Source organism: Mycobacterium sp. 5-140-3-2 (assembly GCF_035666375.1).
GTDB lineage: Bacteria > Actinomycetota > Actinomycetes > Mycobacteriales > Mycobacteriaceae > Mycobacterium > Mycobacterium intracellulare.
The window spans coordinates 5,194,250-5,250,885 of sequence record NZ_CP142025.1 but is presented as its reverse complement, the minus strand read 5'-3'; the positions used below and the strand labels follow the sequence as shown (position 1 = coordinate 5,250,885).

The 56,636-nt window shown below is 68.9% G+C and carries 53 protein-coding genes (2 of these 53 running past the window's edge); 23 read left to right on the top strand and 30 right to left on the bottom strand.

What is annotated here, in order from left to right; translation table 11 throughout:
- Positions 1-440, top strand: the 3' portion of a protein-coding gene (locus P6281_RS24640) for a DedA family protein (RefSeq protein WP_008261841.1). 172 nt of this gene lie to the left of the window's left edge; the window shows 440 of its 612 coding nt (coding positions 173-612); its start codon lies beyond the left edge, outside the window; its stop codon occupies positions 438-440.
- A 46-nt stretch (positions 441-486) separates the two neighbouring features.
- Positions 487-1,653, top strand: a complete 1,167-nt coding sequence (locus P6281_RS24635) for a glycosyltransferase family 4 protein (RefSeq protein WP_008261840.1) — start codon at positions 487-489, stop codon at positions 1,651-1,653.
- On the opposite strand, the gene P6281_RS24630 is transcribed toward P6281_RS24635, so the two are convergent.
- Together P6281_RS24630 and P6281_RS24625 are read right to left on the bottom strand one after the other, a co-directional pair.
- Complete coding sequence (locus P6281_RS24630; protein WP_008261839.1) at positions 1,637-3,355, bottom strand: hypothetical protein; 1,719 nt, start codon at positions 3,353-3,355, stop codon at positions 1,637-1,639. The two genes, P6281_RS24635 and P6281_RS24630, sit on opposite strands and share 17 nt — an antisense overlap.
- Positions 3,356-3,376: 21 nt before the next feature.
- Positions 3,377-4,690 (bottom strand): porin PorA family protein, encoded by a 1,314-nt coding sequence (locus P6281_RS24625; protein WP_158020471.1) that lies wholly within the window; start codon positions 4,688-4,690, stop codon positions 3,377-3,379.
- A 119-nt stretch (positions 4,691-4,809) separates the two neighbouring features.
- On the opposite strand from P6281_RS24625, the gene P6281_RS24620 reads away from it, so the two are divergent.
- Together P6281_RS24620 and P6281_RS24615 are read left to right on the top strand one after the other, a co-directional pair.
- Positions 4,810-6,045: an acyltransferase family protein gene (locus tag P6281_RS24620; protein WP_085977587.1), complete on the top strand. Its 1,236-nt coding sequence runs from the start codon at positions 4,810-4,812 to the stop codon at positions 6,043-6,045.
- 149 nt (positions 6,046-6,194) lie between these two features.
- Positions 6,195-6,323 carry a hypothetical protein gene (locus tag P6281_RS24615; protein ID WP_009957638.1) on the top strand — a complete coding sequence of 43 codons (129 nt, stop codon included), beginning with the start codon at positions 6,195-6,197 and terminating at the stop codon, positions 6,321-6,323.
- A gap of 32 nt (positions 6,324-6,355) precedes the next feature.
- Here P6281_RS24615 and P6281_RS24610 read toward each other — a convergent pair whose 3' ends face one another.
- The 3 genes from P6281_RS24610 to P6281_RS24600 form a co-directional block, all read right to left on the bottom strand.
- Positions 6,356-7,378 carry a methyltransferase gene (locus tag P6281_RS24610; protein WP_014381408.1) on the bottom strand — a complete coding sequence of 341 codons (1,023 nt, stop codon included), beginning with the start codon at positions 7,376-7,378 and terminating at the stop codon, positions 6,356-6,358.
- A gap of 192 nt (positions 7,379-7,570) precedes the next feature.
- Positions 7,571-9,052, bottom strand: a complete 1,482-nt coding sequence (locus P6281_RS24605) for an AMP-binding protein (RefSeq protein ID WP_009957639.1) — start codon at positions 9,050-9,052, stop codon at positions 7,571-7,573.
- Positions 9,045-10,025, bottom strand: coding sequence for a phosphotriesterase (locus P6281_RS24600; protein ID WP_009957640.1), 981 nt, complete (start codon positions 10,023-10,025; stop codon positions 9,045-9,047). The genes P6281_RS24605 and P6281_RS24600 overlap by 8 nt, the downstream gene beginning before the upstream one ends.
- Before the next feature lie 196 nt (positions 10,026-10,221).
- Between P6281_RS24600 and P6281_RS24595 the strand changes: the two genes are divergently transcribed.
- From P6281_RS24595 to P6281_RS24580, 4 genes are all read left to right on the top strand, one after another.
- On the top strand, positions 10,222-11,157 hold the full coding sequence (locus P6281_RS24595; protein WP_009957641.1) for a DUF5996 family protein: 936 nt from the start codon (positions 10,222-10,224) through the stop codon (positions 11,155-11,157).
- A 248-nt stretch (positions 11,158-11,405) separates the two neighbouring features.
- Positions 11,406-13,115 carry an acyl-CoA dehydrogenase gene (locus P6281_RS24590; RefSeq protein WP_009957642.1) on the top strand — a complete coding sequence of 570 codons (1,710 nt, stop codon included), beginning with the start codon at positions 11,406-11,408 and terminating at the stop codon, positions 13,113-13,115.
- 244 nt (positions 13,116-13,359) lie between these two features.
- Entirely contained in the window at positions 13,360-14,046 is a 687-nt protein-coding gene (locus P6281_RS24585) for a TetR/AcrR family transcriptional regulator (protein ID WP_014385994.1), read from the top strand.
- Complete coding sequence (locus P6281_RS24580; RefSeq protein ID WP_014385993.1) at positions 14,043-14,984, top strand: R2-like ligand-binding oxidase; 942 nt, start codon at positions 14,043-14,045, stop codon at positions 14,982-14,984. Before P6281_RS24585 ends, P6281_RS24580 begins: the two co-directional genes overlap by 4 nt.
- Before the next feature lie 4 nt (positions 14,985-14,988).
- Here P6281_RS24580 and P6281_RS24575 read toward each other — a convergent pair whose 3' ends face one another.
- Positions 14,989-16,407, bottom strand: coding sequence for an NADP-dependent succinic semialdehyde dehydrogenase (locus P6281_RS24575; RefSeq protein ID WP_026071133.1), 1,419 nt, complete (start codon positions 16,405-16,407; stop codon positions 14,989-14,991).
- 80 nt (positions 16,408-16,487) lie between these two features.
- On the opposite strand from P6281_RS24575, the gene P6281_RS24570 reads away from it, so the two are divergent.
- Positions 16,488-18,137, top strand: a complete 1,650-nt coding sequence (locus P6281_RS24570; protein ID WP_036459870.1) for an acetolactate synthase large subunit — start codon at positions 16,488-16,490, stop codon at positions 18,135-18,137.
- An 18-nt stretch (positions 18,138-18,155) separates the two neighbouring features.
- Positions 18,156-18,629 carry a DUF309 domain-containing protein gene (locus P6281_RS24565; RefSeq protein WP_020823780.1) on the top strand — a complete coding sequence of 158 codons (474 nt, stop codon included), beginning with the start codon at positions 18,156-18,158 and terminating at the stop codon, positions 18,627-18,629.
- A gap of 35 nt (positions 18,630-18,664) precedes the next feature.
- Here the strand turns inward: P6281_RS24565 and usfY are convergent, their stop codons facing one another.
- Positions 18,665-18,940 (bottom strand): protein UsfY, encoded by a 276-nt coding sequence (gene usfY / locus P6281_RS24560; protein WP_225336761.1) that lies wholly within the window; start codon positions 18,938-18,940, stop codon positions 18,665-18,667.
- A gap of 16 nt (positions 18,941-18,956) precedes the next feature.
- Positions 18,957-19,274: a hypothetical protein gene (locus tag P6281_RS24555; RefSeq protein WP_225325475.1), complete on the bottom strand. Its 318-nt coding sequence runs from the start codon at positions 19,272-19,274 to the stop codon at positions 18,957-18,959.
- A 287-nt stretch (positions 19,275-19,561) separates the two neighbouring features.
- Between P6281_RS24555 and P6281_RS24550 the strand changes: the two genes are divergently transcribed.
- Entirely contained in the window at positions 19,562-20,266 is a 705-nt protein-coding gene (locus P6281_RS24550; RefSeq protein WP_020823778.1) for a helix-turn-helix transcriptional regulator, read from the top strand.
- A gap of 45 nt (positions 20,267-20,311) precedes the next feature.
- Here P6281_RS24550 and P6281_RS24545 read toward each other — a convergent pair whose 3' ends face one another.
- On the bottom strand, positions 20,312-20,869 hold the full coding sequence (locus tag P6281_RS24545; protein WP_020823777.1) for a DUF488 domain-containing protein: 558 nt from the start codon (positions 20,867-20,869) through the stop codon (positions 20,312-20,314).
- A 19-nt stretch (positions 20,870-20,888) separates the two neighbouring features.
- Positions 20,889-21,101, bottom strand: coding sequence for a DUF2945 domain-containing protein (locus P6281_RS24540; protein ID WP_020823776.1), 213 nt, complete (start codon positions 21,099-21,101; stop codon positions 20,889-20,891).
- A gap of 87 nt (positions 21,102-21,188) precedes the next feature.
- Between P6281_RS24540 and P6281_RS24535 the strand changes: the two genes are divergently transcribed.
- Positions 21,189-22,100, top strand: a complete 912-nt coding sequence (locus tag P6281_RS24535) for a LysR family transcriptional regulator (protein WP_008261812.1) — start codon at positions 21,189-21,191, stop codon at positions 22,098-22,100.
- A gap of 109 nt (positions 22,101-22,209) precedes the next feature.
- On the top strand, positions 22,210-23,364 hold the full coding sequence (locus tag P6281_RS24530; RefSeq protein ID WP_020823775.1) for an NAD-dependent formate dehydrogenase: 1,155 nt from the start codon (positions 22,210-22,212) through the stop codon (positions 23,362-23,364).
- A gap of 24 nt (positions 23,365-23,388) precedes the next feature.
- Here the strand turns inward: P6281_RS24530 and P6281_RS24525 are convergent, their stop codons facing one another.
- The 8 genes from P6281_RS24525 to P6281_RS24490 form a co-directional block, all read right to left on the bottom strand.
- Positions 23,389-23,739: a DUF732 domain-containing protein gene (locus tag P6281_RS24525; RefSeq protein ID WP_020823774.1), complete on the bottom strand. Its 351-nt coding sequence runs from the start codon at positions 23,737-23,739 to the stop codon at positions 23,389-23,391.
- Positions 23,740-23,759: 20 nt separating this feature from the next.
- Positions 23,760-25,130, bottom strand: a complete 1,371-nt coding sequence (locus tag P6281_RS24520) for a PPE family protein (RefSeq protein WP_036454142.1) — start codon at positions 25,128-25,130, stop codon at positions 23,760-23,762.
- Positions 25,131-25,144: 14 nt separating this feature from the next.
- On the bottom strand, positions 25,145-26,395 hold the full coding sequence (locus tag P6281_RS24515; protein ID WP_036454140.1) for a PPE family protein: 1,251 nt from the start codon (positions 26,393-26,395) through the stop codon (positions 25,145-25,147).
- A gap of 622 nt (positions 26,396-27,017) precedes the next feature.
- Entirely contained in the window at positions 27,018-28,022 is a 1,005-nt protein-coding gene (locus tag P6281_RS24510) for an ABC transporter substrate-binding protein (protein WP_036454138.1), read from the bottom strand.
- Between the two features lie 240 nt (positions 28,023-28,262).
- Positions 28,263-29,711: a lipase maturation factor family protein gene (locus tag P6281_RS24505; RefSeq protein WP_036454137.1), complete on the bottom strand. Its 1,449-nt coding sequence runs from the start codon at positions 29,709-29,711 to the stop codon at positions 28,263-28,265.
- A gap of 98 nt (positions 29,712-29,809) precedes the next feature.
- Entirely contained in the window at positions 29,810-34,018 is a 4,209-nt protein-coding gene (locus P6281_RS24500; RefSeq protein ID WP_036454135.1) for an alpha-(1->3)-arabinofuranosyltransferase, read from the bottom strand.
- Positions 34,019-34,076: 58 nt separating this feature from the next.
- Entirely contained in the window at positions 34,077-34,250 is a 174-nt protein-coding gene (locus P6281_RS24495) for a DUF2613 domain-containing protein (RefSeq protein WP_007769006.1), read from the bottom strand.
- A 91-nt stretch (positions 34,251-34,341) separates the two neighbouring features.
- On the bottom strand, positions 34,342-34,536 hold the full coding sequence (locus P6281_RS24490; RefSeq protein WP_008261786.1) for a DUF2613 family protein: 195 nt from the start codon (positions 34,534-34,536) through the stop codon (positions 34,342-34,344).
- Positions 34,537-34,623: 87 nt separating this feature from the next.
- On the opposite strand from P6281_RS24490, the gene P6281_RS24485 reads away from it, so the two are divergent.
- The 3 genes from P6281_RS24485 to P6281_RS24475 all read left to right on the top strand — a co-directional run bounded on the left by P6281_RS24485 (position 34,624) and on the right by P6281_RS24475 (position 37,995).
- Positions 34,624-35,775 (top strand): glycoside hydrolase family 3 N-terminal domain-containing protein, encoded by a 1,152-nt coding sequence (locus P6281_RS24485; RefSeq protein WP_036454133.1) that lies wholly within the window; start codon positions 34,624-34,626, stop codon positions 35,773-35,775.
- A 296-nt stretch (positions 35,776-36,071) separates the two neighbouring features.
- Positions 36,072-36,716 (top strand): TetR/AcrR family transcriptional regulator, encoded by a 645-nt coding sequence (locus tag P6281_RS24480; RefSeq protein ID WP_014383448.1) that lies wholly within the window; start codon positions 36,072-36,074, stop codon positions 36,714-36,716.
- 25 nt (positions 36,717-36,741) lie between these two features.
- On the top strand, positions 36,742-37,995 hold the full coding sequence (locus P6281_RS24475; protein ID WP_324738545.1) for a chloride channel protein: 1,254 nt from the start codon (positions 36,742-36,744) through the stop codon (positions 37,993-37,995).
- Between the two features lie 20 nt (positions 37,996-38,015).
- Here the strand turns inward: P6281_RS24475 and P6281_RS24470 are convergent, their stop codons facing one another.
- Positions 38,016-38,867 carry a MaoC/PaaZ C-terminal domain-containing protein gene (locus P6281_RS24470; protein ID WP_042913786.1) on the bottom strand — a complete coding sequence of 284 codons (852 nt, stop codon included), beginning with the start codon at positions 38,865-38,867 and terminating at the stop codon, positions 38,016-38,018.
- A 9-nt stretch (positions 38,868-38,876) separates the two neighbouring features.
- Complete coding sequence (locus P6281_RS24465; protein WP_042913784.1) at positions 38,877-40,241, bottom strand: 3-oxoacyl-ACP reductase; 1,365 nt, start codon at positions 40,239-40,241, stop codon at positions 38,877-38,879.
- A gap of 151 nt (positions 40,242-40,392) precedes the next feature.
- Between P6281_RS24465 and P6281_RS24460 the strand changes: the two genes are divergently transcribed.
- Positions 40,393-41,739: an acetyl-CoA C-acetyltransferase gene (locus P6281_RS24460; RefSeq protein WP_104150574.1), complete on the top strand. Its 1,347-nt coding sequence runs from the start codon at positions 40,393-40,395 to the stop codon at positions 41,737-41,739.
- A gap of 279 nt (positions 41,740-42,018) precedes the next feature.
- Here the strand turns inward: P6281_RS24460 and P6281_RS24455 are convergent, their stop codons facing one another.
- Positions 42,019-42,387 carry a VOC family protein gene (locus P6281_RS24455; RefSeq protein ID WP_020823767.1) on the bottom strand — a complete coding sequence of 123 codons (369 nt, stop codon included), beginning with the start codon at positions 42,385-42,387 and terminating at the stop codon, positions 42,019-42,021.
- Positions 42,388-42,448: 61 nt separating this feature from the next.
- Between P6281_RS24455 and P6281_RS24450 the strand changes: the two genes are divergently transcribed.
- Positions 42,449-42,919, top strand: coding sequence for a MarR family winged helix-turn-helix transcriptional regulator (locus P6281_RS24450; protein WP_020823766.1), 471 nt, complete (start codon positions 42,449-42,451; stop codon positions 42,917-42,919).
- An 86-nt stretch (positions 42,920-43,005) separates the two neighbouring features.
- Here the strand turns inward: P6281_RS24450 and P6281_RS24445 are convergent, their stop codons facing one another.
- Positions 43,006-44,841 (bottom strand): acyl-CoA dehydrogenase, encoded by a 1,836-nt coding sequence (locus P6281_RS24445; protein ID WP_014381387.1) that lies wholly within the window; start codon positions 44,839-44,841, stop codon positions 43,006-43,008.
- A 160-nt stretch (positions 44,842-45,001) separates the two neighbouring features.
- Between P6281_RS24445 and P6281_RS24440 the strand changes: the two genes are divergently transcribed.
- Together P6281_RS24440 and P6281_RS24435 are read left to right on the top strand one after the other, a co-directional pair.
- Complete coding sequence (locus P6281_RS24440; protein ID WP_170320617.1) at positions 45,002-46,063, top strand: isopenicillin N synthase family dioxygenase; 1,062 nt, start codon at positions 45,002-45,004, stop codon at positions 46,061-46,063.
- Positions 46,064-46,144: 81 nt separating this feature from the next.
- Positions 46,145-46,633, top strand: a complete 489-nt coding sequence (locus P6281_RS24435; RefSeq protein WP_008261762.1) for a flavin reductase family protein — start codon at positions 46,145-46,147, stop codon at positions 46,631-46,633.
- Positions 46,634-46,653: 20 nt separating this feature from the next.
- On the opposite strand, the gene P6281_RS24430 is transcribed toward P6281_RS24435, so the two are convergent.
- The 5 genes from P6281_RS24430 to P6281_RS24410 all read right to left on the bottom strand — a co-directional run bounded on the left by P6281_RS24430 (position 46,654) and on the right by P6281_RS24410 (position 50,908).
- Positions 46,654-46,818 carry a hypothetical protein gene (locus P6281_RS24430; protein ID WP_008261761.1) on the bottom strand — a complete coding sequence of 55 codons (165 nt, stop codon included), beginning with the start codon at positions 46,816-46,818 and terminating at the stop codon, positions 46,654-46,656.
- A 124-nt stretch (positions 46,819-46,942) separates the two neighbouring features.
- Positions 46,943-47,689, bottom strand: a complete 747-nt coding sequence (locus P6281_RS24425) for a succinate dehydrogenase/fumarate reductase iron-sulfur subunit (RefSeq protein ID WP_003874034.1) — start codon at positions 47,687-47,689, stop codon at positions 46,943-46,945.
- Positions 47,690-49,633, bottom strand: a complete 1,944-nt coding sequence (locus P6281_RS24420; RefSeq protein ID WP_008261758.1) for a fumarate reductase/succinate dehydrogenase flavoprotein subunit — start codon at positions 49,631-49,633, stop codon at positions 47,690-47,692.
- A 46-nt stretch (positions 49,634-49,679) separates the two neighbouring features.
- Positions 49,680-50,507, bottom strand: a complete 828-nt coding sequence (locus tag P6281_RS24415; protein WP_036454127.1) for a hypothetical protein — start codon at positions 50,505-50,507, stop codon at positions 49,680-49,682.
- Between the two features lie 95 nt (positions 50,508-50,602).
- Positions 50,603-50,908, bottom strand: coding sequence for a hypothetical protein (locus tag P6281_RS24410; RefSeq protein WP_008261755.1), 306 nt, complete (start codon positions 50,906-50,908; stop codon positions 50,603-50,605).
- Between the two features lie 105 nt (positions 50,909-51,013).
- Between P6281_RS24410 and P6281_RS24405 the strand changes: the two genes are divergently transcribed.
- Positions 51,014-51,787, top strand: coding sequence for an isocitrate lyase/PEP mutase family protein (locus tag P6281_RS24405; RefSeq protein ID WP_324738544.1), 774 nt, complete (start codon positions 51,014-51,016; stop codon positions 51,785-51,787).
- Positions 51,788-51,853: 66 nt separating this feature from the next.
- On the opposite strand, the gene P6281_RS24400 is transcribed toward P6281_RS24405, so the two are convergent.
- Entirely contained in the window at positions 51,854-52,294 is a 441-nt protein-coding gene (locus P6281_RS24400) for an Hsp20/alpha crystallin family protein (protein WP_065508357.1), read from the bottom strand.
- 227 nt (positions 52,295-52,521) lie between these two features.
- Here P6281_RS24400 and nirB point away from each other — a divergent pair, with 227 nt between their 5' ends.
- Positions 52,522-55,116, top strand: coding sequence for a nitrite reductase large subunit NirB (gene nirB / locus P6281_RS24395; RefSeq protein WP_081914354.1), 2,595 nt, complete (start codon positions 52,522-52,524; stop codon positions 55,114-55,116).
- The gene (nirD, locus tag P6281_RS24390) at positions 55,113-55,481 is read left to right on the top strand and encodes a nitrite reductase small subunit NirD (RefSeq protein ID WP_008261748.1); all 369 of its coding nucleotides are present in this window, start codon (positions 55,113-55,115) and stop codon (positions 55,479-55,481) included. The genes nirB and nirD overlap by 4 nt, the downstream gene beginning before the upstream one ends.
- A gap of 12 nt (positions 55,482-55,493) precedes the next feature.
- Here the strand turns inward: nirD and P6281_RS24385 are convergent, their stop codons facing one another.
- On the bottom strand, positions 55,494-55,946 hold the full coding sequence (locus P6281_RS24385) for a TetR/AcrR family transcriptional regulator (protein WP_008261746.1): 453 nt from the start codon (positions 55,944-55,946) through the stop codon (positions 55,494-55,496).
- A 31-nt stretch (positions 55,947-55,977) separates the two neighbouring features.
- Positions 55,978-56,636, bottom strand: partial view of a sirohydrochlorin chelatase gene (locus P6281_RS24380; protein WP_065508356.1) — the 3' portion only. The gene runs 103 nt beyond the window's last position; 659 of the gene's 762 nt are visible here — the last part of the coding sequence; the start codon falls outside the window, past its right edge; its stop codon occupies positions 55,978-55,980.

The window sequence follows — 56,636 nt, the reverse complement described above, 5'->3', positions numbered from 1 at the left end:
TGGCGGCCATCGGCGCGTTCGTCGGCGACAACCTCGCGTACGCGATCGGCCACTCGGCCGACGACTTCGCCCGCCGCTGGATCACCCGCGGCGAGAAGGGACAGCGCAGCCTGGACTGGGCCCACCGGGAACTGGAGCGGCACGGGGGCCCGCTGGTGATCGTGGCCCGGTTCCTGCCCGGGGGCCGCACGGCCACCACCATCGCCTGCGGCGTGCTGGACTTCCCCTATCGCCAGTTCGTGGTGTTCGACGCGATCGGCGCCGTGGTGTGGGCGACGCTCAACACCCTGATCGGCTACATCGGCGGCAACGCGTTCGCCGATAACACGGTCGCGGCGTTCGCGGTGGCGTTCGGGACGGCGCTGGCGCTGGCCGGGATCATCGAACTGATCCGGTGGGTGCGCCGTCGCGCCCGGCAGGAAGGGCGGGTGCGGCGCTAGCGGTCCCGCATGGCGCGCCGACCGATTCCCATTAGGCTGACCGGTGATGTCTGCTCTGCGCTCGGTCCTGCTGCTGTGCTGGCGCGATACCGGGCACCCGCAGGGCGGCGGCAGCGAAGCCTATCTGCAGCGCATCGGTGCGCAGCTGGCCGCCTCGGGGATCGACGTCACGCTGCGCACCGCCCGCTATCCCGGCGCGGCGCGCCGCGAAGTCGTCGACGGCGTGCGGATCGACCGCGCCGGTGGCCGGTACTCGGTGTACGTCTGGGCGTTGCTGGCGATGGCGGCGGCCCGGCTCGGGGTGGGCCCGCTGCGCAAGGTGCGGCCCGACGTGGTCGTCGACACCCAGAACGGGTTGCCCTTTCTGGCGCGGCTGGTCTACGGCCGCCGCGTGGTGGTGCTGGTGCATCACTGCCACCGCCAGCAGTGGCCGGTGGCCGGCCCGGTGCTCGGCCGGCTCGGCTGGTTCGTCGAGTCGACGCTGTCGCCCCGGGTGAACCGGCGCAACCAGTACGTGACGGTGTCGCTGCCGTCCGCGCGGGACCTGGTCACCCTGGGCGTCAATGGCGCGCAGATCGCGGTGGTGCGCAACGGCCTGGATCTGGCGCCGGCGCAATCGTTGTCGGGCCCGCGCGCGGCCGCGCCGCGCGTGGTCGTGTTGTCGCGGCTGGTGCCCCACAAGCAGATCGAGGACGCGCTCGAAGCGGTCGCGGCGCTGCTGCCGCGGACGCCGGGCCTGCATCTCGACATCGTCGGGGACGGCTGGTGGCGCGAGCGGCTCGTCGAGCACGCGCGACGGCTCGGCATCTGCGCCGCGGTGACGTTCCACGGTCACGTCGACGACGTGACGAAACACCATGTGCTGCAAGCGGCTTGGGTGCACGTGCTGCCCTCGCGCAAGGAGGGCTGGGGGCTGGCGGTCATCGAGGCGGCCCAGCACTCGGTGCCGACCATCGGCTACCGGTCCTCGGGCGGCCTGTCGGACTCTATCGTCGACGAGGTGACCGGGATCTTGGTGGACACCCACGCCGAGCTGGTGGACCGTCTCGAGGAACTGCTCGCCGATCCGGTGCTGCGCGACCAACTCGGCGCCAAGGCGCACACCCGCAGCGGCGAGTTCTCCTGGGCGCAAAGCGCCGACGCGATGCGCGGCGTGCTGGACGCGGTGCACTGCGGCCGCACGGTGCACGGACTAGTCACCGGGCGGGGCTGACCGAGGCGCGGCGCCGCCACGCGCCGATTCCCGCGCCGGCGCCGCCCGCGACCAACAACGCCAGCCACGCCGCATGGGCGATCACCGTCGCCGCCCGGCGATCGGCCGACACCCCGGCGCTTTGCCCGCCGACCCGGTAGAGCGCGATCGCGTCGTCCCGGTAGACCGGCGCCAGCGCGCCCAGGGTGCGGGCGGCCGCCCCCATGTCGCCGGCGCTGTCCGATTCCACCACCAGCCATCCCACGCCCGCCGCCGCCAGCGCCGACGGATCGGGCCCGGCCAGAAGCAGCCGCTGCACTTCGCGGGCGTGCGCGCCCTCGCCTGCGATGGTGGACCCCGAGATCACCAGGTCGCCGCTGCTCAGCACCTCGGCGCGCACCCAGCGCGGCAGCGGGTCCAGCACCGGCGCGGCGCCCGACCAGAAGAAGAGCCGCATCGTCCCGGCCGGCAATACCGCCACCGCGGCCGGCCGTGCGTTGATCGCCGCGGCGACGGCGGTCCAGCCGTGCGGGTAGTGCACCGGCGACACCTTGCCCCACACCCCCCAGGCCAGGTCGGGCAGCGCCAGGAGCAGCGCCAGGCAGCAGACGAGCGCCGCCGCAACGTCCGCAGGCGGCGGCGTCCGCCGTCGCAACGTCACCACCGCGCCGGCGCCCGCCACCGTGTAGCCGGGCACGGCGAGCGCCACCCACTTCTGCCCGTCGCGCAGCACGCCGAATCCCGGCACGGCGTCGACCACCGCGCCCAGCAGGTGCAGGCCCGGCCCGGTGGCCAGCGCCGCGGGAACCAGCACCGACACCGCGGCCAGCACCAGCAGCGGAACCGCCACCGACCGGCGGGCGACCGCCGGCAGGCCCGCCGCCACGATCCCGAGCAGCACCACGGCCGAGGACACCGCGAAAAGCGTGGCGCGCGAAGCGGGTACGGCGTCGCCGTTCCAGATTCCGCCGAGGCTGGCCAGGCTGGCGAGCGTGCCCAGGCCGGGCTCGGCGCGCGGCGCGAACGCCTCGACCCCCAGCCGGTTCGCCGCGGTGTGGGCGGTCAGCGAAGCGCCCAGCGCCGACGCGACCAACCACGGCAGCGCGGCCACCAGCGCGACGCCCAGCGCCGCCGCGGCGCACCACCGGCGCGGCCAGGGCCCGGCCGTGCCGTCACCCGGGGCGGCCACGCAGACCAGCGCCACCGTCGCGGCCAACAGCAGCCCGGTCGGGGTCAGACCGGCCAGCGCGATCCAGAAGGCCAGCCCGAACAGCGAGCCGGATCCCGCGCGCAACGTCAGCATGGCCGTCGCCACCCAGGGCAGGCAGCCGTAGCCGACCAGCAGGCTCCAATGGCCCTGCAGAAGTCGTTCGGCGACATAGGGATTCCAGATCGCCAGCGTGATCGCGACGAACTGCCCGGGCGCGCCCGCAGGCGGCAGGGCCACCTCGACGAGCCGGGCCGCGCCCCAGCCCGCCAGCCACAACCCCACCACGAGCAGCGCTTTGACCACGATGCCGCCGTCGACCACATGCGAGGCGAGCGCCACCGCGAAATCCTGGGGGGTGGCGCGCGGCGCCGAGGTCAACCCCAGGGCGGTGTCGGACAGGTATGACCGCGGCGTCGAGACGGCGTCACGCAGCAGCAGGTACCCCGGGGCCAGCAGCGGCCCGACCACCAGCAGCGCCAGGACCAGTGCGTACCCGGGTCGGGTCCAGCGCACGGCTACCGCATCCGGGCCGGGCTATTCGCGGTCGTGCGGGCCGGGCGGGTTGGACTCGGTGGGGCCCGCCTCGGTGGGCTCGTCCGGGCCGGACGGTCCGGGGGCCCCAGGCGAGCCGGCCGAGCCGGGCGGATCCCCACCGGACTCCTGGCGCAGATCGGGACGCTGGGTGGGCAGCTTCTCCGTCTCGGCCTCGGCCCCGGGCACCGGCTCCTCGAGGCCGCTGCGGCCGAAGAAGTCCTGATCGCCGCGATCCAGGCCGGGGTCGGTCAGCGCGCTCTCGCTGCGCAGGCTGAACGAGGCGAGCAGCCCCCCGCCGACCAGCGCGATCAGCCCGACCGCGGTGAACGTGATGGGCAGCACCCGCGACCACAGCGCCAGCCGGTCGCGCTCGTCGCGGGCGGCGTTGACCTGGGATTCGACGGTGTCCTCGTTCGAGGTGACCTTGTAGTCGGCCAGCGTGAGCTCCGGCTTGAGCGGGTCCCGGGCGAAGTAGTGGTCGGCGTGCACGGTCTGCTTGACGATGGTGCCCGACACCGGGTCCACCCAGAACGTGCGCTGCGCCGCGTAGTAGCGGGTCATGGTGATCTGTTCGTTCGGATCGCCGCCCTGGACGCCCCACATCGACGCCGACGTGGTCTGCTTGGCGTCCTCGTTGCCGGCCAGCAGCGACGGGTACGCCACCGGGGCCACCAGCTTGCCGTCGGCGTTGTAGCCGACGTTCTGGGTGAACTTGTAGGTGGTCAGCCCGTTGACGTCTTCCTCGGTGTCGTAGTTGACGTCGAACGGCTTCTGGGCGATCGGATCGAAGTAGGGATAGGTCTTCTTCTCGGTGTGGAACGGAAACCGGTACGACAGCCCGTCGTGCCGCAGGGGCATCGCCGTGGGCGGGTTCTCGTCGTTCACGGCGCGCGGCTTCTGGACCGAGCCGCCGGTGTGGGTGTCGTCGGAGACGGCCAGCGCGGTCTTGCGGTTGAGCGTGACGGTGTCGACGATTGCCAGCAGCAGCCCGCTGTCCTTCTGCTTGTCCGTGCGCCGCAACGAACTTCCGACCTGCAGGGTGACCACGTCGGCGTTGGCGGGCGACTCGACGCTGATCTGCTGCTGGGAGACCAGCGGCACGTTCTGGTTGACGACGACGTGGTCGGTGGACAACGACGCGGAGTCCAGCGCCGTCCCGGTGCCGTCGCCGACCAGCGTGGCGTCGAGGTCCAGGGGGACCTTGGTGATCCTGCTGGTGGTGTACGTCGACAACAGCAGCGCGGCGATCAGCAGGGCGGCTCCGAGTCCGATGATCCCGCATGCGGCGAACCGCAACATGACTGCTCGGTTCACGTCGCTGTGCCCTCCTCATGTCCTTGCATTTCTCAGCCGCGACCCGACCCGAGCGAGCAGCCCGGGGCAAACTCGTTTGACCCTAACAGCAGAAAGTAAGGCGGCGGCTTACGAACCTGATGCTCGCGCGGGCGGGTCCTTCGGGTGTACCCATTCGCCGGGCAACCCAGCACGGGCACACTGTGGTGGTGAGCGACGACCAGCGGGTGGGCGGGGTGCGCAGCTTCCTGCCGGCGGTGGAAGGGATGCGCGCCTGCGCGGCGATGGGCGTGGTGGTCACCCACGTCGCCTTCCAGACCGGGCACTCCAGCGGCGCCTCCGGCCGGCTGTTCGGCCGGTTCGACCTCGCCGTCGCGGTGTTCTTCGCGCTGTCGGGTTTCTTGCTGTGGCGCGGACACGCCGGGGCGGCAAGGGATCTGGGACCCCGCCCCCGCACCGGCCACTACCTGCGGTCCAGGGTCGTGCGCATCATGCCCGCTTACCTGGTGGCGGTCGTGGTGATCCTGACGCTGCTGCCCGACGCCGACCACGCCAGCCCGACGGTGTGGCTGGCCAACCTGACGCTCACCCAGATCTATGTGCCGCTCACGCTGACCGGCGGGCTGACCCAGATGTGGAGCCTGTCCGTCGAGGTCAGCTTCTATCTGGCGCTGCCGGTGCTCGCGCTGCTGGCCCGCCGGCTCCCGGTGCGCGCGCGGGTGCCAGCGATCGCCGCGCTGGGGGCGCTGAGCTGGGCGTGGGGCTGGGTGCCGGGCCACGCGGCCGAGGGCGTCAACCCGCTCAACTGGCCGCCGGCGTTCTTCTCCTGGTTCGCCGCCGGCATGCTGCTGGCCGAGTGGGTCCACAGCGGCGTCGGGTTCCCGCACCGCATCGCGCGTCACCGCCTGGTGATGGCCGTCGTCGCGGCGGCGGCCTACCTGGTCGCGGCCTCGCCGCTGGCCGGGCCGGAGGGTCTGGTGCCCGGCAAGCCCGCGCAGTTCGCGGTGAAGACCGCGATGGGCGCGCTGGTGGCCTTCGCGTTGGTCGCGCCGCTGGTGCTGGACCGGCCGGACACGCCGCACCGGCTCTTGGGGACCACCGCCATGGTCACCCTGGGCCGCTGGTCCTACGGCCTGTTCATCTGGCACCTGGCCGCGCTGGCCATGGTGTTTCCGGTCGTCGGGACGTTTCCGTTCACCGGCAACATGCCGACGGTGTTGGTGCTGACCCTGGTCTTCGGGTTCGCGATCGCCGCCGTCAGCTACGCGCTGGTGGAGTCGCCCTGCCGAGAAGCCTTGCGGCGCTGGGAGAAACGCGAGCGACCCGCAGATTCCGCGCAGGCCGTCGATGCGGAGGCGGACGCGATCGCGCCCTAGCCGCTGCGGGTCCGTCTATCGTTTCCAGCGCGTCAGCGCCAACCGAAGGGCAGGTTCACCGGCGCTGACAGGCTGATACGTTCGTCGGGGTGCGCACGAGATTCGACTTCGACTTGACAACGGCATCGCCTCATGGGGTCGTCGAACTCATGACCGATTTCTCGCCCAACCGACCGCACCGCTGGCCGGCATTGTCGGCCAAGGCGTTCGAGGTGTATCACGTCGGCGCGACCGAGGCCGATGTCCGCGAGGGCCAAGACTTTCCGGTGTCCACCTAGACGTCTGCTGGTGCTATTGGCATGACATACCGCTAGCTGGGCACGGCTTCGATGACGCAGAGCGGCCCTGCCGTCTGCACCACGCGCTGCAGCCGGAAGCCGCCCTGCCGGAGTAGGTCGGTCCACTGCGTGAGGCTGCGTTCCAGTGCGCCCGCCATTACCAGCATCTCCATATCGGCGTAGTGGCCGAGGAATTCGCGGTCGTGATCGGGGACGACCATCTCCAGCAGCAGCAGCGTCGCGCCCGGAGGGGCCGCGGCTTTGACGGTGCCCAGGATCGCGACGGCCTTGTCATCGGGCCAGTCGTGGATGACGTTCTTCATCACATAGGCGTCAGCGGCCGGCACGCTTTCGAAGAACGACCCGCCCGTCACGGTGACTCGGTCGGCGACACCGTGCCCGGTCAACACCGGTGGCGCCCCCTCGACCGCCTCGGGGAGGTCGAACAGCACGCCGCGGGCATCGGGGGCGGCGGCGAGAATCGACGAGAGTAGCCGGCCGTGGCCGCCACCGATGTCGGCGATGACACCGAATTGGGTGAAGTCGTAGGCCGCGACCACCGCCGCCTCCAGCACCGACGACGTGGAGGTCATGGCGCTGTTGAAGATCTCCGCGAACTCGGGGTCGTCGCGGAGATAGTCGAAGAAGTCCTTACCGAACACTTTCGGGGGGTTCGGCTCTCCGGTGCGCACCGCGTCGGCCAGCCGCGTCCAGTTCGCCCGGTGCTGCGGCGAACCGAAAAGCAGGGCGGCCCCACGCGTCGAGACCGGCGAATCGGTGCGCAAGGTGTCGGCCAGCGCGTTCAGTGCGAAACGGCCGTCGCGGCGCCTGCGAAACACGCCGCGGCTGATCAGCAACCGCATCAGCCGCGCCACGCTGTCCGGGTCGGCCCCGATGCGCCCCGCCAGTTCCTCCTTGGTCAGCGGGCCCGCGGCCAGCTCGTCGGCGATACCCAGCTGCGCGGATGCCGAGATGGCCTGCGACAGAAAGGCGCCGAAGATGATGTCGATGACCGCGATCGGCGGGGGAGCCAGGCGCAGGTATAGCCGCCCCACATGATGACGGACTCGTTCGACCGCGCGAGCCACCCGGGCGGGCGGCAGTTTCGGGGTCGATGACGGTGACTTAGGCGGCATCGTTCTCCATTACCCGGTGATGACAGGACTCGACAAGTATCACTTCTTGCTCTCGAGCGCCCCCCGCCGCCTCATATCGAGTGGCTTGCCGCCGATTTCGAAGGTGTCGGGTCAGCCGGCTTCCGCGGTCTGGAGCCGCTGCAGGATCCGGTCCCGCACCGCCGAGCGGCGGGCCTTGCCGGCGTCGTCACGCAACGGGGTGTTGACGAGTTCGATGAAGTCGGGGCTGGGTGGAACCTTGTACGCCGCCAGGTGTTCGCGCAGGAACGCCTGCACGCCAACGGAATCCAGGGTGGAGCCGTCGGCCGTGTGCACCAGGGCGTAGGGCACCTGGCCCAGGTCCCCGTGCGGAACTCCGACGACCAGACACGACAACACGTCCGGGTGCGCCGACAGCGCGTTCTCGATTTCGGCGGGGTAGACGTTGCGGCCGCCGACGGTGAACATGTCGACCCGCCGGTCCGACAGGTACAGGAAGCCGTCGTCGTCGAAATACCCGAGGTCGCCCAGCGAGTCCCAGCCGTCGCGGCTTTTCGCCGTGGCGCCGACGTAGCGGTAGGTGGGCGCGCTGTCTGGCCCGGGCCGCATGTAGATCTCGCCGACCACGCCGGGCGGGCACGGGTTGCCGTCGTCGTCGAGCACCTTCATCTCGCCGGCGACGACCACGCCCACCGAACCCCGGTGCGCCAGCCACTGGTCGCCGGAGATGAAGGTCAGCGCCTGTAATTCGGTGCCGCCGTAGAGTTCCCACACTTTCTCCGGGCCCAGCAGGTCGATCCAGGCCTGCTTGATGGCCGGCGGGCACGGCGCCCCCAGGTGCCAGAACCGTCGCAGCGACGACAGGTCGTACGAGGCGGGGTCGGCGTGATAGACCGGCAGCGTCCGCTGCATGATCGTCGGCACCGTCGTCAGGAACGTGACGCGATGATCGGTGATCAGCCGGAGGAACTGAACCGGATCGAACCGGCTCATCAGCACCAGGTGATGGCGCATCAGCAGGGCGATGGTGGCGGTGGTGAAGCCCGTGTTGTGGCTCAGCGGCACCGGCACCAGCGTGGTGTCGCCCTCCTGGGCGCCCAGCGGGTAGCCGATCAGCGGCGGTATCCGGCTGTCGCCGCCGGATTCGATCAGCTTGGGCCGCCCGGTGCTGCCGCCGGATCCCATCGCCTTCCACACCGGCGACACCGCCTCGGGCAGCGCGCCGTCCGGCAGCGCCGGATCGGGCACGAAACCCGCTGGCACGCAGGGGAATTCGACATGATCGCGCCCCACCAACAAGGCCGGTGGCCGCAATTCGAGCAGGCCCGCCAACTCCGCGTCGGGCAGCCGAGCCGACAGCGGCTGGGGCACCGCGCCCAGCTTCCAGCAGGCCACGGCGGCCTGGATCCACTCGATCGAGTTCGGCAGCACCATGGTCACGTAGTCGCCGACGCCCACGCCCCGCTCTGCGTAGGCCCGGGCCAACCTATTCGTCGAGCGGTCGAGCTCGGCCCGGGTCAGGGTCACCCCGTCACAGGTGACGGCGGGCTCGTCGGGGGCGAGTTGGGCTAGCTGCGAAATCTGGGTGCCGATCGGCGGGACCGGCTCACTCATAGCCACCCTGACGCTCGAAGATGCGGCGCGGATTGTCGACCAGCATGGTGTGCAGCTGCTCGTCGGTGACGCCGCGCTCCTTGAGCGCGGGGATGACGTCGTTGTGGATGTGCAGGTAATGCCAGTTCGGGGCCATCTGCGGCACCAGCTCTTCGGGGAGCGCGTCGAAGTAGCAGTTGGCGTCGTGGGAGAGCACCATCCTGTCGGCGTGCCCACGCTCGCACATCTCCGCCACGATCCGCACCCGCTCCTCGAACGGCGAGATCACGTCGAGGCCGAACCGATCCATGCCGAGGTAGGAGCCGGCGGAGATCAACTCCTCGAGGTAGCCGATGTCGGTGCTGTCGCCGGAATGGCCGATCACCACCCGGGTCAGGTCGACGCCCTCCTCCTCGAAGATGCGTTGCTGCTCGAGGCCGCGTCGCAGTCCGGCGTGGGTGTGCGTGGAGATCGGCACCCCGGTGCGTTTGTGCGCCTGGGCGACGGCGCGCAGCACCCGCTCGACGCCGGGGGTGATGCCGGGCTCGTCGGTGGCGCACTTGAGGATTCCGGCCTTGATGCCGGTGTCGGCGATGCCCTGCTCGATGTCGCGGACGAACATCTCGGTCATGATCTCCGGGCCGCCCAGCAATCCGCCGGGGCCCTCGTAGTGGAACCGGAACGGCACGTCGTTGTAGGTGTAAAGCCCGGTCGCCACAACGATATTCAGCTCGGTGGCCGCCGCGACGCGGGCGATCCGCGGGATGTACCGGCCCAAACCGATCACCGTGAGGTCGACGATGGTGTCCACGCCGCGGGCCTTGAGCTCGTTGAGCCTGTCGATGGCGTCGGCCACCCGCCGTTCTTCGTCGCCCCAGGCTTCGGGATAGTTCTCGGCGATCTCGGTGGTCATGATGAACACGTGCTCATGCATGAGCGTGACGCCGAGGTCGCTGGTATCAATCGGTCCACGTGCGGTATTCAGTCGCGACACGCATCCGATGCTAGAGCTCCGGCCGCCTGAATTCGACGGGTTCGAGGACCTTACCTCCGCGCATCGCTCGTGCACCGGCCGTACCAGTGGATATGACGCATCGGATGACCGCAGAAACGTGCGGCACGTTCCCGTTCTGGTAGCGGGCAGCTGCGGCGGGTACCCGCGAACTGAGCCGCATACAAGGGGAGCCGACATGGACGCCGCAACCGGGACCGATCGATGGCCGTCGCTACGGGTCGACGACTGGACTCCGACTCGCGAAACGCTGCACATGTGGACCCAGATCGTCGGCAAGGTCCGCATGGTGCGCACGCCGATGGTCAACCACTGGTGGCAGGTGACGCTGTACGTGAGCCCGCGCGGATTGACCACGGGCGCGATACCCCACGAAACCGGGGTGTTTGACATAGAATTCGACGTCATCGACGCCGTGCTGCGGATTCGTCACAGCGACGGGCGACAAGTCTCGGTGCCGTTGACGGCCAAACCGGTGGCGCAGTTCTACGACGAAACCATGTCGGCCCTGGACGATTTGGGGGTCGCGACACGCATCAGCGCCAGCCCCAACGAGGTGGATCCGGCCATCCGGTTCGCCGAGGACCATCAGCACGCCTCCTATGATTCCGACGCCGCGCGCTTGTTCTGGCGGCAACTCCTGCAGGCGCACCGGGTGATGAGCCAGTTTCGCGCATCGTTCATCGGCAAGGTCAGCCCGGTGCATTTCTTCTGGGGGGCAATGGATCTGGCGTGTACACGGTTTTCCGGGAGGCCGGCGCCCAAACATCCCGGCGGCGCACCGAACTGCGGCGACTGGGTGATGGTCGAGGGTTATTCGCACGAATTGAGCAGCTGCGGCTTCTGGCCCGGCGGCGGTGAGGAAGGCGCTTTCTACTCCTACGCCTACCCGCAACCGGACGGCTACGCCGACTACCCGATAGCGCCCGCTGCGGCGCATTTCAGTGCAGACCACGGTGAATTCGTCCTGCCCTACGAGGCGGTGCGCATTGCCGAGGATCCCGACGGGGATTTACTGCAGTTCCTGCAAACGACTTACGCGGCCGCCGCGGACCTCGGCCGCTGGGATCGCGGCGCCTTGGAGGCCGATCCCGACCGGTGGCAAAAGCCGTGAGCACCACGCCGATCGCGGACTATGCCCTGCTCTCGGATCGTCATACCGCTGCGCTGGTCAGCCGCGGCGGGTCGGTCGACCGGCTGTGCATGCCGCGATTCGACTCACCGTCAGTGTTTCGGGCGCCTGCTCGACGATGACGCCGGGTGCCGCCGGCTCGACGGCCTCCTGCGCACAAGTGCCCCGACGGGCGCGCCGTTGCAGTACCGTCACCCTCGTCTGCGTCGAGAACCGCTGGGAGTCCCGCCATGTTGCTCAACCCCAATCACCTGCAACGCCAGTACCCGGACCGCCGCTCGGCGGAGATCATGGCCGCCACGGTCGACTTCTTCGAGTCCCGGGGCAAGGCGCGGTTGAAGTCTGACGACCACGAAAGGGTCTGGTACTCCGAGTTTTTGGACCACATCGGTCGGGAGCGCATCTTCGCGTCGCTGCTGACGCCGTCGGCCTACGGTGCCCCCGACTGCCGCTGGGACACCTACCGGATCAGCGCGTTCGCCGAGATCGTCGGCTTCTACGGGCTCAACTACTGGTACCCCTTCCAGGTCACCGCCCTGGGTTTGGGCCCGATCTGGATGAGCGCCAACTCCGACGCCAAGCGCAAGGCCGCCGGGTTGCTCGAGGCCGGCGAGGTGTTCGCGTTCGGCCTGTCGGAGCAGACGCACGGCGCCGACGTCTACCAGACCGACATGAACCTGACGCCCTCCGGCGGGGGCTGGGTCGCCAATGGGGAGAAGTACTACATCGGCAACGCCAACGTGGCCCGGATGGTCTCCACCTTCGGCAAGTTCGCCGGCGCCTCGAAGAACGACGCCGAGTACGTGTTCTTCGCCGCCGACTCCCAGCACGAGCGCTATCAGCTGATCAAGAACGTGGTGAACTCGCAGAACTACGTCGCCAATTACGCGCTGCGCGACTACCCGGTGACCGAGGCCGACATCCTGCACCGCGGCCCCGAGGCGTTCCACGCCGCGCTCAACACCGTCAACGTCTGCAAGTACAACCTCGGATGGGGCGCGGTCGGCATGTGTACCCACGCGATGTACGAGGCGGTCACCCACGCGTCCAATCGCATCCTGTATGGGACCGTCGTCACCGACTTCACGCATGTGCGGCGGCTGCTCACCGACGCGTATGCGCGGCTGGTCGCGATGCGGCTGGTCGCCACCCGCGCCTGCGACTACATGCGCAGCGCGTCAACCGACGACCGCCGCTACCTGCTGTACAGCCCGCTCACCAAGGCCAAGATCACCAGCGAGGGCGAGCGCGTCATCACCGCGCTGTGGGACGTCATCGCCGCCAAGGGCGTCGAGAAGGACACCATCTTCGAGGCCATGGCCCGCGAAATCGGCCTGCTGCCCCGGCTGGAGGGCACCGTCCACATCAACATCGGGCTGCTGGGCAAGTTCATGCCCAACTTCCTGTTCGCCCCCAACGACGCGCTGCCGTCGATCGGCCGCCGGGATGACGCCGCCGACGACACCTTCCTGTTCGCGCAGGGCCCGACGGGCGGCCTGGGCAAGGTGCGCTTCCACGACTGGCGCGCGCCGTTCGAGAGCTTCGGCCACCTGCCCAACGTCGCGCTGCTGCGCTCGCAGGTCGACGTGCTGGCCGAGATGCTGGCCAGCGCCACCCCGGATGCCGCGCAGCAGAAGGACATCGACTTCGCGTTCGCCGTCGGTCAGCTGTTCGCCACGGTGCCCTACGCCCAGCTCATCTTGGAGGAGGCCGGGCTCTCGGGTGTCGACGAGGGATTGCTCGACGAGATCTTCGCCGTGCTGGTCCGCGACTTCAACGCCTACGCCGTGGAGCTGAGCGACAAGCCCGCGACGACGGACGCCCAGGCGCGCTACGCGATGCGGATGATCCGTCGCCCCGTCCACGACCCGTCGCGGTACGCGCAGATCTGGAAGGAGCACGTCCTTCCGCTCAGTGGCGCCTACCAGATGCGCCCCTAGGTTCGTTGCCTTCGGCACCCGGGCGTGACTGTGCCGTCACGCCCGGCGCCGGACGTGACTCTGCCGTCACCGTCGGCAAGCAAACCCCCGCCTGAAGTTCGCTCACCGAGCCCCCGGCCGGGCGGGCGTTGGGATTCGAGCGCCCAGGCCGCCGGGCACTCGGCGAGGCGGCTGGACCCGACCCCTTGACTGTGACGCAGGTCACCGTAATATGACCAGTGGTCATCGAAGCGAGGAGCCAGCATTGCCGACGGTCACCTGGGCGCGCGTCGACCCCGCTCGTCGCGCCGCGATCATCGAAGCCGCGGAGGCGGAATTCGGGGCGCACGGCTTCTCCCGTGGCAGCCTCAACGTCATCGCGCGCCGAGCGGGCGTCGCCAAGGGCAGCCTGTTCCAGTACTTCGCCGACAAGCGCGACCTGTACGCATTCATCGCCGACATCGCCAGCCAGCGGGTGCGGGCCTACATGGAGGGCCGCATCCGCGAACTCGACCCGAGCCGGCCCTTCTTCGAGTTTCTGACCGACTGGCTCGACACCTGGGTGGCCTACTTTGCCGACCACCCGCACGAGCGCGCGCTGCACGCCGCGGCGACCCTCGAAGTCGACACCGAGGCCCGCGTCAGCGTGCAGAACGTCATCCACCGCCACTACCTGGAAGTGATGCGCCCGCTGGTCCGCGACGCGCACGTGCGCGGCGACCTGCGCGCCGAGTCGGACACCGACGCGCTGTTGTCGTTGCTGCTGTTGATCTTTCCGCACCTGGCGCTGGCGCCCTACATGCGCGGGCTGGACCCGATCCTCGGGCTCGACGAGCCCACCCCCGAGCAGCCGGCGCTGGCCGTGCGCCGGCTCGTCGGCGTGCTGGCCGCGGCATTCTCGGCGGACTCCTCCGTCAACTCAGCCCCCCAACGATCTGAGGAGGTCTCATGAATCGAACCCGAATCGCCTCGATGGCCGAGGGCGGTCTCAACTGGGATAGCTTGCCGCTCAAGCTGTTTGCGGGCGGCAACGCGAAATTCTGGAATCCGGCCGACATCGACTTCTCCCGCGACCGGGAGGACTGGGAACGCCTCACCGAGGACGAACGCAGCTATGCGACGCGGTTGTGCGCCGAGTTCATCGCCGGCGAGGAATCGGTGACCCAGGACATCCAGCCGTTCATGGCCGCGATGCGGGCCGAAGGCCGGCTGGGTGACGAGATGTACCTGACGCAGTTCGCCTTCGAGGAAGCCAAGCACGTCCAGGTGTTCCGCATGTGGCTCGACGCCGTCGGCATCACCGAGGACCTGCACTACTTCCTCGACGACGTCCCGACCTACCGCACCATCTTCTACGAGGAACTGCCGGCGTGTCTGAACGCGCTGACGCTCGATCGGTCGCCGGCCGCCCAGGTGCGGGCGTCGGTGACCTACAACCACATGGTCGAAGGCATGCTGGCGCTGACCGGCTACTTCGGCTGGCACAAGATCTGCGTGGAACGCGGCATCCTGCCCGGCATGCAGGAGCTGGTCCGGCGGATCGGCGACGACGAGCGCCGCCACATGGCGTGGGGCACCTTCACCTGCCGTCGCCACGTGGCCGCCGACGACGCCAACTGGGGCGTCTTCGAAACGCGCATGAACGAACTCATGCCCCTCGGGCTGCGGCTGATCGAGGAGGGCTTCGCCCTCTACGACCCGATGCCGTTCGGCCTGTCCGTCGACGAGTTCATGCAGTACGCCTCCGACAAGGGGATGCGGCGGTTCGGCACCATCTCCAGCGCCCGCGGCCGGCCGCTCGGCGAGATCGACCTGGACTACTCGCCGCTGCAGCTCGAGGACACGTTCGCCGACGAGGACGAAAAGGCGCTGGCGGGCGCGTCGGCCTAGCAGCTCACTCGACCTTGTCGTCGCCCGACGAGGAGCCGCTTTCGGATTCGCCGACCCAGACGGTCTTGGCGTTGACGAACGCGCGGATGCCCAGGCCCGCGAGTTCGCGTCCGTAGCCGGACCGTTTGACGCCGCCGAACCCCAGCTCGGGGTAGGACACCGTCATCCCGTTGATGAAGACCTGGCCGGCCTCGATGTCGTCGATGAAGCGCTGCTGCTCGGCCTCGTCGTTGGTCCAGGCGTTGGACCCCAGGCCGAACGTGGTGGCGTTGGCGATCTCGATGGCCTCGTCGATGTCGGCCGCCCGGTACATCGACGCGACGGGCCCGAACACCTCCTCGGTGTAGAGGGCCATGTCCTTGGTGATGTCGGTGACCACCGTGGGCGGGTAGAACCACCCCGGCCCGTCGATGGGCTTGCCGCCGAGGCGGATGGTGGCGCCCGCGGCGGCGGCGTCGTCGACCTGCTTGGCGATCTCGTCGCGGCCGGACTCGGTGGCCAGCGGGCCCACGTCGGTGTCGGGGTCGGTCGGGTCGCCGACGGTGAGCGCCTGCATGCGCTCGGTGAACTTGTCGACGAACGCGTCGTAGATGTCGGTGTGGACGATGAACCGCTTTGCGGCGATGCAGGATTGGCCGTTGTTCTGCACCCGTGCGGTGACCGCGGTCTTGGCGGCCTCGTCCAGGTCCGCCGAGGGCATCACGATGAACGGGTCGCTGCCGCCGAGCTCGAGCACGGTCGGCTTGATCTCGTCGCCGGCGATGGCCGCCACCGATTGGCCGGCCGGCTCGCTACCGGTCAGGGTGGCCGCCGCGACGCGCGGGTCGCGCAGGATGCGCTCGACGGCGCCCGAGGAGACCAGCAGGGTCTGGAAGCAGCCCTCGGGGAAGCCCCCGCGGGTGATGACGTCGGAAAGGTACAGCGCGCTCTGGGGGACGTTCGAGGCGTGCTTGAGGATCCCGACGTTGCCGGCCATCAGCGCCGGGGCGGCGAACCGCACGGCCTGCCACAGCGGGAAGTTCCAGGGCATCACCGCCAGCACGACGCCGAGCGGTTGGTAGCGGATGTAGGCCTTCTTCGCGCCCACCGCCTTGGCGTCGGCCGGCTCGTCGGCGAGCAGCTGCTCGGCGTGCTCGGCGTAGTACCGAAAACCCTTGGCGCACTTCAACACCTCGGCCTTGGCCGATTTCAGGGTCTTGCCCATCTCCAGCGTCATCATGGCGGCGACGTCGTCGGCCTCCGCTTCCAGCAGGTCGGCGGTGGCGTTTGCCCACCCCGCGCGCTGGGCAAACGTGGTGTTGTGGCGGTAGTCGAGGAAGCGTTCGTAGGCACGGGCGATCGCGGCATCGACTTCTTGATCGGTGGCCGGGGTGAAGGTCTTCACCGTCTCGCCGGTAGCCGGGTTAATGGTGGCGATGGGCACCTGGCCCTCCTTCATCGGATGAGTAGCTGAAAAGTCCAACACCCACCCTGCCACTATCGTTCCTTCAAGGGAGGTGCCGGATGAGCAGAGCCGCCGAGTTGATCGTCAAGTGCCTGGAAAACGAGGGCGTTTCCGTCGTGTTCGGGGTGCCCGGCGAGGAGAACATCCGATTCGTGCAGGCCCTGGCGGCGTCGCCCATCCGCTACGTGCTCACCCGGCACGAACAGGCCGCGTCCTTCATGGCCGAGATGTACGGCCGGGTCACCGGCCGGGCGGCGGTGGTGTCGGCCACCCTGGGGCCCGGCGCGATCAACATGCAGCTCGGCGTCGCCGACGCCACCACCAACAGCACCCCGCTTGTCGCCATCTCCGCGCAGGTGGGCCACGACCGGGAGTTCAAGGAGTCACACCAATACGTCGACCTGGTGTCGATGTTCGCCCCGATCACCCGGTGGGCGGCCGGCATCCCGACCCCGCGCGCCATCCCCGAGATGGTGCGCAAAGCGTTCAAGCTCGCCGAGTCCGAACGCCCGGCCGCGGTCTATCTCGCGGTGCCCGAGCACATAGATGCAGATGCCGCCGACTATCCCGACCTGGGGCCGTTGCCGCGCAACGTCGTGCGCCCCGACGCTCCGGCGCCCCGCCAGGTGGAACGCGCCGTCGCAATCCTGCGCAACGCCAAGCGCCCGGTGGTGCTGGCCGGGCACGGCGCCGCGCGCGCCGACGCCACCAAAGCCCTGGTGCGCTTCTCCGACGAGTTCGGCATCCAGGTGGCCAACACCTTCCACGGCAAGGGCGTCATGCCCGACGACCACCGCAACAGCATCGGCACGCTGGGCTTCATGCGGCACGACTACGTCAACTTCGGGTTCGACAACGCCGACGTCGTCATCGCCGTCGGCTACGAGTTGCAGGAATTCGACCCGGTCCGCATCAACCCCCAGGCCGATAAGAAGATCATCCACATTCACCGGTTCCCCGCCGAGGTCGACGCGCACTACTCGGTCGACGTGGGGATCATCGGGGACATCAGCGATTCGCTGAACGCCCTCACCGACGCGCTGTCCGGTCACAGCTTCAGCCACGCCGCCGACGTCCCCGGGTCGGGCCTGCTCGCCGAGGAATTCGCCCGGGGGCAACAGGATTCGCGCTACCCGCTGGCGCCGGCGCGGGTGGTCGCCGACACCCGCGCGGCGCTGGGCCGCAGCGACGTCGTCCTGGTCGACACCGGCGCCACCAAGATGTGGATGGCCCGGCTCTACCCGACGTACGAAAAGAACACCTGCCTGATCTCAAACGGCCTGTCCACCATGAGCTTTGCGCTTCCGGGGGCGCTCGGCGTCAAGCTGGCGCAGCCGGAGTCCAAGGTGCTGGCCGTCGTCGGCGACGGCGCGTTCCTGATGAACTCGCAGGAGATCGAGACCGCCGTGCGCGAGCGGATACCGCTGGTGGTGCTGATCTGGGACGACGGCGGGTACGGACTCATCGAATGGAAGATGGACCTCGAACTCGGGGCGCACTACTACGTGAAATTCAACAACCCGGACGTGGTGACGTACGCGGAAAGCTTCGGCGCCAAGGGATATCGGATCTCTCATGCCGACGAACTGCTCCCGACGCTGCGCGCCGCGCTCGACGACGAGGGCGTCTCGTTGATCAGCTGCCCGGTCGACTACTCGGAGAACCTGCGGCTGACCGACCGGCTCGGCGAGCTGGACGAAACGCTGTGATTCGGGAATCCATTGCCGATGACCGAGCGTGATCGCGACGAATCGGGCCGGCCGCGCAGCGCCCGACCCCGCGACGCCCTGGGCCGGCCCCTGCCGCCGGGCAGCGAAGGCGTTCCACGCATTCCGGACGACCTGGCGCTGGCGCCGGTCGAGACGCTGGCGTACGCCCAGGATCTGCTGGACCGAGGCCTCGCCTTCAACGCCCATGAGGTGCTCGAGGCCGCCTGGAAGAACGGACCGGCTGACGAGCAGGCCCTGTGGCAAGGCCTGACGCAGCTCGCGGTGGGGATCACCCACGCGCAGCGTGGCAACGTCAAGGGTGCGACCACGCTGCTCAGCCGTGCCCGCGCCCATCTGGCGCAGCAGGATCGGCCGGCGCCGCACGCCGTTGATGCGGCCGGGCTGGTGGACTTCGCCGATGCGCTGATCGACGCCCTCGCCGCCGGGGCGGATATCACCGCATCGCGGCTACGGCCCCGCCTGCTGGCCTGAAATACGCGGTGCGCCAACGGGATCGGCGCGTCCCGTTACCAGTCTTGTTGATTCTCCAACAGCGTGACCCGACGAAGTTCCACAACGAACCACAAGGTTGCGGCGACGGTGGCGAGTAGCGCGATGATCGCCACCGTGCTGAGCCATTCGTAATGCTGGTAGGCGGCGACAGCCAAGCTGGCGATGATGCCGCACAATGCGACCCCCAGCAGAATGAACCCGGGCCAAAAGAAGTTGTCCTTCATCGTGAGACCGGCGCGCGGATGCGCCGTGCGATGACGATCGGTCGGGTCGTGATGCGTGTCTCCCATGGTTCCCTCTCGTCGGTCAATTCCGTAGTGACTCGGCAACTTTGGGGAAGCCGATATCACGGGGAAGGTAGACGTCGAACAGCAGGATCGCGCCGATCGTCGTCACGAGCCAGACCATGACCGTCGCGGCGAGCCACGATGCGCCGCCGTAGATGCTGAGTCCGTGCGTGGACACCGAAGCAAGGCTCATCGCGCCGATGGTCAGGGTCAGGCCGGTGCAGCCCAGCAGCAGCGACGCGTATCCATGGGGCAATTTCAAGATCTTCACCGACAGGGTGGTCTGCGTTACCGAGAAGAACACCACGGCGACGATGAGACCCGATGCCGTCAGCACAACGTGGGGAACGGTCCTCGCCGCCAGCGCCAACCCGATGGTCCAGGTGGCCGACCGCGCAGCGGTCCGCAGCACAAAGTGCTTCACGACACCGGGCGCTTTACCACGGCGATATCGCATCGTGGTCGACGATGCGCGCGGGTAGCCTGATCGTCGAACCGATGGATGTGGGCGGCGCTGGTTGGCAAGGTGACCATGGCGGCTCCTGAAAACTAACAGATAAGTAATTAAACTTTAGAAATTATGCGCTGTAACGTCAAGACTCTTGTGATTTAGAAGTGGGCGCGATGGACCAACTGCAACGCGATGCCGCCGGAATCGGCGCCCTCGCCGACCCCGTGCGCTACGAGCTGTATCAGTTTGTGTGTTCGCAGCCCGGACCGGTGAGCCGCGATCAGGCGGCCGAAGTGGTGGGAATCGCCCGGCACCAGGCGAAGTTTCATCTCGACCGGCTGACGGCCGAAGGCCTGCTGGAATGTGACTACGCCCGGTTGACCGGCCGGACCGGCCCGGGAGCGGGGCGCACCTCGAAACTGTACCGACGTGTCCGTCGCGACATCGCCGTCAGTTTGCCGCAACGTCAGTACGAGTTGGCCGGGCGGCTGATGGGCCGGGCCATCGTCCAATCCCAGCAGAGCGGCGCGCCCGTCGTAGAGGTGTTGCACCGCAACGCCCACGACTACGGCCGAAGCATCGCGGAGAGCGCGCTGAGCGCGGCCCGCCGGCGGCCGGCCGACGCGCGTGCGGCGCTGAAACTGGTGGCCCGCTTGTTGCGGGAGTATGGCTATGAACCGGGCCACGACGACGACGGCGTGTATCTGGTCAACTGCCCGTTCCATGCGCTGGCTCAGGAACAGACCGAATTGGCCTGCGGCATGAACCACGCGCTGATCAACGGGATGGTGGACGCGATGACCCCGCATTGCCTGGATGCCCGGCTGCAGCCGACGCCGGGCCGGTGCTGTGTGGTGGTCGCAGCAAGCGCTGACTAGCTCACGGCGCCGCCGCGTGCCAAACCCGTTGCGTCAGTGCACTATTCAGGCGCTGCCGGCGTTCGCCGGGTACGTCACACGGTTGCGCTCGTCGACGACGGGTGTGGCGCCCCATTGCCCGAGTCGATGCTCACGCGGCGCGGACCCGCTGATGAGGTGCCATACCGTCCAGCCCTGGGCGACAAGGCTGTTCGCGATCAATTGCCGATGGCATCGCCACGGCACGGGCTCACCGCACATGATCGCCACCCGGTGGGAGCGGGCGAGCGTGATCAGTTCCGCCAGGCCGCGCCCGTATTCGTCGGTGAGGGTGTAATCCGCGTAATTCTTGAAGCTGGCGTTCTGCCAGCCCGCGTTGATGGTGGGGTCGACGCTTTGCCGGCCGCGTCGTCCCCCGAGCGCGGGAAGGTGGAGGTAGCCGATGCCGGCGTCGCCGAGCCAGCGCGCCATCTCCGCACTGCCGAACTGGGGATTGCGTCGCGAGCCGGGCTGGGCGCGCACGTCGACGAGCAGGTCGATGCGGGCCTGATCGAGGGGTTCCAGGAAGGTGGGCACCGGGCATGTCCAATGCCCGATCGTCCAGATCTCGCCGTCGTCGGTCATGGTGGTGTCGCGGCGTGTCCTAGTCGATCTTCTCCAGGGCGTCGCCCTTGTGCATCGCGATGTGGTCGGTTTTGTCGCTTCTGATCTCGTATTGCGGGTCGTCTTTCGTGCAGTGCCGTTTGTGGCCCTTGTACTCGGTGTCGCGGGTGTGCTTCTTGACGATCACGCCGCTGACGTGACCGGCTTCCGAATTCCATCGGACGTGGTCCCCGACCTCGAACTGTTTGGCCACCGTGCGCCTCCTTCGCGTGCGTTGCGTTCGCTCCGTGGGTTCCCCCACCACCGCGACGAGTAACCGTGCGCGTGGTCGAATGGGCGCATGCTGTTTCGTCAGCTGGAGTACTTCGTCGCGCTCGCGCAAGAGCGCCACTTCGCGCGCGCCGCGCGGGCGTGCTACGTGTCGCAGCCCGCGCTGTCGGAGGCCATCCGCAAGCTCGAATCCGAACTCAACGTCCCGCTGGTGCGGCGGGGGCAGCGGTTCGAAGGCCTCACCCCCGAAGGCGAGCGGCTGGTGCCCTGGGCACGGCGCATCCTGGCCGACCGCGACTCGCTCAAACGGGAGGTCACCGCGCTGCAGGCCGGGCTGACCGGCGAGTTGCGGCTCGGGGTGGTCCCGGCGGCCTCGACCACCGTTGCGCTGCTTACGGATCCGTTCTGTGCCGCGCATCCCCTGGTGCGGGTCCGGCTCGAGGTCAATCTGCGTTCGGCCGGCATCGTCGAACGCGTCCGCAAGTTCGAATTGGACGCGGGCATCCTCTATCCGGACCAACAGGACACGGCCGACCTGCTGGTCACCCCGCTCTACCACGAACAGCCGGTGCTCATCGCCGCCGCCGAGCTGCTGGGCGGCGAGTCGGACACCATCGCGTGGTCGGATGCCGTGCAGCTGCCGCTGTGCCTGCTCACCCAGGGCATGCGCGGGCGCCGGGTCATCGACGACGCGTTGGCCACCCACGGCCTCGAGGTGACACCGCAGCTGGAAACCGACTCCGTGGCAGCGTTGTTCGCGCACGTGCGCACCGGCCGGTGGGCGAGCATCGTGCCCCAACCGTGGATCCACACCCTGGGCATCCCCGCCGGGGCCAGCGTGCTGCGACTGCGCCGGCCCTCGGTCACCGCGCTGATCGCGTTGGTCACCAACCGGGCCGAGCCGGGTTCGTTGCTGGCGCGGGCGTTGCGGCGGACCGCGCGCGAGGCCCGCATCGGCGCCACGCTCTCCGAGCGGTCCTAGCCCCCGTCTCCACTGATCGGCGCCGCCTATCAGCCAGTCGGAATCACATCTTGGACAGCCCGTGGCCGCGCCGTGAGACTGGGGTTGATCGCCAGCTAAGGAGAATTCAATGGCCAAGTGTGTGATGGTGCTTTATCCCGACCCCGTCGACGGATACCCGCCGGCCTACGCGCGGGACAGCATCCCGACGATCCACCGATACCCCGACGGCAGCACCGTGCCGACCCCGTCAACGATCGATTTCACGCCCGGTGAGTTGCTCGGCTGCGTGTCGGGCGCCCTCGGGCTGCGCAAGTTTTTCGAAGACGCGGGCCACGAACTGGTGGTGACGTCGGACAAGGACGGACCCGACTCGGAGTTCGAACGCGCGTTGCCCGACGCCGAAATCGTGATCTCGCAACCGTTTTGGCCGGCCTACCTGACCAAGGAGCGCATCGCCAAGGCGCCCAAGCTCAAGCTGGCCCTGACCGCCGGCATCGGCTCGGACCACGTGGATCTGGATGCGGCCAAGGAGCGCGGGATCACCGTGGCCGAGGTGACCTACAGCAACAGCATCAGCGTCGCCGAGCACGCGGTGATGCAGATCCTGGCACTGGTCCGCAATTTCGTCCCGTCCCACCGGTGGGCCGCCGAGGGCGGCTGGAACATCGCCGACTGCGTCGAACGCGCCTACGACCTCGAGGGCATGGACGTGGGTGTGATCGCCGCCGGACGGATCGGGCGTGCGGTGCTGCGCCGGCTGGCGCCGTTCGACGTCAACCTGCACTACACCGACACCCGCCGGTTGGCACCGGAGGTCGAAAAGGAACTGAACGTGACGTTCCATCCCACGGTGCAGGAGCTGGTGCGGGCGGTCGACGTGGTCTCGATCCACTCGCCTCTGTACGCGGACACCCGCGCGATGTTCGACGAGAAGCTGATCTCGACGATGCGGCGTGGCTCTTACATCGTCAACACCGCCCGCGCCGAGGAGACCGTCCCGGAAGCGATTGCCGACGCGCTGAGCAGCGGGCAACTCGGCGGCTACGCCGGCGACGTGTGGTACCCGCAGCCCCCGCCGGTCGACCATCCGTGGCGGACGATGCCGAATAACGCGATGACGCCGCATGTTTCGGGGACGACCCTGTCGGCGCAGGCGCGCTACGCGGCCGGCACCCGGGAGATCCTGGAAAGCTGGTTCGCCGGCACGCCGATCCGTCCGGAGTACCTGATCGTCGAGGGCGGCAGGCTCGCGGGCACCGGGGCGCTGTCCTACCAGAAGTAGTCGCGGGCATCTGCCGGTTGGCGCTCAGCCCCCGCCTTTGCCCTTGCTCTCTTCGAGTTGTCCGGGGCAGTAGGCCTTCGCCGATATCGTGGCGAATTGGGCGGCGCCGCTGGTGGTCAGGGCGGGGTTGTTGTCGCGGATGTCGGTGAGCAGTTGTAGACCGGATACGCCGCGAGTGATCATGCCGCATACCGACTTTCCCGCGGCGACGGCCTGGCCCGGGTCCTTGAAGCTGATCCCGACGGTGTGGAGGTCGGACAGGAAGGATCCGTTGTTGTCATCGGCGGGTGCCTCGTCCTCGCCCGGCGTGGCGTGTGCGGGTGCCGCGATCGTGATGCCCGCCGATACGGTGAGAAGCGCGAGCAGCCGTTTCATTGGAGCCTCCTTCGGTGTGGTTATCCCAGCTGGGATTCGGGGTGTGCGGCGGCGGGCGCCGGTTCGTCGTTGACGTGCACGGCGTGCACTCCGGGTGTGGTTCGCAGTTGGGCGACCAGGTCGTCGAGGCCGGCCTCGTCGACGTTCCAGTGCTGCACCTGGTCGGGCATTTCTTGTAGTTGGGCGATGATGCGGTCGAGTTTGACCGGTTGGGTGCGGCGTTGGCCGGCGATCGCGCGGGTCTGGATGGCGGTGGTGGTGTTGAGGACGCGGGCGGCGGGGCCGCCGAGTGCGCCGCCGGCCAGGCTGCCCAGGGTGGCGTCGTTGACCAGCTCGGCGGGGAAACCCGCCGCGGCGGCCGCGGCCGCGCTGGTGGCCGGCAGTGCGGTGGAGGCCAGCCGGATGGCGGGGGCGGCGGTGGCCCAGCTCGAGGGCACCGACAGCTTTCCCACGGTCGGCGCGGTGCCCAGCACCGCCGATACGGGACGCACCGGGACGCCGGCGCCAAGGCCTCCGGGGGAGGCCAGACCCGCGCCCAGTGACGCTTTGGGCAAGCCGGCGCTCCAGGGGGCGTAGACGAAGGCCCCCTTCCATTCCGAGACGCCCAGGCCGCCACTGGCGCCGACGACGTTGGTCCAGGTGGCCTGCCCGCCGACGCCCTTGACGCTGGAGAACAGCGCCTCCCACAGCGGCGCGACCTCCTTACTGCCGGTCATGCCCTCGATCAGCTTCTGCCACGATTGGGTGTATCCCGTGGAAAGCGAGTTGATGTAGTCCTGCAGTTGTTGCATCCACGACGACGACGAGCTCGACGCCGCGGCGGCCGTGGTGCTCGCCTGGGTCGCCGACCCGGTGTCCTTGCTGACAGCGGGTGCCTGCTCGAACGGCGCCAGCTCCCCGGCGGACTGGGAGGCGGCGGCGTAGCCGAACATCGCGGTGACGTCTTGGGACCACATCTGGGCGTATTCGGTTTCGGTGGCCGCGATCGCCGCGCCGTTTTGGCCCAACAGGTTGGTCGCCTGCAGCGCTGCCAGCTGGGTGCGGTTGGCGGCGATCAGCTCGGGGGGGACGACGGAGGCCAGCGCGGACTCATAGGCACTGGCCGCGGCCTGGGCTTGGGCGGCGGTCTGCTCAGCGAGGCCCGCCGTGGTCGAGATCCAGTTCACGTACGGTGCGGCGGCGGACGCCATGGAGGCCGACGACGGGCCCTGCCAGTCCTCGCCGATGAGTTCGGAGATCGCCGCGCCGTAGGAGGATGCGGTGGCATGTAATTCGGCGGCTAGCGCCTGCCATGCGGCGGCCGCGGACAGCATGGGCGCCGCGCCGGGGCCGGCGTAGAGCTGGGTGGAGATGACCTCTGGTGGGAGCGCTGCGAAATCGGTGAAAACCATGGCGGTGCCTTTCCTTATTTCGGGTTCGGCGGGATCACGATGACCGTGGAGGTGGTGGCGAGGTCATCGACGGCCACCGCCCCGGGCACCCGGACCGCCGGCCCGGCCACCGCGCGGGTGGCGCTGCTCCCGACGGCGCGTCCGGCCAGGCTCGACAGGGCGGTGGGGCCGAACAGGCCCTGGCCGGGATTGACGGTCATCGCCGGTGCGGCGTCCAGCATCGTCTCGGGCAGCTCGGCGGCCAGGGTCCTGATCGCGGGCGCGGCCGAGGCCCAGTTCGCGGGCACCGACAGCGATCCGACGACACCGGCACGGCCCACCGCCGCCGACACCGTTCCCGCACTCGGCGCCTGAAAGGAGGTGGAGCCGGTCAGCAGATCGCTGTGCAGCAACGGCGCCAGAACCCCATGGAGACCCTTGGGATGCAGTGTGGGGTCGACACTTTGAACGTTGCCGCCCATCGCCTTGGTGTTGAGCGCAAGCTGATAGAAACCCTTCCCCGCGTCTGCGACCCCGAGCGGCGAGTAGGGCCCGGTAAGGGTGCTGAGGAAGCTGTTGAAACTCTTGAGGCCCCCCGTGGCTTCCCCGAGACCGAGCGAGATTCCCGGCGACGTCGTCGCCGCGGTTTGTGCCGCGGCCGGGGCCTGCGAGAGCGCCTGGGAGACCGCGGATTCCACGTTCGAACTCGCCGACGACTGGGCCGCGGCGGCGACCGCGGCGGCCTGGTTGGTTTCCGCGCTGCTGTCGGTGGTCGTCGGTGGCGTGGTGAACGGGGCTAGTTGAGTCGCGGCCGCCGAGGAACCCGCATAGCCATACATCGCGGCCGCGTCTTGGGCCCACATCTCGGCGTACTGGGCCTCGGTGGCCGCGATGGCCGGGGTGTTTTGGCCCAGGATGTTGGTCGCGACCAGTGTCGCCAACAACGCCCGGTTGGCCGCGATCACCGGCGGCGGCACCGTGGCCGCGAAGACGGCCTCATACGCGCCCGCCGCCGCCTTCGCCTGACTGGCCGACTGCTCGGCCTGCGCGGCGCTGCCGATCAGCCACGCAACGTACGGTGCGGCCGCGGCCGCCATCGATGTCGACGAGGGGCCATTCCACGCGGTTCTCAGCTCTGCGACGACGGACCCGTAAGACGCTGCCGTGGCGCGTAATTCGGACGCTAATCCGTCCCAGGCGGCCGCGGCGGCCAACAACGGGGCCGGCCCGGGGCCTGAGTAGATCCTGCCGGAGTTGATCTCCGGAGGTAACGCTCCGAATTCCATTGCTTTCCTCCGCCTCCGGCCGCGAACACCACGGACCCTGCGCTCGTCCCTGCCGATAAGGTTGGTCTTCAACAACATTGAGCAACTTCGGTCGGCGCCCGCCAGTGGATGCCAGTTGCTTGAAATGTTCGGGTGCTCAGAAGACTAGCCAGCTCTGCCCGACCAGCCTGGTGGCAAATGCAGGCCGACGCCGGGCCAGCACCGCGTTCGAATGGCAAGGCCTGCAACGCGGCGGTTCGATAGGCAAGGCGCCGATAGCCCCGTCTACCTCGGGCGAATTCGTACACGTCCCAGAGTGAAAACACGATCAACACCCGGCAAACATGAGCGGGCCAGGGGGTTTCCCCAATAAAAATCTCACCATCCAAAATTCGCTGCCCCGCACCGGGCGCGGTCATCCGCGCGCGCTTGACCAAAGTCCACTGGCAACACGACGTCGCCGTCGCGGCCCGGAATCACCGGGGCGGCGACGACCGCGAATGTTGTTTCGCTCCACAGCCTCCGGTGCCTGAGCCGGCCGCCCCGGCGGCGTCAACCGATGCGAACACCACTACGTCGGCCTTGCCGCGCCCACTATCGCGCGGCGATCTGCCTCGTGGTCAGAGGTCCTATCTCATGCGGGTCAGTGAGTTTCGGCGGCGGTCGCGGTGAAGCGACGATCCACCCAGTTGCCGAAGCGCGGTGCGGACTTAATCTGGCCCGCCGCCGCCAGTAGATCGGTGAGGCGCTGCTCGGCGTCAATCACGGTGTCGTCGAGGGGGATCGGCTGTCGCAGAGTGCGCCCCTGCGCGACGGCGGCGACGGCGGGGTCGATGCCGGCGGACCCGGCGTACTGGGCGGCCCACTCCTGCGGGTGCTCGCGCGCCCAGACCGCGGCTCGGGTGTATCGCGCCAGCAGATCCGCCAGGGCGGTGTTCCGTTTGGCGTCGGCCAGTGTTTGGTCGGAGGCGATCCCGAACGAGTACTTGTACTTGCGTGTGACCAGGCCCCGCACCGGGAGTTGCTGTTCGGCCTGCGCGGTATAGGGATCCCACACGGCCCACGCGTCGACCTGGCCATTGCGGAATCCCGACAGGGCGTCGGCCGGTTGCAGGAACACCAGGTGGACGTCGTTGGGTTTGAGTCCGGCCTTGTCGAGCTGATCAAGCACATTGGCGTGCGCCGAACTGCCCTTGGCCAGCGCGATGGTTTTGCCTCGCAGGTCGGTGACGGAGTGAATAGGCGAATCGACGTGAACCAGAATCTGATCGCCGGGGCCCCCGCCGTCGAATGCGGACACCACCTTGATGCGGGCGTTGGCGACCGCGCCGAAAATCGGTGGGGTGTCACCGGTGATGGCGAAATCGATCTTTCCGGCGGCGGCGGCCTCGACCATCGGTGGTCCCGAGGTGAAGGTGGAGAATTCAATCCGGTACGGAACGTTCTGCAGCTCGCCGGCGGCGCTCAGCATGGCTTCGGTGCCAACGCTCTTTTGATCGCCGACCCTGAGAGTCAGGTCGGCCAGCTGTGACAGCGGAACTCGGTCCGGCACCGCGCCGGGGCCGGCGGCCTGTTGGCGGGAGACGCACGCCGGCAGCGCCAGAGCGATGGCAGCCAGCAGTAGCGCGGTATGGCGTCGTGTCGACATCGAGCTCCTCAGATCAGGACACCGAGCTGGCTGAGCACGTCGGTGCGGTACCCGGGGGACGGGCCCGGTTGGCACGGGATTCGCGCAGGCAAGGCTGCGGCACTGTGGAAGGCGAGGCTATGGCAGATCGGTTGGGCTGACAACGGTTTGAATTTCCGTGAACGCAACCGCGCCTAGAGGGGGTTCACGCGGCCTTGCGTCGCGTCCCGACCGATATGACCTGTGACGCCGAGATTGGCCTCAATTGGTGGTGGTAGGTGTCGACAACGTCATGGGCGGCGCGTAGCCACCCACCAGGGCGCGATGCCACCACGCCCGGTCGCGGCGCAGCTCGGCCGGGGTGGTGAAGCGGTACTGGTACAGCTGGGCGCGCACAAACCGCGGCGGCGCATCCGGGAACGGGTTGTGGCGCAACAGACGCAGGGTCGGCCGGTCGTTGCGCAGCAGCCGCTGCAGGAACGGCCGCAGCCAGGGCTGCGCGTAGCCCGGCGAGATCGCGGCGAACCACATCAGCCAGTCCAGGCGCAGATGATAGGGGGCCCACTGTCGCGGCAGCCGGCGCGGCCCACCCGGCTTGCCTTTGAATTCGTATTCCCGCCAGACGGTCTGGTCGCTGAGCTGGTCATCGTCGGTGCCCTCGATCACCACCTCCCGACGGATCCGCCCGATGCTGCCGAAGGCCCCGTAGGTGTTCACCAAGTGAAATGAGTTGAACGACATGTTCATTCGCTGGCGCGACGACAACATGTTCCGTATCGGCCAGTAGCTCATGAACAGCACCGCCGCCGACACCGCGGCAACCAGGACCACAAACCACGCGCGCGCCGCCGGGCCGTCGTGCGCCGCGACGAGGGTGCCGGGAAGCAGCGACGCGACCGACGCGTCGTCGATGGCGCTGCACGCCAACAGAATCGTCACCCAGTTCAGCCAGGCGAAGTTGCCCGACGCGACCAGCCACAGCTGGGTGATGACGATGATCGCCGCCGCCACGCTGGCCACCGGCTGCGGCGCGAACAATCCGAACGGCACGATCAGCTGCGCGAAATGGTTGCCCGCCACCTCGACCCGGTGCAGCGGTTTGGGCAGGTGGTGGAAGAACCAGCTCAGCGGCCCGGGCATGGGCTGCGTCTCATGGTGGTAGTACAGACACGTCAGGTCGCGCCAGCACGGATCGCCGCGCATCTTGATCAGCCCCGCACCGAATTCGACTCGGAACAACAGCAATCGGACCATCCACAACGTCAGCACCGGGGGCGCCACGTCGTTGTTGCCGAGAAAGATCATCAAAAACCCGGTCTCGAGAAGCAACGACTCCCAACCGAACGAGTACCAGGTCTGCCCGACGTTCACGATCGAGAGATAGAGCACCCACAGCACGAGCCACATCGCCATCGCGGCCCACAGCGGCGCCGCGTCGGCCGCGCCGGCGACGACGGCCGCCGACAGCGCCGCGCCGAACCAGGCGACCGCAGCGAACAGCCGATCGGAGTAGCGCAGGTGAAAGATGCTCGGCGTGCGCCAAAATGACTGCGCCGCCACAAACCGCGGAATGGGCAGTATGCCGTGTTCGCCGATGAGCGCGCGGAATTGCGCGGCCGCCGCGACGAACGCCAGCAGATAGATCGCCGCGGCGCCGCGCTCGAGGACCAGTCTGCCCACCCAGTATTCGGGCGCGGAAAACCAGCTCATGGCGCTCACTCCCCGATCGGCGGCTGTCGCACCGACCGCATATCCAGTCAATCAGCCGATAAACGGGGGTAGCCACTACCCGCCAAAACTATTCGGCACTATTCGTCGCTGGGCCGCCGCTCCCGGTCGGGCAAGACGATAACCGAGGCGGTCAGCACCGCGAGCGAAACCAGCGCCAGCAGTTGGACGTTCGCCGAATGGCCGGCGTAGCCGTCCGGCGAGCGCCAGGGCTGGCGCGACAACGCCGCCCCGGCCAAAATCAGCCCGCCGGCGCTGCCCACCAGGGCGAGGCGTTCCCAGCGCCGGGCGCGCAGCGCGTACCGCAACCCCAGGGCGGCGCCCATCACGACGACGCCGCCGGCACCGGCGATCAGCGCCCCGGCGGCCAGCGCCGGGACCGCCGCCCATGGCCCGGGCCGCCATGGTTGCGTGGGGGCGCCCGCGTCGCGTGTTCGGGTGCGCCAGAACGCCAGCAGCGCCAGCAGCGGCAATAAGGCCAGTCCCACCGCCAGTCCCGCGCGGTAGAGCGGGTTGGACGCGAACGTCACCGTGATGGTGCCGGGGTCGCCCGCGGGGACCACCCACCCCTGCTGCCAGCCGTTGACGGCGATCGGCGTCAGCCGGGCCCCGCTGCTGGTGCGCGCCACCCAGCCGGGGTTGATGCTTTCCGGGATGACCATCACCCGGGGGGTGGCCGACGGGGGAGCCTGGACCTCGCGCCGGGCCGGTCCCCATGCCCGCCAGGACGAAAGACGTTCGGCCCGCGCGCTTTCGGGGGCACCCGAGGTCGACAGTTGGGCCCCATCGACGACGAACTGTGCCCCCGGGCTGATCAGGAGCTCCTGGTCGCCGGCGGGCAGCGCGATCGGATCGCGGTCGCACGGCACCGCAGCCAGGGGCTGATCGTCCAGTATCGCCCCGACGGTGGTGTGGATCGCGGTGTGCACGAACCGGCCCGCGACCGCGATGACCGGGCCGCGATCGCACCCGAGGGAGATCTCCCGGCCGCGGTTGCGGGCGGCGTCGGCGGGCGCGATCGCGTTGCCGTCGGCACCGAGCGCGGCCACCTCGGCCAGCCCGGGCGGCTTGAGCTGGTCGAAGCCCAACGCGTTGCGGTCGATGACGTCGTCCCAGTCCAGCAGGCTGAGCGTCACCGTGTCGGTCACCCGGGGCTTCAGCGCGAGCGTCTGCGCCGCGCCTGAATCGGCCTTGACCGCCGCCACTTGCGGGCCGTCACCGAGGTTGACGGCCACCATCGTCGGACGCACGGGCAGCGCCGCCCGGCTGGGCACCAGCCGCAACCCGGTGACCTCGGTGGGTCGAGGCAGCCTCAGCGTCAGCGTCGGCGGGGTCTTGTGCTGCACCACCCGCTGCGGCGCCGTCCAGGCGGTGGCCGGGTCGCCGTCGGTGGCCGCGTAGGCCGAGCCCAGCACATCGACCGCATCCGAATCACCCTGGGCGACAGTCGCATTGGGCTCGGCGATCAGGGCGGCCAGCTTCGGGCCCTGCCGGGGCCGCACCCACACCGTCGGGGTCACCGACACCGGCGCCGGCACGGTCAACGTCCGGCTGAAGTTGACCGGCTCCTCCGGGGTCAGCGCCATCGACGGCGCGCAGCGCACGGTGTCGGGCGCCGGGGCGCAGCCGGGCCTGCCGAGCAGTTCCGAGCCCAGGTCCCACCCTGCGATCGGGGCGCCGGGGGGCGGTCCGGGCACCCGCACGGTGTGTCGCAGGTCGACCTGATGGGCGAACCCGGACGCGTCGTACTGGGTGATCGTCAGGTCGGTGATGCCGAATTGCACGCCGGCGGACCCGTCATCGGTGCCCGCGGCGGTGATTCGCACCCACGGCGTTTCACCGTAGGGGAGCGCCGCGGCGAGCGGCTTGCCCGGCTCGTCGAACCGCAGGGTGGTGCTGCCGGTGGCGGTTTCGATCAGGATGCGGCGGACCTGGGCGCCGACGGCGGTTGCACTGGGGGTCAACGTGATTGCCGCATTCGTCACGGGGTGGTCGAAATCGATCCGCATCCACTGGCCGACGGCGGCCTGCAGCGAGTTGGACACCCAGGCGGTCGCGGAGTCCCCGTCGATCGCGGCGGCCGGGGAGGTCGCCGGGGCGACGTCGGGCATGGCGGTGGAATCGGACGACGAGCTCGACACGGTGATCCGCCCGCCGGTCCACGCGCCGGCCACCGGCTCCGCGCCGGGGACGGGATAGTCCGGCACCCGGTTGTAGGTGTGCCGCGCGTCGCCGGGGGCCCGGATCGCCGACGAATGTTGGTCCACCCGACCGTAATCCGTCTCCCGTGCCACCGGGGTGTCGGTGACGGTCACGCCGGCTCCCGGCGGCAGTGGCAGGCCGGCGGCGCCCGCGTCGGCGGTCAGCAGCGCCGGGCCGAGCGGCGGCTGGCCCAGCAGCCGCCGTCGTTCGTCCAGGCGCAGCAACGCTTCCGGGCCGCCGTCGACGCGGGCCAGCCGGTCGGCGTCGACGAGGTAGGGCGTGGCGGGGTCACTGACGTCACCGCCGCCGGCGACCCGGTAGATCTCGACCGCCGGGTAGCGCGGCCGCAACCCGCTGTCGGCGACGAAGCCCGCCAGCGTGCCGGGCCCCACCGGCGCGCCGAACTGCGCCACCTTCCGCAGCCCCGGGGAGCCGTCCACGGAGCGGTGCACCAGGATCGGGCGCGCCGAGCGTGACGTGTCGGGATCCAGGTCGTTGCGCACCGCAAGGTAGGAAATGCCTTGGCGCGCGAGGGTATCGGCCAATCCCGCCGAGGGCCGTCCGGCGGCGAACAGGCGCTGCACCGAATCCAGCGCCCGGATGGTCTGCGGCGGGGTCAGCGGGATCGAATCGCGCACCCCCCACGGGCTGCTGCCCAGCACCTGCAGCGGCTCGTCGTGGCTGGTACCCCACACCTGCGTGGCGAACGGCGCCCCCGGCACGACGAGCACCCGCCCGGGTGTGGGGTCGCCCGTGTTGTGCTCGGTGAGCCAGTCGGCGGCCTCATGCCAATACGGCGGGATGGCGGTGAACGTCCCCGGCGGCGCCAGCCGACCGGTCCACGCCAGCGAGGTGCTGACCATCAGCGCCGTCAGGACCACCATCGCGGCCGCCACCCGCCTGTCGCGCTCCGGGTGGGCGAACGCGCGCAGCCATACCGGCGTCGGGGCGGCGCCCGGCAGCGGTATCCGGCCCAGCAGGTGGGCGATGCCCAGCGCCACCGGGATGCCGATCACCGACCCCAGCTTGTGCACGTTGCGCAACGGGGCGCCGCCGGCGTCCAGGAAGGCCTGCACCGCGTGCGCCACCGGCGAGCCCAGCCCGCCGCTGTAGCCGACGGCCATCAACACCGCCCCGACCAACAGCATCGTGACCAGGCGGCCACGCGCCGGTATGGCGGCCGAGGCCAGCCCCGCCAGCCCGGCCGCGGCGACCAGGCAGGTGCCCAGGATGGCCGCCGACCCCGTCACCAGCGGGGCGCCCGCGGTGGCGTTGGGCGCCACGTACGGGGTCCAGCTGTCGGTCCCGCGCAACATCTCGGTCAGTGACGACCATTGCGTTGTCACGCCGGAGGATTCGATGAAGTCCAGGAACGGCGGGCTGATGGCGCGCAGCATCACCAGCGCCACCACCCACCACAGCGTGGCCAGCAGCAGCGCCAGCAGCCACCACCCGGTGTAACGCCACCACCGCCGGTTCGGTCGGTGGCATGCCCACCAGATCACCGCGGGCAGGCAGCCGGCCAGTGTCGCGATGGCGTTGACCGCGCCCATCAGCGCGACGGCCAGGCCCGCACGGGCGGCCAGCGCTCGCACGGACCGATCCGTCGATGCCCGCAACGCGAGGATCGTGGGCAGCAACACCCAGGGCGCCAGCATCATCGGCAAGGTTTCCGAGGAGATCGATCCGAGGGTGGTCAGCACCCGCGGCGACAGCGCGAACGCGACCGCGGCGATCACCCGCGACGCCGGGCTGCCGATCCGCAGCGCCTCGGCGACGCGCATCAGCCCCCAGAAGCCCGCTGTGAGCAGCAGCGCCCACCACAGCCGCTGCGTGATCCAGCCGGGCATGCCCAGCGCGTGACCGATCAGGAAAAAGGTGCCGTGCGGAAACAGGTAGCCGTAGGCCTGATTCTGCGCCTGTCCGAACGGCAGCTCGCTGTTCCACAGGTTGGTCGCGCGCGCCAAAAATCGCAGGGGGTTGGCGGTCAGGTCGAGCTTCGTGTCGGGGGAGATCCGCCCCGGCGATTGGGCGAACGTCAACGCCAGCGCGATCGCGCCGACCAACCACAACCAGCGGCGCGACACAGCCGACGAAGTGAGGGTCGTCTCCGCGGGTTCCGGCCGCGCTGCCCCTACCTCGCCGCTAGCTACGGTTGCCGTACTCGACCCGGTTGAGCACTGACGACTGCGGATCGCCCCCGGGGAGTGGCGGCTTCGTGTCTTGCTGGACCATCAACGTGATCCCGAAGATCGCGGCCGCGCCGAGCAACAGGCCAACCACAACGCTCGCTGCGGCGGGCGCAACGATCCGGTTCATCGACGGCTCCTGGGTTATTGCGGGGCTTGCGGTCGTGACTTCAACCTAGCGCCAACCTAGCAGAAGAGAGGTCGACCGACCGGAGCGCTCGTCACCAGTGCAGACAGTGTCCGTGGAAACAGCGGTCGCCGTATTGCACCTGATAGGGCAACGCCGGGCGCGCCGGCGCCTGCACGGGGACGGCGGTGTCGTCGGCCACCGCGAGCGTGATGCCGACCGTCGTCGCGATCCCGACGGCCAACCCCGCCGCGATGCTGGCCGCGGCCGCCACCGTGAAACCGCTCATCGCCTGCTGACCTCCCCTGATGGGCAACCTACCGCTTGTGCCCCCTGGGGCCGGGGACGAAACGCCCCCCTGTGAAAGCATGGCCCGATGGCATTTTCGCGCACCTTCGCCGTGCTCGCGGCCGCGTCGGCGCTGGTGGCCGGCTGCGGCCACCACCCGGCGCCGCCCGCCCACTCGTCGACGTCGAGCAAGCCGGCGGCCGCGCCGGCGCCCCCGGTGTGCGCCGACCCGGCGGCGGTGCCGGCCGCGCTGGGCATCCGCGACAAGCTGGCCCAACTCCTGATGGTGGGCGTGAAGAACGCCGACGACGCGCGGGCCGTCGTCAACGGCTACCACGTCGGCGGGATCTTCATCGGCAGCTGGACCGACCTGACGATCTTCCAGGGGCCGTTGGCGGACATCAGCGCCAAGGCGGGACCGCTGCCGCTGGCGGTCAGCGTCGACGAAGAGGGTGGCCGGGTGTCGCGGCTGAAGACCCTGATCGGCACGTCGCCGCCGGCCCGGGAGCTGGCGCAGACACAAACCGTCCAGCAGGTCCACGATTTGGCCGCCGACCGCGGCCGCAAGATGCGCGACCTGGGCATCACCGTCGACTTCGCTCCCGTGGTCGACGTCAGCGACGAGGACGACGACGCCGTCATCGGCAACCGTTCCTTCGGCGCGGACCCGCAGACGGTGACCGACTACGCCGGGGCGTACGCGCAGGGCCTCCGCGACGCCGGGCTGCTGCCGGTGCTCAAGCATTTCCCCGGGCACGGGCACGGCTCGGGTGATTCGCACACCGGCGGTGTGGTCACACCGCCGCTCGCCGACCTGCAAACCAGTGACCTGGTGCCCTACCGGTCGCTGGTGGCCGCGGCGCCGGTCGCGGTGATGGTGGGCCACTTGCAGGTCCCGGGCCTCACCGGCGATGTCCCCGCCAGCCTGAGCCCCGAGGCGGTGCAGTTGCTGCGCAACGGCGTCGGCTACAAGGGGCCGCCGTTCACCGGCCCGGTGTTCAGCGACGACCTGTCCAGCATGGCCGCCATCTCCGACCGGTACGGGGTGTCGGAGGCGGTGCTGCGCAGCCTGTTGGCCGGCGTCGACGTCGCGCTGTGGGTCACCACCGACGAGGTACCCGCGGTGCTGGACCGTTTGCAAAAGGCCGTCGCCTCAGGCGAACTGCCGGCACGCCGGGTCGACGAGGCGCTGGTGCGGGTGGCGAAGATGAAGGGCCCCGGCCCGACCTGCGGGCACTAACGGCGATCGCCAGCGCGGCGTGAGCCGGCCGCCGCAACCTTGAGTGTGAACTGGCGGCTTTGAGTGTGAACTGGCGGCTTTGAGTGTGAACTGGAGGCGCGCCCGATCGGCGTGTCGCCGCCGCAGATTCACACCGAAAGCCAACGATTCACACTCGACGGGCCAAGGCGGGCGGCGAAGCGGGTCGCCGCATAGTCCACCCGGGCGAAGCAGGTCGCCGCCGTGGGCACTAGTGCTGTGCGGTCCGGCCGCATTGCTTACTCTTGAGTCAGATAGACGGGCTAGAGAGGCGAGCGATGGCGGGTGGTACCAAGCGATTACCGCGCGCCGTGCGCGAGCAGCAGATGCTCGACGCCGCCGTGCAGATGTTCTCGGTCAACGGCTACCACGAGACCTCGATGGACGCCATCGCCGCCGAGGCCCAGATCTCGAAGCCCATGCTGTACCTGTATTACGGCTCCAAGGAGGACCTGTTCGGTGCCTGCCTGAACCGGGAAATGACCCGGTTCATCGACGTGTTGCGCGCCGATATCGACTTTCGCCAGAGCCCGAATGACATGCTGCGCAACACGATCGCGTCGTTCATGCGCTACATCGACGCGAACCGGGCGTCGTGGATCGTGATGTACACCCAGGCCACCAGCTCGCAGGCGTTCGCCCACATGGTGCGCGAGGGACGCGAGCAGATCATTGACCTGGTCGCCGGGCTGATGCGGGCCGGCAGCCGCGCGCCGCGGCCGGACATCGAGCACGAGATGATGGCCGTGGCGCTGGTGGGCGCCGGCGAGGCGGTGGCCAACCGGTTGTCCACCGGCGATATCGATGTCGACGAGGCGGCCCAGCTGATGATCGACCTGTTCTGGTACGGCCTCAAGGGCTCGCCGGAGGAGCGGGAAGCGGCCCGGTCCCAGCCGGACGGCTCGGACGCCGCCGGCGACTAGACCCCTCCTTCGTCAGGTGGCCCCGATGCCCGTCGCCCGCACGGACCGCGGCCACCTCGACTTCTTTTGCGCGGTCGTCATCGTCGGGTTGCTGGCCGGCGTCGCCGGGTTGGCGACGACGCTCGTGCTGCGGGCGGTCCAGCACGCCACCTACCACTACAGCTTCGGCACCCTGCTGGCCGGGGTCGCCGCCAGCAGCCCGATACGCCGCGTGGTCGGCCCGATGATCGGCGCCGCGTTGGCCGCGCTCGGGTGGTGGCTGCTGCGGCGCCGCACGGACGTGCCGCCGCTGGCGGAAACCATCGCCCGCCGAGAACGCGTGCCGCGGCTCTCGTGGAGCATCGACGCCATGCTGCAGGTGGTGCTCGTCGGGTCGGGAGCATCGCTCGGCAGGGAAGGGGCGCCACGCCAATTCGCCGCGGCGCTAAGCGATTTGGGAACCGGATGGCTCAAGCGGCTCTCCGGGCGCGACCGCGAGATCCTGCTGGCCTGCGCGGCCGGGGCCGGACTGGGCGCGGTGTATGCGGTCCCGCTGGCCGGGGCGCTCTTCTCGACCCGGATCTTGCTGGGCACCTGGCAGCCGCGCGCGGTGGGCGCGGCGTTCCTGTCCTCCGGCCTGGCGGTCGCCATCGGCTCGGCCATCACCCGCGATCAACCCAACCTGCAGTGGCCGATCGAGGAATCGACCTATCTGTTGACAGCGCACGGATTGCTGTTGGCGCCGGTGGCTTTCGCGGCGGGCTGGGCCTTCAACCGGTTGATGGCCGCGGCGCGGCCGCCGCGCCCGGTACGAAGCTGGGTGCTGATCCCGGCGCTGGCCGGGGCGGGCCTGGTGATGGGCGTCTGCTCGCATTGGTGGCCCGAGTTACCCGGCAACGGCCGCAGCATCCTGACGGTCAGCCTGGCCAGCGGCATGACCCTGGTGTCCGCGCTGGCGATCCTGGCGTTGAAACCCCTTCTGACAGCGTTGTTCCTGCGCGCCGGGGGTACGGGCGGGCTGCTGACGCCGTCGCTGGCCACCGGCGCGGCGGCGGGGGCGGCGCTGGTGCTGGCGATCAACTGGGCGAGCGGGACGCACTTGCACGTGCCGGCGGTGTCGCTGGCCGGGGCCGCCGGTGTGCTCGCGGTGACCCAGGGCTCGCCGATCTGGGCGGCGATCTTCGTGTGGGAACTCGCCCGCCCGCCGCTGTGGTTGTTTGCGCTGTTCCTGCTGACCGCGACCGCCGCGCACGCGCTGAAAGTGCTTGCCTGCGGGCGCGGTTCGACGCACGCCGGCTAGCCGGTCGCCACCGCTAGAAGCTAAAGCGGCCGGACCGTGCCGGTCAGGTGCGGGTATCCCTTGGCGATGTTGCGCAGCGAAAGATCCCAGCCGTCGGCGTTTTCGTCGATGTAGAGACCGGCCGTCGCGGGCAGCACCAGCGGCTTGCCGAAACGCACCGAGTATCGAGCCGCGTCCGGGATGGCGGCCTCGATGTTGGCCAATACGGCTGCGGCGCTGAACATTCCGTGCGCGATCACGGTGGGGAATCCGAACAGCTTGGCCGCGATCGGGTTGGTGTGTATCGGGTTGTGATCGCCCCCGACGACGGCGTAACGCCGGATCAGGCCCGGGCTGATGCGCAGCACGGTGGGCGGTGGCGGCAGCTTGGGCTGTTTCTGCGGAGGCGGTTTGGGTTCGTCGGACAGGCTGGTGCGTTGCTGGTGCAGGAAGGTCGTGACCTGGTGCCACGCGGTGTCCTGGGAATTACCGCCGACGCTGACATCGGTCACCAGGTCGACCAGCAGACCTTTGCGGTGTTCGCGCAGGTTCTCGGCGTGCACGTGCACGCCGACGGTGTCGGTGACCGCGATGGGGCGGTACTGGGTGATGTGGTTTTCGGTGTGCACCGAACCCATTGCGGCGAAAGGAAAGTCGAACCCGGTCACCAGCGACATCAGCGCCGGAAAGGTCAGCGCGAACGGGTAGGTCAGCGGCACGCAGTTGCCGTAGCGCAGGCCGGTCACCGCCGCGTACTCGGCGACGTTCGTGCGGTCGATGGGCAGTTCCTCGATGGTGACCGTGCGGGTGGGCAGTCCGCCGCCGCGGGACACCACCGGCAGGGCTCCCGCGGCCGCGCGCAGCAGATTCTTCAGGCCGCTTGGCTGGTTCATCACGTTCTCCTATGCGCCCAGCATGGCCTGGCCGCATACGCGAATGACGTTGCCGGTCACCGCGTTCGAGGCCGGGCTGGCGAAGTAGGCGATGGCCTCCGCGACATCCACCGGCTGGCCGCCCTGCAGCAGTGAGTTCATCCGGCGGCCGACCTCGCGGGTGGCCAGCGGGATGGCGGCCGTCATCTGGGTCTCGATGAATCCCGGTGCGACGGCGTTGATGGTGATGCCCTTGTCGTAGAGCTCCGGGGCCAGCGCCTGGGTCAGGCCGATCATCCCGGCCTTGGTGGTGGCGTAATTGGTCTGGCCGCGGTTGCCCGCGATGCCGGCCATCGACGACAAACCGATCACCCGGCCACCCTCGCCGATGCTGCCGTTGCCGACCAGCCCCTCGGTAAGGCGCAGCGGGGCAAGCAGATTGACGGCCAAAACGGCGTCCCAGCGCGCATCGTCCATGTTGGCCAGCAGCTTGTCGCGGGTGATCCCGGCGTTGTTGACCAGGACGTCGGCGTGGCCGCCGTGATGCTCGCGCAGGTGCTCGGTGATCTTGTCGACGGCGTCGGGGGCGGTGACGTCGAGCCACAGCGCGGTGCCCCCCACCCGGCTGGCCGTCTCGGCCAGCGCCTCGGCGGCCGATTCGACGTCGATCGCGACGACGCGCGCACCGTCGCGGGCGAACACCTCGGCGATCGTCGCGCCGATGCCGCGGGCCGCGCCCGTCACGATGGCGACCTTGCCGTCCAGCGGCCGTTCCCAATCACCCGGCGGTGTGGAGTCCGCCTCCCCGACGTAGAACACCTGGCCGTCCACGTACGCCGACTTGGCCGACAGGATGAACCGCATGGTCGATTCCAGGCCCGTCGCAGCGGGTTTGGCGTCCGGCGACAGGTACACCAGCGCGACCGTGCTGCCGTTGCGCAGCTCCTTGCCCAGCGAGCGGGTGAAGCCCTCCAACGCGCGCTGGGCGATCCGCTCGTGCGGGCTGGCGGCGCCGTCGGGCGTGGTGCCGACCACCGCCACGCGGGCCGAGTGGCCCAGGTTGCGCAGCAGCGGGGTGAAGAACTCGTGCAACCCCTTGAGCCCTTCGGGCGTCGTGATGCCGGTGGCGTCGAAGACCAGCCCGCCGAACTTGTCGGCCCAGCGCCCGCCCAGGTTGTTGCCGACCAGGTCGTAGTCGGCGTCCAGCGCCGCGCGCAGCGGCTCGACGACTCTGCCCTCCCCGCCGATCAGCAGCGCCCCGGCCAGCGGCGGATCACCGGCGCGATAGCGGCGCAGCGTCTCGGGTTGGGGAACACCGAGCTGCTTGGCGAGAAACGAACCAGGACCGGAGTTGACGATCTGAGAGAACAGATCGGACGAGACCTTGGGAGCCACCGGAGCTACCTTCCATGTTCTTGCGAAGTCGGGGTATGCCTACAGCACAACCGTATCGAGGACGAACTTACTGCAGAGTAAGAACAGTGGGTAGTATGGCCCCAGACGGGCGAATCCCAAACCGATAGACCGCACGAGCACGGAGAAAACAGTGGCCCCTGCAAGTTCTGAGGCAAGTACACCGGCTGCTCAGCGCAGCTCCGAGCGGCGGCGCGTCGCCATCCTGGGCGGCAACCGCATCCCGTTCGCCCGGTCCGACGGTGCCTACGCCGAGGCCTCCAACCAGGACATGTTCACCGCCGCGCTGGGCGGGCTGGTGGATCGCTTCGGGCTGGCCGGCGAGCGGCTCGGTGTGGTGGTCGGCGGCGCCGTGCTCAAGCACAGCCGGGACTTCAACCTCACGCGCGAATGTGTGCTCGGTTCGCAGTTGGCGTCGTACACGCCGGCGTTCGACCTGCAGCAGGCGTGCGGCACCGGGCTGCAGGCGGCGATCGCGGCCGCCGACGGCATCGCGGCGGGCCGCTACGAGGTGGCCGCCGCCGGCGGGGTGGACACCACCTCCGACGCGCCGATCGGCCTGGGCGACAACCTGCGCCGCACCCTGCTCAAGTTGCGCCGCGCCAAGTCCAACGTGCAGCGGCTGAAGCTGGTGGGCACGCTGCCCGCGACCCTGGGCGTGGAGATCCCGGTCAACAGCGAACCGCGCACCGGGCTGTCCATGGGGGAGCACCAGGCGATCACCGCCAAGCAGATGGGCATCTCGCGCGTCGCCCAGGACGAGCTGGCCGCCGCCAGCCACCGCAACATGGCCGCCGCCTACGACCGCGGCTTCTTCGATGACCTCGTCACGCCGTTTTTGGGGCTGTACCGCGACGACAACCTGCGAGCGGACTCGTCGGCCGAGAAGCTGGCCAAGCTGCGGCCGGTGTTCGGCGTCAAGGCCGGCGACGCGACGATGACGGCCGGCAACTCGACCCCGCTGACCGACGGCGCCTCGGTCGCCCTGCTGGGCACCGACGAGTGGGCGGAGGCCCGCTCGCTCACACCGCTGGCGTACCTGGTGGACTCCGAAACGGCGGCGGTCGACTACGTCAACGGGCGGGACGGCCTGCTCATGGCGCCCACGTACGCGGTGCCACGGCTGCTCGCCCGCAATGGCCTGAGCCTGCAGGACTTCGATTTCTACGAGATCCACGAGGCGTTCGCGTCGGTTGTGCTGTGTCACCTGCAGGCGTGGGAATCCGAGGAGTACTGCAAGGGGCGGCTGGGGCTGGACGCCGCGCTGGGCTCGATCGACCGGTCCAAGCTCAACGTCAACGGCTCCTCGCTGGCCGCCGGCCACCCGTTTGCCGCCACCGGCGGGCGGATCCTGGCTCAGGCCGCCAAGCAGCTCGCGCAGCGAAAGGCCGAGCAGAAGGGCGCGGGCAAGCCGGTGCGTGCCCTGGTCTCGATCTGCGCGGCGGGCGGCCAGGGAGTGGCCGCGATCCTTCAGGCCTGACCGTCGGGCCCATGAGATGGGTCACATCGGGTTAGCGATCGAAGGCGGCGGGTATCCGTGACCCCGGATGGCCCCGTGTTGTGGTCTGACCCCCCGACCCCGACGGCAATACGGGGCATCCCCCGGAACGACCGCCTGTCGGTCTTGCCGATGGGCGTCCGAAAAGGGCCGCCGCTGGAGTGAGGGGATCCAGCGGCGGCCTTTTTGGTTCCTTCGACGGACCGACTCCGCCGATGTAACCGCGGTATTGGGGCATTGCGCTGATCGCCCGGTCGTCGATCAGGTGCGGTCGTGGAGGGTGACGTGGTAGCCGTCGGGGTCGGCGAAGGTGAATGTCCGGCCGAAGGGGCCGTCGATCGGTGCGGAGACGATGGTGTGGCCGTCGGCGACGAGAGCATCGTGGATGCTCTGGACGTCGGTGGCGTGCACCCAGATCGCGGCACCGATGCCGGGCTGAGCCATGGATGCGAGGTCGGTGCCAGGAGCGACCTCGCGGAGCGCGAACGCGATTGGCTTCGTTTCGAATACAACGGCGTGCGGAGGTCCGGCCGGCGAGCGGACGAGGCCGAGGTACTGCTCGTAGAACGCCTGCGATGCGTCGAGGTCGCGCGCTTGCAGGGAGATGAAGTCGGGCCCGGTGGCGGCCATGACGCTGCTCCTTCGATTCGTGTCAGATTTCTGACATAGCAGCGTATGTCAGAATGCTGACATGAGTCAAGAGGGTGTCGGCGTAGACCTGGATACGTCCCTGGGCTACGCGCTGAAAGAGGCGTCGAGTGCGCTGCGCGCGGCCATGGAGGAGGTGCTGCGCCCGCTCGGGATGAGCGTGACGCACTACTCCTGCCTCGAGCTGCTCGCGCAACGGCCGGGTTTGTCGAACTCCGAGCTCGCGCGGGGCGCGTTCGTGACACGGCAGTCGATGAACGTGCTCCTTCAGGCCCTGGAGCGAGACGGCTATGTGGCCCGGCCCGCGGAGGCACCCGTCGGGAAGATTCTTCCCACGCGCCTCACGCCGCGTGGCCGACAGAGCCTCGAGAAAGCCAGCAAGGCGGTCCGGTCCGTCGAGGTCAGAATGCTGGCCGGCCTGACCGAGGCCGAGCGGTCAGACGCGTTCCGGATCCTGCACAGCATGACCCGTTCCCTGCGCGATGGCCCGGGCAGGAGTGCACCCGAACGATAAAGACCCGTGCTGACGACCTCGCCGGCGCACAAAAATCCCCCGCTTCCTTTCGGAGGCGGGGGATTTGTGCGTCCCTTCGAAGCGGCCTAGAAGGCGGCCTCGTCGAGCTCCATGATGTCGTTGTCCAGCGTCTCGATGACCTCGCGGGTGCTGGTCAGCATCGGCAGGAAGTTCTTCGCGAAGAACGACGCCACCGCGACCTTGCCCTCGTAGAAGGCCTTGTCGTCACCGCTGGCGCCGGCGTCGAGCGCCGCCACGGCCACCGCGGCCTGACGCTGCAACAGCCAGCCGATGACCAGGTCACCGACGCTCATCAGGAAGCGCACCGAACCCAGACCCACCTTGTAGAGGCTGGTCACGTCCTCCTGCGCCGCCATCAGGTAACCGGTCAGCGAGGTCGCCATGGCCTGAACGTCGGTCAGGGCCTTGGCCAGGTACTCCCGTTCCGTCTTCAACCGCCCGTTGCCGGACTCGCTGTCGACGAACTTCTGGATCTGCTCGGACACGTGGGCCAGCGCCACACCCTTGTCGCGGACGATCTTGCGGAAGAAGAAGTCCTGCGCCTGGATGGCGGTGGTGCCCTCGTAGAGCGAGTCGATCTTGGCGTCCCGGATGTACTGCTCGATCGGGTAGTCCTGCAGGAAGCCGGACCCACCGAACGTCTGCAGGCTCTCGGTCAGCTTGGCGTAGGCCTGCTCCGAGCCGACACCCTTGACGACCGGCAGCATCAGGTCGTTGACCTTCACGGCCAGCTCGGCGTCCACCCCATGCAGGGCCTCGGCCACCGCCGCGTCCTGGTAGGTCGACGTGAACAGGTACAGCGCCCGCAGACCCTCGGCGTAGGCCTTCTGGGTCATCAGCGACCGGCGCACATCGGGGTGGTGCGTGATGGTCACCCGCGGTGCCGTCTTGTCGGTCATCTGGGTCATGTCCGCGCCCTGGACCCGGGACTTCGCGTACTCCAACGCGTTCAGGTAACCCGTCGACAGGGTCGCGATGGCCTTGGTGCCGACCATCATGCGGGCCTGCTCGATCACGTCGAACATCTGCGCGATGCCGTTGTGCACCTCGCCGACCAGCCAGCCCTTGGCGGGAACGTCGTGCTGGCCGAAGCTCAGCTCACAGGTCGCCGACACCTTCAGGCCCATCTTGTGCTCGACGTTGGTGACGAACACGCCGTTACGCTCGCCCAGCTCACCGGTCTCGAAGTCGAACAGGAACTTGGGCACGAAGAACAGCGACAGGCCCTTGGTGCCGGGTCCGGCGCCCTCGGGGCGCGCCAGCACCAGGTGGAAGATGTTCTCGAACAGGTCGCCGGAGTCGGCCGAGGTGATGAATCGCTTCACACCGTCGATGTGCCAGGACCCGTCGTCCTGCTTGACAGCCTTGGTCCGCCCGGCGCCGACGTCGGAGCCGGCGTCCGGCTCGGTGAGCACCATGGTCGAACCCCAGCCGCGCTCGGCGGCCAGGACGGCCCACTTCTTCTGCTCCTCGGTGCCGAGGTGGTACAGGATGTTCGCGAAACCCGCGCCGCCGGCGTACATCCACACGGCGGGGTTGGCGCCCAGGATGTGCTCGTGCAGCGCCCACAGCAGCGACTTGGGCATTGCCACGCCGCCGAGGGCCTCGTCGATGCCGACCTTGTCCCACCCGGCCTCGATGACGGCGTGTACGGACTTCTTGAAGGATTCCGGCAGCGTCACCGAGTGCGTCTTCGGGTCGAAGACCGGCGGGTTGCGGTCGCCCTCGACGAACGAGTCGGCGATCGGCCCCTCGGCCAGCCGGCTCATCTCGTTGAGCATTTCGTTGGCGGTGTCTACGTCCAGGTCGCTGTATTCGCCCTGGCCCAAGGCCTTGTCAACGCCCAATACCTCGAACAGGTTGAACGCCTGGTCGCGGACGTTGCTCTTGTAGTGGCTCACTACGGTCCTCCTCGTTGAGAATGCCACTTGTGGTTGGGTACTAGGTCTAAGTTACCCACCAGTAACAACACCTAAAATATCGTTAGCGTCAGTGGGATGCAAGCGGATGTGAGCTAGATTTCATTGCCTAATTAACCAACCGGTTGGGAAGGGTGCGCCGATGCCGTCGAAAACCCGCGCTACCTGCGGAGACGGGCGCGGGACGGGCGATGTGCCGGGCGTCACTGCGGTGCCGGTCGTCGACCTGCGGGCCGATCCGGCGCGGTTGCGGGACGGTCTGCGCGAGGCCGCCCACCGGGTCGGATTCTTCTATCTGACCGGCCATGGGGTCGCCCCGGAATTGGTGACGCGGATGCTCGAGGCCGCGCGCCGGCTCTTCGCGCTGCCGCAGCACGACAAGGACTCGGTCGCCATGGTGCGCAGCCCGCATTTCCGCGGCTACACCCGCCTGGGCGGCGAGGTGACCCGCGGCGAGGTGGATTGGCGCGAGCAGATCGACATCGGGCCGCAACGTCCGCCGATCGGCGGGCTGGGCAAGTCCGACTACCGGTGGCTACAGGGTCCCAACCAGTGGCCGGCCGCGCTGCCCGAGCTGCCCGGACTCGTCGAGGAGTGGGACGCCGCGCTGTCGGCGGTGGCCCGCACCCTGCTGCGGCACTGGGCGGCCTCGCTGGGCAGCCCGGCGGACGTGTTCGACCCCGCCTTCGCCGAAACCCCGGCCACGCTGATCAAGATCATCCGCTACCCGGGGCGCGCGGCCGGCTCCCAGGGCGTGGGCGCGCACCGGGACGCCGGGGTGCTCACGCTGCTGCTGGCGGAGCCGGGCAGCCGGGGCCTGCAGGTGCGGCGGGCGTTCGACGACGCCTGGATCGACGTCCCCCCGCGCGAGGGGGCGTTCATCGTCAACATCGGTGAACTGCTGGAGGCGGCGACGCGCGGCTACCTGCGGGCCACCGAGCACCGGGTCAACCTGCAGGGCCCGGCGACCGACCGGATCTCGGTGCCCTACTTCTTCAATCCGCGCCTCGACGCGCGGATACCCGTGCTCGCGCTGCCTCGCGAACTCGCGGCGGGCACCGGGACTGACTGGGCGGCGTCGCAGGATCCCGCCGACCCCATCTTCTCGGTCTACGGCCGCAACGCCTGGAAGAGCCGGCTGCGCTCGCACCCGGATGTCGCTTCCGCGCATGGGTATTCGGCAGAGCGCTTAGAAAACGAGTAAGGGTGGCCGCGCTGGGGCGACGCGCGCCGGGTAGGGTCGGACCCGAAAATACGTCTGGCGCTCTAGGGGCGAAAAAGTCCGGTGAACTCGAACAACAAGCTGACAGCGTCGTCACTTCGTGAGGCCTTCGGTCATTTTCCGTCTGGTGTGGTGGCCATCGCCGCCGAGGTGAACGGAACCCGGGAAGGGCTGGCCGCCAGCACCTTCGTGCCGGTCTCGCTGGACCCGCCGTTGGTGTCGTTCTGCGTGCAGAACACCTCGACGACCTGGCCCAAACTCAAGGACCTGCCCATGCTGGGCATCAGCGTGCTCGGCGAGGCGCACGACGAGGCCGCCCGCACGCTGGCCGCCAAAACCGGCGACAGGTTCGCAGGCCTGGAGACCGTCTCCCGGCCCACCGGGGCGGTGTTCATCAAGGGCACCGGCCTGTGGCTGGAAAGCGCCATCGAGCAACTCGTTCCCGCCGGTGACCACACGATCGTCGTGTTGCGGGTCAGCGAGGTGACCGTGGACGCCGACGTGGCGCCCATCGTGTTCCACCGGAGCAATTTCCGCCGCTTGGGCGCCTGAACCGGGGCCGCCGGCGCGCGCTAGGGCCGGTGGCTGAGTTCTTCCCGGAAGCCCTGGATGCGGCTCTCGAGTTCGGCGGCGTCGTTGTGCCGCCCCTCCTTCTGCGCGAGCTGGGCGCGCACGGACAATTGCCGGATTGCGGTCCGAATGTTGTTGATGCTGGCGGTTTCTCGCCTGGGTTCCATGAGCTGCCTTTCCGGTCGTTGGTACAGCGGCCGTCCATCCGGACGGCCCGACAGGATGCAGGTTGGTTACCCGGGTACCGCGACGCCCTAACCCCGCCAGCCGGTGAGGGCGCGGCGGGAGCGCTCAGCGACGGAACAGCTTGTTACCGAGCCAGACCACCGGGTCGTACTTGCGGTCGGCGACGCGCTCCTTCATCGGGATCAGCGCGTTGTCGGTGATCTTGATGTTCTCCGGGCAGACCTCGGTGCAGCACTTGGTGATGTTGCAGTACCCCAGGCCGTGCTCTTCCTGGGCGTCCTTGCGCCGGTCCCGGGTGTCCAGCGGGTGCATCTCCAGCTCGGCGATCCGCATCAGGAAGCGGGGGCCGGCGAACGCCTTCTTGTTCTCCTCGTGGTCGCGGACCACGTGGCACACGTTCTGGCACAGGAAGCATTCGATGCACTTGCGGAACTCTTGGGAGCGCTGGACGTCCTCCTGCGCCATCCGGTACTCGCCGGGTTGCAGGTCCTTGGGCGGCGCGAAAGACGGTATCTCGCGGGCCTTCTCGTAGTTGAACGAGACGTCGGTGACCAGGTCCCGGATCACCGGGAACGTCCGCAGCGGCGTGACCGTGACGACCTCGTCCTCGGCGAACGTCGACATCCGGGTCATGCAGAGCAACCGCGGATAGCCGTTGATCTCCGCGGAGCACGAGCCGCACTTGCCCGCCTTGCAGTTCCACCGGACCGCCAGGTCGGGCGTCTGGGTCTGCTGCAGGCGGTGAATGATGTCGAGGACGACCTCACCCTCGTTGACCTCGACGGTGAAGTCCTGCAACGCACCGTTGGCGTCGTCGCCGCGCCACACCCGCATCGTCGCGTTGTAGGTCATTTACTTCTCCGTCCTGGGTGTCCGCCCTGGATGCCCGGCGAGCTCCTCGTCGGTGTAGTACTTCTCCAGCTCGGCGATGTCGAACAGTTCCAGCAGATCGGGCCGCATCGGCGTCTGCTCTTTCTTCGTGATGGTGATGTCGGGGATCACCGCGCCTTCAACGTCGCCTGGCTCGGCGACTGCCTCGCAGACCAGCAACAGCTTGCGCCACGACGAGTCCATCGACGGGTGGTCGTCGCGGGTGTGCCCGCCCCGGCTCTCGGTGCGCTGCAGCGCGGCCTTGGCGACGCATTCGCTGACCAGCAGCATGTTGCGCAGGTCGATGGCCAGGTTCCAGCCCGGGTTGTAGCGGCGCTGCCCCTCCACATGCAGGTTCTTGAACCGCTCCCGCAGCTTGTCGAGCCGGGCCAAAGCCTCGGAGATCTCGTCGGCATTGCGGATGATGCCGACCAGGTCGTTCATCGACTGCTGCAGCTCGAGCTGCAGGGTGTAGGGGTTCTCGCCGGGGCCGCCGCCCGCCGGCGCCTCGAAGGGGGACAGGGCCCGCTTCGCCGCCGCCTCGACGGCGCCGTCGCCGACCGTCGGACGGCTGCTCAGCGCCCGCACGTAGTCGGCGGCGCCCAGGCCGGCGCGCCGGCCGAATACCAGCAGGTCCGACAGCGAGTTGCCGCCCAGCCGGTTCGAGCCGTGCATGCCGCCGGAGCATTCGCCCGCGGCGAAGAGCCCGGGCACGGTGGCCGCCCCGGTGTCGGCGTCGACCTCGACGCCGCCCATCACGTAGTGGCAGGTCGGCCCGACTTCCATCGGCTCCTTGGTGATGTCGACCCCGGCCAGCTCCTTGAACTGGTGGTACATCGACGGCAGGCGGCGGTTGATCTCCGCCGGCGTCAGCCGCGACGCGATGTCGAGGAAGACGCCGCCGTGTGGGCTGCCCCGGCCGGCCTTGACCTCGGAGTTGATCGCGCGCGCGACCTCGTCGCGCGGCAGCAGGTCAGGGGTGCGGCGGGCCGAGTCGTTGTCCTTGAGCCACTGGTCGGCCTCTTGCTCGGTCTCGGCGTACTGGCCTTTGAAGACCGGCGGGATGTAGTCGAACATGAACCGCTTGTCGTCGGAGTTCTTCAGCACCCCGCCGTCGCCGCGAACGCCCTCGGTGACCAGGATCCCCTTCACGCTCGGCGGCCACACCATGCCCGTCGGGTGGAACTGGACGAACTCCATGTTGATCAGGGACGCGCCCGCCCGGAGCGCCAGGGCGTGCCCGTCGCCGGTGTACTCCCAGGAGTTCGAGGTGACCTTGAACGACTTGCCGATGCCGCCGGTGGCCAGCACCACCGCGGGCGCCTCGAACAGGATGAAGTTGCCGCTTTCGCGGATGTAGCCGAACGCCCCGGCGATCGCGTCGCCGTCCTTGATCAGTTCGGTGATCGTGGTTTCGGCGAACACCCGGATGCGGGCCTCGTAGTCGCCGAGCTCGGCGTAGTCCTCCTGCTGCAGCGAGACGATCTTCTGCTGCATGGTGCGGATCAGCTCCAGGCCGGTGCGGTCACCGACGTGCGCCAGCCGCGGGTAGGTGTGCCCGCCGAAGTTGCGCTGGCTGATCTTGCCGTCCTTGAGGCGATCGAACAGCGCGCCATAGGTTTCCAGCTCCCAGACGCGGTCCGGGGCCTCCTTGGCGTGCAGTTCGGCCATCCGCCAGTTGTTGAGGAACTTCCCACCGCGCATCGTGTCGCCGAAGTGGGTCTTCCAGTTGTCCTTCGGGTTGGTGTTGCCCATCGAGGCCGCGCACCCACCCTCGGCCATCACGGTGTGTGCCTTGCCGAACAGGGACTTGCACACCACCGCGACCCGCAGGCCGCGTTCGCGCGCCTCGATGACCGCGCGCAATCCCGCGCCGCCGGCGCCGATGACGACTACGTCGTAGGCATGCCGCTCGACATCAACCATGAAAACCCTCGCTAGCTACGTTCTGATTTGTAAGTCAAATGGCTTTTCAGCCAACGAATCTCAGGTCGGGAATGGCGCCGCTGGCCACCAGTGCGATGTAGAAATCGGTGAGCATCAGGGTGCCCAGCGTGATCCAGGCGAACTGCTTGTGCCGGGTGTTCATCGCGCTGACCTGCGTCCAGATCCAATACCGCACAGGGTTTTTGGAGAAGTGCTTGAGTCGCCCACCGGTGACGTGCCGGCAGGAGTGGCAGGACAGCGTGTAGACCCACAGCATGATGACGTTGCCCAGCAGGATCAGGTTGCCCAGCCCGAAGCCGAATCCGCCCGGCCCGCTGTCGGAATGGAACGCGACGATCGCGTCGTAGCTGTTGACGATCGAGATGAGGCAGGCGATGTAGAAGAAGTACCGGTGGGTGTTCTGGATGATCAGCGGGAACTTCGTCTCGCCGCTGTAGTGCACGCGGGGCTCGGCCACCGCACACGCGGTGGGCGACTGCCACACCGTGCGGTAGTAGGCGCCGCGGTAGTAGTAGCAGGTCAACCGGAACAGCAGCAGGAACGGCAGCGACACCGCCGCATACGGCAGCCACCACACGTCGGGCAGGAACTGCGGCCAGATGTCGCCGGCCTCACCGCAACCCTTGCTGACGCACGGCGAGTAGAACGGCGTCAGGTAGTGGTATTTGGGGACAAAGAAGTAGTTCTGCTGGAACGCTCGTGCCGTCGCGTAGATGACGAATGCGGCGAAGCCGAGGTCGATCCTCAGCGGCGACATCCACCACCGGTCGGTACGGAGGGTCCGCTGCTGGATACGGGCGCGCGTGGGTGAAAAGACACCGGACGCAGGACGGTTCGCCGTGGGTGCGCTCATCTAGTTGTTCCTCTTCGAACGGGCTGTCTGTCGAAGGGTACACAGAGAGAAGGCCCCCTCCAGCGGGGGGCATGGAGTCGGGGCGCTCGGGTTGTTCAGGCCCTGTTGTGACCGCCGACGCCCTCGTCGTCGACATCACGCCAGAATTCGCTGTCGTACTGGGTGTCGGGGATGACGATCTTCTCGCCCGACTGCTGCACGGTGGCGCCCGCCAGGTCCAACTCGGACACGTCGGTGTCGAGCAGATCGACGTCGGACAGGATGCGGTCGGCGTCGATGACGATGCGACGCATCGCGGGGCTGTCGCCGTATCGCGACCGCAGCGAGCTCACGCACCGCCGCAGGCCGCCGATCAGATCGTGCAGTTCGGCGAATTCTGTCGTGCCAGTCGTGCTCGTCAACGCATCTCCTCGGCAGTGTTTCGGATCACAGTACGTCCCCAATACTATCCACGGCACAGGCGAACGTCAGACCATTGAGCTCCGACGCCAAGGGAGCAAACACTGATGACGGGCCCCAACACGCCGGCCGAGCGCGCCGCCACCCTGTTGAAGCTGCACCGGCCGGGCAACCCGGTCATCCTGCCGACCGTGTGGGACGCCTGGTCGGCGCGACTGGCCGTCGGCGCGGGATTCGCCGCGCTGACCGTGGGGAGCCATCCGATGGCGGACTCGATCGGCAAATCCGACAACGAGGGCATGTCGTTCGACGACGTGCTCACCCGCGTCGCGCAGATCACCGCGGCGGTCTCGGAAACGGAAGGCGTCCCGGTCTCGGTGGACATCGAATCCGGCTACGGACTTCCGGCCGACCGCCTGATCGAGGGCCTGCTCAGCGTCGGGGCCGTCGGGCTGAACATCGAGGACACCGTGCACTCGGAGGGCGGACGGCTGCGGTCCGCCGAGGAACACGCCGAGCTGGTCGGCGCGCTGCGGTCGGCCGCCGACGCGGTGGGGGTGCATGTGGTCATCAACGCCCGGACCGATCTGTTCCTGCGCCAAGACGGCGAGGAGTCCGATCGCGTCGACCGCGCCGTGGCACGGCTGAATCAGGCGGCCGCCGCCGGCGCCGATGTCCTGTACCCGGTCGGCCGCCACCACCCCGACACGTTGCGGCGCTTGACCGCGGAGTTGGTGTTGCCGGTCAACGCGATCGCGCTGCCCGACCAGGACGACCCCGCGTCCTTCGGTCCGCTGGGCGTGGCGCGAATCAGCTTCGGGCCCTTCCTGCAGGCCGCGCTGACGGGCCGGGCCAACGAGTTGCTTGCCCGCTGGAGTTGATGCCGAGCAGACGCAAAGGCCCCCGACACGCCGTGCGCGCGGGGGCTTTTGCGTCTTGTCGGTGCCTTACTTGGTGATCGCGATGCGTTGCGCCTGGTTCCCGGCGTACGCGCCGCTGACCCGCACCGTCAGCACTCCGGCGTCATAGGACGCCGTGATGGCGTCGCCGGTGACGTGGGCGGGCAGCTGGAAGGACCGGCGGAACGAGCCGTACCGGATCTCCCGCAGCGTTCGGCCTTCCTTCTCTTCCGAGTGCTCGTCGCGGTGTTCGCCGTGGATGACCAGGCGACCGCGGTCGACCTCGACGTTCACGTCCCGGTCGACGTCAACGCCCGGGAGCTCGACACGTACGACCGCGTCGTCCCCGTCCTTGACGATCTCGGCGGCGGGCCGAAAACCGCTGCTCACCGGGGTGTTCCAGTCCGCGGCGGCGGCGGGGCCGAAGAAGTCGCGCAGCCAGCGGTCGGTGTCCCAGGCCGGTCGCGACCACAGTGCGAGGTTGCTCATGGTGCTTCCCTTTCAATTCCTTGATCTTCGTTGTGAGATTCCTGTGACCGGCGCTTCGACGACCGGCTACTAGTACAAACATGAGTCGACCACGCTTAAGTTCCAGCTGGCCGTTCGCCGGCAGCGAACGATCAATCACAGCCGTCCCTGTGAGTTGTGAGATCCTCGTCATAGGACTGTCACATTGCGCGAAAAAGACGTAATTTCTGGCCGTTACTCTCAAAGCCATGTCTGCAGACGGGATTTCGCGCGCAAGCTGTGCGCCGCGTCACATCATCGTAGTCGGACATGGCATGGTGGGCCACCGGTTCGTCGAGGCGCTCCGCGCCCGCGACACCGAGGGCCGTTGGCGCATAACGGTTTTCGCCGAGGAGACCGACGCCGCCTATGACCGCGTGGGGCTGACCTCCTACACCGAGAGCTGGGACCGCAAGCTGCTCGCGCTGCCCGGCAACGAGTACGCGGGCGACGACCGGGTCCGGCTGGTGCTGAACCAGCGGGTCACCGAAATCGACCGCGCGACAAAGTCGGTGCTCACCGCCGACGGTCAGCGCCACGACTACGACACCCTGGTCCTGGCGACCGGCTCCTACGCGTTCGTGCCGCCGGTGCCCGGCCACGACCTGCCCGCCTGCCACGTGTACCGCACGCTCGACGACCTCGACGCCATCCGCGCCGACGCCCAGCGCGCGGCGCAAAGCTCACACGCGACCGCGGGCGTGGTCATCGGTGGCGGCCTGCTGGGGCTGGAGGCCGCAAATGCGCTGCGCCAGTTCGGGTTGCGGACCCACGTCATCGAGATGATGCCGCGACTGATGGCGCAGCAGATCGACGAGGCCGGCGGCGCGCTGCTGGCCCGGATGGTCGGGGACCTGGGCATCTCCGTGCATGTCGGCACCGGCACCGAGTCGATCGAATCGGTCGACCACCCGGACGGGTCGACGTCGGCGCGGGTGCGCCTGACCGACGGGCAGGTGGTCGACGCCGGCCTGGTGATCTTCGCGGCCGGGATCCGGCCGCGCGACGAACTGGCGGTCGCCGCCGGACTGACGCGCGCCGAGCGCGGCGGTGTGCTCACCGACGTGTCCTGCCGGACAAGCGATCCCGACATCTACGCGATCGGCGAGGTCGCCGCGATCGGCGGCCGGTGCTACGGCCTGGTGGGTCCGGGCTACACCTCGGCCGAGGTGGTGGCCGACCGCCTGCTGGATGGCGTCGCGGAGTTCGGCGAGGCGGACCTGTCCACGAAGCTGAAGCTGCTGGGCGTCGACGTCGCCAGCTTCGGTGACGCGATGGGCGTCACCGAGAACTGCCTCGAGGTCGCCATCAACGACGCGGTGAACCGGACGTACGCGAAGCTGGTGCTCTCCGACGACGCCAAGACCCTGCTCGGGGGCGTCCTGGTCGGCGACGCCTCCTCCTACGGGGTGCTGCGGCCGATGGTCGGCAGCGAGCTGCCCGGGGATCCGCTCGCGCTGATCGCGCCGGCCCAATCCGGCGGCGGCGAGGCGTTAGGCATTGGGGCGCTGCCGGATTCGGCCCAGATCTGCTCGTGCAACAACGTCACCAAGGGCGATCTGAAGTGCGCGATCGCCGACGGCTGCGCCGACGTGCCCTCGCTGAAGTCGTGCACCTCGGCCGGGACGTCGTGCGGGTCGTGCGTGCCGCTGCTCAAGCAGCTGCTGGAAGCCGAGGGCGTCGAGCAGTCCAAGGCTTTGTGCGAGCACTTCAGCCAGTCGCGCGCCGAGCTTTTCGAGATCATCTCCGCCACCGAGCTGCGGACCTTCTCCGGACTGCTGGAGCGCTTCGGCCGCGGAAAGGGTTGCGACATCTGCAAACCCGTGGTCGCCTCGATCCTGGCGTCCACCGGCTCGGACCACATCCTCGAGGGCGAGCAGGCCTCGCTGCAGGACTCCAACGACCACTTCCTGGCCAACATCCAGAAGAACGGCAGCTACTCGGTGGTGCCGCGGGTCCCCGGCGGCGACATCAAGCCCGAGCACCTGATCCTGATCGGCCAGATCGCCCAGGACTTCGGCCTTTACACCAAGATCACCGGGGGCCAGCGCATCGACCTGTTCGGCGCGCGGGTGGACCAACTGCCCGAGATCTGGAAGCGCCTGGTCGACGGCGGCATGGAATCCGGGCACGCGTACGGCAAGGCGCTGCGCACGGTGAAGAGCTGTGTGGGCACCGACTGGTGCCGTTACGGGCAGCAGGATTCGGTGCAGCTGGCCATCGACCTCGAACTGCGCTACCGCGGCCTGCGGGCGCCGCACAAGATCAAGATGGGCGTCTCGGGTTGCGCGCGGGAGTGCGCCGAAGCCCGCTCCAAGGACGTCGGCGTCATCGCCACCGAAAAGGGCTGGAACCTCTACGTCGGCGGCAACGGCGGGATGACCCCCAAGCACGCGCAGCTGCTGGTCAGCGACCTCGACACCGAGACGCTGGTCCGGTACGTCGATCGGTTCGTCATGTACTACATCCGCACGGCCGACCGGCTGCAGCGCACCGCGCCGTGGGTCGAGTCGCTCGACGGCGGTCTGGACCACGTGCGCGAGGTCGTCTGCGAGGACTCGCTGGGCCTGGCAGCCGAATTCGAGGCCGCAATGGAGCGGCACGTGCGCAACTACAAGTGCGAATGGAAGGGGGTGCTCGACGACCCGGACAAGCTCTCGCGCTTCGTGTCGTTCGTCAATGCCCCCGACGCCGTCGATTCGACGGTGACGTTCACCGAGCACGCCGGGCGCAAAATCCCTGTGTCCATTGGCATGCCGACGGTCCGCGAGCACAACTCCGAAGGAACGAGGAAGGTATCATGACGCTTCTCAACGACATTGCCGTGTGGACGAGCGCGTGCGCGTACGACCACCTCATTCCGGGCCGCGGCGTCGGCGTACTGCTCGACGACGGTTCCCAGGCCGCGTTGTTCCGGCTCGACGACGGGTCCGTGCACGCGGTGGGCAACGTCGACCCGTTCTCCGGGGCGGCCGTGCTGTCTCGCGGCATCGTCGGCGACCGCGGAGGCCGCGTCACGGTTCAGTCGCCCATCCTCAAGCAGGCGTTCTCGCTCGAAGACGGTTCCTGCCTGGACGATCCGAGCGTTTCGGTGCCGGTGTACCCGGTGCGGATCACCGCAGACGGCTTCGTGCAGATCGCCCGCGACGCCGAGGCCCGGGCGGCCTGAGCGCGCGACCGCTCACCGGGTGATGTCGCCGACCAGGTAGCGCTGCATCGTCGGACCGATCGCGTCGACCAGCGCGTCCACCGACATCGAGTGCAGCGGCTCGGAGCGGATGCCGTAGCGCATGATGCCCAGGCCCACGAGCTGGGAGGCGCACAACGAGGCCCGCGTAGCCGCCTTGTCGGCGCCGAGGATTTTCAGCAGCGGGCCGAAGACCGGGCCCACGAAATTGCTTTGGACGATTTCGGCGGTCTTGGCCATGCCCGTGGACGCGACTGCGCTGGCCGCGAACGGCCCACCCCCGGCGGCATCCCAGGTGGTGATCAGCATCGTCAGGGTCCGGCGGCCGATTTGATTGACCCCTCCGGTGACGAGCCGGTCGATGAATTCCGGTGTGCCGAACGGCAAACGCAGCGCCTTGGCGACCGGATCAAGGATGCCACGCGACGGCTCTTCGCGACGGGGCATGGTGCCAGGATCGCCGGTTCGAGCCCAAAGATCAAGGAATTGGCCGTAACGCGCGCGCGTGGGTGACCTGTTGGGGGGTCGATCGACGCGACGCATGCCGGGCGGTGGCGGCCAGGGCGGGCGGCAGGGCGCGGCGGAATCGGTTCGCGATCAGGCGCGCCAGACCGGGATGGGTGCCCAGCGGTTGACTGACCAGATCGGCGCCGCAGCCGTGCAGCCGTTGTTGGAACAGGCCGTCGGCCAACAGGTAGGAGGCGACTACGACGCGCCCACCGCGGCGCCTCGCCCGGTCGACGGACTCGTGCAGTTGCGGGTCCCCGGTGGCCGCGAACGCCAGGCTCACCCGCGATCCGGTGAGCGCCGACAACAACGTCGCCGTGGTGTGCAGGTCGGCGCGGGCCTTGTCGTCCGAGGTTCCCGCGGCCGCCAGAATCACCGAATCGCCCGGCCGCCAACCGCATTTCAGCAGCTGATCGCCGACGATCCGCGCGACCTGCCCGCTCGGGCCCAGCGCGGGGGTGACGGTCACGTTCGGATGACCGCTGATCGCGACGTGGGCGGGCAGGTCGACCCGGACGTGATATCCGCGCGACAGGAACGCCGGCACCACGATGGCCGGCCGGCCGGCGGCCTTCGCTGTGGCCAGCACCTCGCTGGGGGTGGGTCCCACCACGTCGACGAACGCCACGT

Bases quoted from the DNA above. Each gene is read 5' to 3' on its own strand.
- P6281_RS24525 (WP_020823774.1), bottom strand. From the start codon at position 23,739: ATGAAACGGCTGCTCGCGCTTCTCACCGTATCGGCGGGCATCACGATC.
- P6281_RS24605 (WP_009957639.1), bottom strand. From the start codon at position 9,052: ATGAGTGAGCCGGTCCCGCCGATCGGCACCCAGATTTCGCAGCTAGCC.
- P6281_RS24485 (WP_036454133.1), top strand. From the start codon at position 34,624: ATGGCATTTTCGCGCACCTTCGCCGTGCTCGCGGCCGCGTCGGCGCTG.
- P6281_RS24510 (WP_036454138.1), bottom strand. From the start codon at position 28,022: ATGTCGACACGACGCCATACCGCGCTACTGCTGGCTGCCATCGCTCTG.
- P6281_RS24620 (WP_085977587.1), top strand. From the start codon at position 4,810: ATGCTCGCGCGGGCGGGTCCTTCGGGTGTACCCATTCGCCGGGCAACC.
- P6281_RS24490 (WP_008261786.1), bottom strand. From the start codon at position 34,536: ATGAGCGGTTTCACGGTGGCGGCCGCGGCCAGCATCGCGGCGGGGTTG.
- P6281_RS24530 (WP_020823775.1), top strand. From the start codon at position 22,210: ATGGCCAAGTGTGTGATGGTGCTTTATCCCGACCCCGTCGACGGATAC.
- P6281_RS24635 (WP_008261840.1), top strand. From the start codon at position 487: ATGTCTGCTCTGCGCTCGGTCCTGCTGCTGTGCTGGCGCGATACCGGG.
- nirD (WP_008261748.1), top strand. From the start codon at position 55,113: ATGACGCTTCTCAACGACATTGCCGTGTGGACGAGCGCGTGCGCGTAC.
- P6281_RS24520 (WP_036454142.1), bottom strand. From the start codon at position 25,130: ATGGTTTTCACCGATTTCGCAGCGCTCCCACCAGAGGTCATCTCCACC.
- P6281_RS24475 (WP_324738545.1), top strand. From the start codon at position 36,742: ATGCCCGTCGCCCGCACGGACCGCGGCCACCTCGACTTCTTTTGCGCG.
- P6281_RS24590 (WP_009957642.1), top strand. From the start codon at position 11,406: ATGTTGCTCAACCCCAATCACCTGCAACGCCAGTACCCGGACCGCCGC.
- P6281_RS24420 (WP_008261758.1), bottom strand. From the start codon at position 49,633: ATGGTTGATGTCGAGCGGCATGCCTACGACGTAGTCGTCATCGGCGCC.
- P6281_RS24565 (WP_020823780.1), top strand. From the start codon at position 18,156: ATGACCGAGCGTGATCGCGACGAATCGGGCCGGCCGCGCAGCGCCCGA.
- P6281_RS24405 (WP_324738544.1), top strand. From the start codon at position 51,014: ATGACGGGCCCCAACACGCCGGCCGAGCGCGCCGCCACCCTGTTGAAG.
- P6281_RS24430 (WP_008261761.1), bottom strand. From the start codon at position 46,818: ATGGAACCCAGGCGAGAAACCGCCAGCATCAACAACATTCGGACCGCA.
- P6281_RS24415 (WP_036454127.1), bottom strand. From the start codon at position 50,507: ATGAGCGCACCCACGGCGAACCGTCCTGCGTCCGGTGTCTTTTCACCC.
- P6281_RS24505 (WP_036454137.1), bottom strand. From the start codon at position 29,711: ATGAGCTGGTTTTCCGCGCCCGAATACTGGGTGGGCAGACTGGTCCTC.
- P6281_RS24400 (WP_065508357.1), bottom strand. From the start codon at position 52,294: ATGAGCAACCTCGCACTGTGGTCGCGACCGGCCTGGGACACCGACCGC.
- P6281_RS24425 (WP_003874034.1), bottom strand. From the start codon at position 47,689: ATGACCTACAACGCGACGATGCGGGTGTGGCGCGGCGACGACGCCAAC.
- P6281_RS24535 (WP_008261812.1), top strand. From the start codon at position 21,189: ATGCTGTTTCGTCAGCTGGAGTACTTCGTCGCGCTCGCGCAAGAGCGC.
- P6281_RS24545 (WP_020823777.1), bottom strand. From the start codon at position 20,869: ATGACCGACGACGGCGAGATCTGGACGATCGGGCATTGGACATGCCCG.
- P6281_RS24495 (WP_007769006.1), bottom strand. From the start codon at position 34,250: ATGAACCGGATCGTTGCGCCCGCCGCAGCGAGCGTTGTGGTTGGCCTG.
- P6281_RS24580 (WP_014385993.1), top strand. From the start codon at position 14,043: ATGAATCGAACCCGAATCGCCTCGATGGCCGAGGGCGGTCTCAACTGG.
- P6281_RS24570 (WP_036459870.1), top strand. From the start codon at position 16,488: ATGAGCAGAGCCGCCGAGTTGATCGTCAAGTGCCTGGAAAACGAGGGC.
- P6281_RS24450 (WP_020823766.1), top strand. From the start codon at position 42,449: ATGAGTCAAGAGGGTGTCGGCGTAGACCTGGATACGTCCCTGGGCTAC.
- P6281_RS24615 (WP_009957638.1), top strand. From the start codon at position 6,195: ATGACCGATTTCTCGCCCAACCGACCGCACCGCTGGCCGGCATTGTCG.
- P6281_RS24480 (WP_014383448.1), top strand. From the start codon at position 36,072: ATGGCGGGTGGTACCAAGCGATTACCGCGCGCCGTGCGCGAGCAGCAG.
- P6281_RS24470 (WP_042913786.1), bottom strand. From the start codon at position 38,867: ATGAACCAGCCAAGCGGCCTGAAGAATCTGCTGCGCGCGGCCGCGGGA.
- usfY (WP_225336761.1), bottom strand. From the start codon at position 18,940: ATGGGAGACACGCATCACGACCCGACCGATCGTCATCGCACGGCGCAT.
- nirB (WP_081914354.1), top strand. From the start codon at position 52,522: ATGTCTGCAGACGGGATTTCGCGCGCAAGCTGTGCGCCGCGTCACATC.
- P6281_RS24455 (WP_020823767.1), bottom strand. From the start codon at position 42,387: ATGGCCGCCACCGGGCCCGACTTCATCTCCCTGCAAGCGCGCGACCTC.
- P6281_RS24385 (WP_008261746.1), bottom strand. From the start codon at position 55,946: ATGCCCCGTCGCGAAGAGCCGTCGCGTGGCATCCTTGATCCGGTCGCC.
- P6281_RS24515 (WP_036454140.1), bottom strand. From the start codon at position 26,395: ATGGAATTCGGAGCGTTACCTCCGGAGATCAACTCCGGCAGGATCTAC.
- P6281_RS24550 (WP_020823778.1), top strand. From the start codon at position 19,562: ATGGACCAACTGCAACGCGATGCCGCCGGAATCGGCGCCCTCGCCGAC.
- P6281_RS24440 (WP_170320617.1), top strand. From the start codon at position 45,002: ATGCCGTCGAAAACCCGCGCTACCTGCGGAGACGGGCGCGGGACGGGC.
- P6281_RS24595 (WP_009957641.1), top strand. From the start codon at position 10,222: ATGGACGCCGCAACCGGGACCGATCGATGGCCGTCGCTACGGGTCGAC.